Below are 57671 nucleotides of genomic sequence, written 5' to 3'. Positions count from 1 at the left end.
GGGCACCGGCACGTTATTGAAAATCAGTTCCGCGGTGGAAGAGGAGCGGATGCCCATTTTGTCATAGTGGTCGCCGAAATCAAAGCCGGGGAAATCCTTTTCCACGATAAAAGCGCTGATGCCTCGGGTGCCGATGTCCGGCGTGGTGACGGCAAACACCACATAGGTATCCGCCTTGGGGGCGTTGGTAATAAAGATCTTTCCCCCGTTCAGGATATAGTGGTCGCCCTTGAGGACGGCGGTGGTCTCCGTACCGCCGGCATCGGAGCCTGCGTTGGGCTCCGTGAGTCCGAACGCACCGATCTTCTCCCCCCTGGCCAGAGGCGCCAGGTATTTCCGCTTCTGTTCCTCCGTACCGTAGGCGAAGATGGGCCATGAGCCCAGGGATACATGGGCAGAGAGGATCACGCCGGTGCCGCCGTCTACCCGCGAGAGCTCCTCCACGGCAATGGCATAGCTGAGCACGTCCAATCCCGCCCCGCCGTATTCCGTGGGATAGGGCACACCCATCAGGCCCAGTGCTCCCATCTTGCTTACGATCTCGTCCGGGAAGCGGTTCTCTTTGTCCAGAAGAAACGCCACCGGCTTCACCTCGGATTCGGCAAAGGCTCTCACCTTGGCCCGAAATTCCTCGTGCTGCTTTGTTGTCTGGAAATTCATATCTCTGCCTCCTTTGGTCATTGATTATATTGGATAAATTTTATCCACAATTTGCGTAAAAAACTCACTCCGCAGCCGTGCCAAAAATCAGCTCCTGGAGCGTATGCCCCCGCAGCTCCTCATGCAGCCTTTGCTGTACAAGCCCCAGCCGGCAGTGAACCATGCAGCCTCCGTGGGCTTCCCGCCAAGGGCAGGAATAGCCCGGCTCCATGCAGGCGATGACTGCACTGTCCTCTTCCATTGCCGCCATTAGATCATAAAGCGTCACCTTATCCAGTCTCACAGCCAGACGGCAACCGCCGTCAGCACCTCTGGTAATGCGCACGAATCCCGCCTTGCTCAGCTTCTTGATGATCTTATAGGCAAACGGCTTGGGCACCATCTGCTGTTCAGAGATGTCTCCCGCTGTGAGCTGCTCCCCCTCCGACAGCGCCCGAAGGACCCGAAGGGCATAATCCGTCTCTCTGGTAATCAGCACGCCGCATCCCTCCCCTGTGTCTCCATTGCCATTTTGTTCTAGTGCCATCATAGCAATGTGGATAGTTGTTGTCAAGTTAATTTTGATAAACTTTGTGCAGTTTTCATATTCCCACAAAAAGCGTCCTGCCGTTTTGTGGAAAAGAGCGGGAAAACGCGCGGTGACAGATCACCGCGCGTTTTCCTTTTGCGGATGGGATCATGCGTACTTCCGAACGGCCGCCGCCATATCATCCCAGCATCGCTCCATATCGGAGACCAGCTTGAACTGGGTGCGGCAGCGGTCCAAATTCTGCCCTGCCCGGTGGACGGCAAAGTAATGATCGCCCTCCAGATAGTCGGTGAGGAAGCGGATCCCGCACTCCAGCGTCATGAGTTTGGCCCCCCATGGCAGATACTCCAGTTCCGCGGGCGTGAGGATCCCTCCGCAGCCCTCTAGGAAGCCCTTGGTATAGACCTCAAAAAGGCCCAAGTCAAAATTCACCTTGGAGAGATCCCGTTCGTCCTCGGCGGAGTGGTTGGCACCGAAGCGGATGGAGTCCCCGAAATCATTGATGGCCAGGCCGGGCATCACGGTATCCAGATCGATGACGCAGATCCCCTCTCCCGTCTTCTCGTCCATGAGCACGTTGTTGAGCTTGGTGTCGTTATGGGTGACGCGCAGGGGGAGTTTCCCCGCCCTCTGCGCCTCCAGCGCCACGGAACAGTCCGCCGACCGCCGGAGTACAAATTCCACCTCATCCCTCACCCCGGCCGCCCGGCCCAGCTTGTCCGCCTCCAGCGCCTTTCGGAAATTCCGCAGCCGGTTTTCCGTATCGTGAAACTTTTCAATGGTCTCAAAAAGCGTGTCCGCGGGATAATCCTTCAACAGGCGCTGAAATCGCCCGAACGCCTTGGCAGAGGCATAAAACAGCTCCGGCGTCTCCGCCGCCTGGAGGCAGACCGTATGTTCAATAAAGGGGGTGCACCGCCAGGCCCCGCCCGCACGGTCGGTGAAGTAGCACGTCCCGGTCCGGGTGCGCAGGATGGTCAGTGTCTCCCGGTCGGGATTTCCCCCCTCCCGGGCGATCACCTTCTTCAGATAGTCGGTGACGCCCACCACATTCCGCATGAGCTGCTCCGGGTTCCCAAAGGCGGCGGCGCTGATGCGCTGGAGAATAAAACGTCTGCACGCCCCATCCGGAGGCTGGGTATGAACGCAGAAGGTATCGTTGATATGGCCCTCCCCGAATCGGACCGCCCCCACCACAGGGGCCCCCAGCTCATAGGCGGCCAGAGCCTCCTCGATATAATCCTCCGCCTTTCCCATTCAGCGCTCTCCTCCCCAAAGATTTTCCGGGTAAAGCCCCTTCGCCGTCATATCGGACACGGCCTGTACCACCACGGGCTTGTCGTCCTGATAGGTCACGCCGTACCAGCGGTCCCGGCTCCTGAGCACCCTTACCCGTGCCCGTCCCTCCTCGATGAGCGCACTCACCACGCTGGGCAGGAAGTACTCCCCTTTCATCGGGTCCTCAGCCAGTGCCCGGTCCAGGAAGGAGGGAAAGCGGCGCTGGGCCTCCGAGAGGAAGCTGGCCGTAAAGCCCCACAGGTTCATGGACACGATGGTACCCCCGGGAAGCGCGGTCCATGTGACACCACCGTCCTCGGTATAGCGGGCGTCATGCCCCGCCTTTTCGATGTGGGTGCGCTCCGTGACTGCCCGGAGGAAGTGTCCTTCTGTCTCTTCGCAGATCCCGCGGGCAACATGGCCGTGCTCGGTGACGGTATTGCCCAGGAGATACCCCACCATGGCGTACTCATAGCTATCCCGGCTGTCCGGATGGCTGCACAGGTAGCTGTAGATCTCCTGAAAAGCCTCCGGGCCGTAATAGTCGTCGGCGTTGATGACGGCAAAGGGACCCTCCACCACGTGCCGCGCCGCCAGGACGGCATGGCATGTGCCCCAGGGCTTAACCCGCCCCTCCGGGACGGCATAGCCCACCGGCAGGTCGTCCAGTTCCTGGTAGGCGTACTTCACCTCCATCACTTTTGCCAGCCGGTCTCCAATGCCGGCCTTGAAGGATTCCTCGATCGCATGCTTGATGACAAAGACCACGGTTTCAAAACCAGCCCGTTTGGCATCGTAAATGGAATAATCGATAATAAGCTGTCCGTGTCCTCCCACGGGGTCGAGCTGCTTGAGTCCGCCGTAGCGGCTCCCCATGCCTGCCGCCATGACCACCAGAACCGGTTTTTTCATCTCCGCCTCACCTCAGCCTTCATATCCGTTGGGGTTCATGCTCTTCCACTTCCAGGAGGAGGCGCACATCTCCTCAATGCCGTACTGCGCCTCCCAGCCCAGTTCTTCTCGGGCCTTGGACGGATCGGCCCAGCACGCGGCGATATCCCCTGGGCGGCGGGGATCGATGACGTAAGGCAGAGGCTTGCCGCAGGCTTTCTCGTAGGCGTGGAGCACGTCCAGCACGCTGTAGCCCTTGCCGGTGCCCAGGTTGCAGAGGAAGAGTCCACAGTTCTGAGACAGCTTTTTGAGAGCAGCCACATGGCCGCGGGCCAGATCCACCACATGGATGTAGTCCCGCACGCCGGTGCCGTCGTGGGTGGGCCAGTCGCTGCCGAACACATGGAGCTCCTTGAGCTGCCCAACCGCCACCTTGGCGATATAGGGGACCAGATTGTTGGGGATACCGTTGGGGTCCTCTCCGATGAGGCCGGAGGCGTGCGCTCCGATGGGGTTGAAGTATCGCAGCAGCGCCACATTCAGCGTGGGATCGGCGGCACAGCAATCGGTAAGGATACGCTCGATGAACAGCTTGGTGGTGCCGTAGGGGTTGGTGGTGGAGAGCGGAAAGTCCTCCCGGATCGGCACGGTGTGGGGATCGCCGTAGACGGTGGCGGAGGAGGAAAAGACAAAATTCTTTACCCCATGCCTGCGCATGGCGTTGAGCACCGTCAGGGTATTGACCAGATTGTTGGTATAATACTCCAGGGGCTTGGCCACGCTCTCCCCCACCGCCTTAAGGGCGGCGAAGTGGATCACGGCGTCGATGTCCGGGTACTCTGCGAACAGGGCCTCCACCCCCACCGGGTCGCACAGGTCCACCTTGACGAAGGGCACGGCCCTTCCCACGATCCGTTCCACCCGGCGGACCGCCTCCTCGCTGGCATTAACCAGATTATCCGCCACCACAATGTCGTAGCCCGCTTGGATGAGTTCCACGCAGGTGTGGCTGCCGATGTAGCCGGCTCCGCCGCTGACCAGAATAGACATAACGTCACTCCCTCTGCCTTTTTCAATGGCCGTTCGGCCCATTTAATCTATGGTATTTTACTCCTATTTCCCCCTGCTGTCCACTGTGGATAGGCGCGAATCTGAAGCCATCCCGCCCTCTCTGGGCCCATGTTCCCCGGCCCGCCGTTTGCGGTACTCCATGGGGCTCATCCCCTCCAGCTTGCGGAAGCTCTGGGAGAAGTAGCTGGGAGAAGAAAAGCCCAGCATATGAGAAATTTGAGACAGCGAATGGTCGGTGTCGCTGAGGAGGTATCGGCTCTCCTGAATGCGGCGCGAGATCAGATAGTTGATCGGAGACACGCCGTATTCCCTGCTGAAGGCATGCACCATATAATACTTATTGATATGTGTGAGCTCCGCAAGCATATCCAGACTAATATTCTCTTTGAAATGTCCGTCAATGTACCGGCGCACTGCGGCGCACTCCTTGCTGGCCCTGCGTCCGGCCGGCGCCACAGTGAGCGAAAAATCGGTATGCCGTAGGACACGGATCAGAAGGACCTCCAGCAGGTCCTGGCAGACCACCTCGTACCCCGCCGCCTTGGTCTCGATCTCCCGGAGCATGGCCCGGAGATAAAAGAGCATCTCCTCCCCGCCGCCCCGGAAATGGATGACCTCATAGGGGGCGTCTGCCGCCCCGTCCGGACCGAACTCCAGTCCCTCCACCCCCAGGACGATATACTCCAATGGGCTGGAGTTGAGGCTGACCTCGGTGTGCTCCACATTGGGGTTGACGATGACTAGATCATCCGCAGCCACAGGCAGCATCCGCCCGGCCACCTTGAACTGCCCCACCCCGCCAACTACATAAAAAAGTTCCGCACAGGTATGGGTGTGCAGCAGGCTGTGCCAGTCTCCTCCATATTTGGCCGTGCTCACGTACAGGAGCTTGGTGGCGGAGCGGTCAATGGGGCTGGCGATCCCTCCAGGGAACTCATAACGGTCGTTACTCATGGCAGGACTCCCGTTCAGGCTTTAGGATTCTTGCGTTTGAAACTTAAACTTGCAGCGTTCTGATCATAGCACACCTTTCCTTCTTGTGCAATCCATAAAAAGAAAAATATTTGGGGTGTTCTCTGTCGTAAAATTCAGTGTTTCGTCGTTTCGTTAAAAAACCGTTCTTTCTTTTTGTGGACATCATGCACAAAATTTGTTTTTATTCTCAAAAATTATTATCCCAAATATCAAAAAGCAATTTATATAAAAATGGTGACAAGAATAAAATTGAATTGGCCTCTCCATCCGATATACTTAAAGTACTTTAAGCGGTCGGCCCACGCTCCAATGCCGCCGTTCACAGTGTCATCATCAATATTAGGAGGTAAGAGGAAATGAAAATGAAGAAAGCGTTCAGCGCCGCTCTGGCGGGCACAATGGCCCTCTCCCTGCTGGCCGGCTGCGGCGGCGGTTCGTCCGCCACACCCGCACCCGCGGATACCGGCTCCCCCGCCGACACCGGCTCCCCCGCCGCTGAAACCATCCAGGTGGCCGCCATTGAAACAGCCTACGGCGCCGACATGTGGCAGGAGGTGGCCGACGCCTTCACCGCACAGACCGGGATTGCCGTGGACCTCATCACCGACAAGAAGCTCGAAGACGTCATCGGGCCTTCCATGCAGGGCGGCGAGTTCCCCGACGTGATCCACCTGGCCACCGGCCGCGAAGCCGGCCTCACCGAACAGTTTATCAAGGACCACAACATTCTGGAGATCACCGACGTGCTCTCCATGACCGTACCCGGCGAAGAGGCCAAGGTCTCCGACAAGATCGCCGGCGGCTTCACCGACACCTCACTCACCAACCCCTATGGTGATGGCAAGACCTATCTCGCCCCCATGTTCTATTCTCCCTGCGGCCTGTTCTACAACGCCGGTCTCTTTGAAGAAAAGGGCTGGACCGTTCCCACCACCTGGGAGGAGATGTGGGCGCTGGGCGACAAGGCCGCCGCCGAAGATATCGCCCTCTTCACCTATCCCACCACAGGCTATTTCGACGCCTTCTTCTACGCTTTGATGTATTCCGCCGGCGGCCCCGAGTTCTTTGACCAGGCCACCCACTATACCGAGGGTATTTGGGACACCCCGGAGGCCAAGACCTGTTTTGATATCGTGGCCAAGCTTGCGACCTACACCAACCCCGTCACCCCCGCCCAGGCCAATGACCAGGACTTCACCCAGAACCAGCAGCTGGTGCTGGACAACAAGGCCCTGTTCATGCCCAACGGCACCTGGATCGTAGGCGAGATGGCCGACGCTCCCAGGGCTGACGGCTTCCAGTGGGGCATGACCGCCCTGCCCGCCGTTGAAGAGGGCGGCGACAGTTACAGCTACACCTGGTTCGAGCAGGCCTGGATCCCCGCCGGCGCAGAGCATCCCGACGCCGCCAAGGAGTTCATCGCTTTCCTGTACAGCGACAGCGCCTGTGAAATCTTTGCCAAGGCCGGCGCCATCCAGCCCGTGCTGAACATCGCCGACAAGCTGGAGGGCGACAATCAGCTCTTCTACTCCATCTATGACAACGGCGCCAAAGCCGCCATGGGCAACTTCGCCACCTTCACCCCCATCCCCGGCATCGAGGTGCGCGGCGTGTTCTTTGATCCCGTGAACTCCCTGGTGAGCGGCTCCATGACCGAGGACGACTGGATCGCCTCCGTAAAGTCGGCCAGCGAGCAGATGCGGGTCAATCTGCAGAGCTGATCCCCTCCGAGGTCGCCCCCTCCTTCCACAGAGCAGGCTTGAGGGACGGTGAGTAGCGCGACCTACTCACCGTCCCTTTTTCCCAAAACCGTACGGAGCGGATAAATCTGCTCCCCCGCAGCCGTATTTCTGCGGTCGGGAGCCGGTTTATGCGCTCCGCCCGTACGTGCCGCAGCAGAGCTTGAAAGGAGCTGAGCATATGGAGAAACACAGGGGACGCAGCCGGTTCATCGCGCTGTGTGTCGCCCCCGCGGCGATCCTGTTCTTTATTTTTATGATTCTTCCCACTCTGAACGTATTCCGCATGTCCCTCTTTGAGCGCGGCGCTTACTCGCCCACCGAGACCTTTGTGGGCCTTAAAAATTTCCAGATGCTTTTCCGCGACAGTCAATTCATCCGCTCCATGCAGAACACCATCCTCCTCATCGTGGTCGTCACCGTCATCACCTTTGCTCTCGCGCTGGTGTTTGCCGGCATCCTGACCCGGGAGAAGATCAGAGGGCAAAATTTCTTCCGCGTGGTCTTTTACATCCCCAACATCCTCTCTGTGGTGGTCATCTCCGGTATCTTCTCCGCCATCTACAAGCCGGAAAACGGCATGCTCAACAGCATCCTGTCCATGCTCTCCGGCAAGACCGTCATGGTCCTCTGGAAGGACGAGCCCCTGGTCATGGTGAGTATTATCATCGCCATGGTGTGGCAGGCCGTCGGCTATTACATGGTCATGTATATGGCCTCTATGTCCAGTGTGCCCCAGAGCCTCTATGAGAGCGCGGGCCTGGACGGGGCCGGGCGGGTGACGCAGTTTTTCCAAATCACCATTCCCCTCATCTGGACCAACATCCGCACCACCCTCACCTTCTTCATCATCTCCACCATTAATATGGCCTTCCTCTTCGTCAAGGCCATGACCAGCGGCGGCCCCAACGGCGCCTCCGAGGTAGCCCTCTCCTATATGTACGGCCAGAAGGATGCCGGACTCTACGGCTACTCCATGGCCATCGGCGTAGTCATCTTCCTCTTCTCCTTCCTGCTCTCCGCCCTGGTGAACAAGGTCACCAAGCGGGAGCCTCTGGAATTCTAAGGGGGTGCGGATATGGATCAGGAAGTGAAAAAACACGGGACCGGCGACCGGCTCTATCAAATCTTTATCTATGTGGTCCTCATCGCCCTGGCGGTGTGCATCCTCGTCCCGGTGGCCTGGGTCTTTCTCGCCTCCATCAAACAGAACAGCGAGTTTTACGGCAACCCGTGGACCCTGCCCGCCAGCTTCTACTGGCAGAATTTCGTAGATGCCTGGAACGCGGCCAATATGGGCGATTACATGCTCAATTCGGTCATCGTCACCGCCCTGGCCCTTCTCCTGCTGCTGGTGGTGGCTCTCCCGGCAGCCTACTGCCTCTCCCGTTTCCACTTTAAGGGGCGCCGTTTCCTCAACACCTGCTTTATGGCCGGTCTCTTCATCAATGTCAACTACATCGTGGTCCCCATCTTCCTGATGCTCCGGGACGGCGACAGCTTTCTGAAGGGCGTTCTCGGCAGCGGCTTTCTGCTCAACAACCTCTTTGTTCTGGCGGTGGTATACGCCTCCACAGCCCTTCCCTTTACCATCTACCTCCTCTCAGGTTATTTTGCCACTCTGCCCCACGATTTTGAGGAGGCCGCGTATATCGACGGCGCGGGCTACGGCAAAACCATGATCAAAATCATCTTTCCCATGGCGCAGCCCTCCATCATCACCATCATCCTCTTTAATTTTCTCTCTTTCTGGAATGAGTACATCATCTCCATGACCCTTATGAGCTCCGCCAAAGGGCCCCGCACTCTCCCGGTGGGGCTGCTGAATCTGATGCAGGCCCAGCAGTCCAAGGCCGAATACGGTATTCTCTACGCTGGACTGGTGCTGGTGATGCTACCCACCCTCATTCTTTATATCTGCGTCCAGAAGAAACTGACCCAGGGTATGACCGTGGGCGGTCTGAAAGGGTAAGGTGTGTGCATGAAATACTGGAAGGAACATAAAACACTACGCGTGGTCCTCATCGCCCTGTTTTTTGGGGCGGGTCTCGCACTGCTGCTGTACGGGTGGCGCATGACTGGAAAACTGTCCGGGTTGGGGCTGATGCTCCTGGGCATACTCCTGCTGCTGGCCGCGCTGTGCCTCTACAACAAACCCTTTGAAGAGCCGAAGAACCCAAAATCTGAGCCTTAGGAGAGAGAGCCATGAGTGAGCAAGCCCGCAGGGGCCGTGTCACAATCCCCACGGATGTGGATGTGGTCCCGGAAACATTGGAGCTGTTGAAGCGCTGGGGCGCCGACGCCATCCGGGACTGCGACGGCACCGATTACCCCGACGCTCTCAAGGGGGTGGACGCCAAGGTCTACTCCACCTACTACACCACCAGGAAGGATAATGCATGGGCAGAGGAGAACCCCGACGAGGTACAGCAGTGCTATATCATGACCGGCTTTCACACCGCCGGGGAAGGCGCCCTCTCCATTCCCCTGATGCAGGGCGTGAGCCCTGAGCTCATGGAACCCAATACCCGGGACGATATCAAGCGCTGGTGGGAGGTGGTGGACCGCACCGCCGGAACGGTGGTGCCCCCCGCCGACTGGCGTTATGATGCGGCTGCGGCACAGGTGGTACTGGACCGCCCGGCTGCGTTCCATGAGTATACGGTGAGCTTTCTGGCCTACCTCATCTGGGACCCCGTCCACATGTACAACGCCGTCACCAATGGCTGGACGGATTTCGAGCACCAGATCACCTTTGACGTCCGCCAGCCCAAGACCCACGCATATACCATGGAGCGGCTCCGGAAATTCATCGACGACCACCCCTATGTGGATGTGATCCGCTATACCACCTTCTTCCACCAGTTCACACTGGTCTTCGATGAGCTCAGGCGGGAAAAATATGTGGACTGGTACGGCTACTCCGCCTCCGTTTCCCCTTACATCTTGGAGCGGTTCGAGCGCGAGGTCGGCTACCCCTTCCGCCCCGAGTACATCATCGATCAGGGGTACTACAACAACCAGTACCGGGTCCCCTCCAGGGAATTTCTGGACTTTCAGGCCTTTCAGCGCCGGGAGGTGGCCAAGCTGGCCCGCGAGATGGTGGATATCACCCATGAAAAGGGCAAGGAAGCTATGATGTTCCTGGGCGATCACTGGATCGGCACCGAGCCGTTCCTCCCCGAATTTCAGACCATTGGCCTGGACGCGGTAGTGGGCAGCGTCGGCAACGGCTCCACCCTGCGGCTCATCTCCGATATCCCCGGCGTAGCATATACCGAGGGCCGTTTTCTCCCCTACTTTTTCCCCGATACCTTTCATGAGGGGGGCGACCCCGTGCGGGAGGCCAAGGAGAACTGGGTGACCGCCCGGCGGGCCATCCTGCGCAGTCCCATCGACCGCATCGGCTATGGCGGTTATCTGAAGCTGGCCTGTCGGTTCCCTGACTTCATCGACTATGTGGAGCGCGTATGCAACGAATTCCGGGAGCTGTACGCCAACATCCGCGGTGCCACGCCCTACTGCGTGGGTAGAGTGGCCGTCCTCAACTGCTGGGGAAAAATGCGTTCCTGGGGCTGCCATATGGTTCATCACGCGCTCTATCAAAAGCAGAACTACAGCTATGCCGGCGTCATCGAGGCGCTGTCCGGCGCCCCATTTGATGTGGTATTCCTCAGCTTTGACGACCTCAGGAACGATCCCCATGCGCTGGAGGGCGCCAGCGTCCTCCTCAATGTGGGGGACGGGGACACCGCCCACACCGGTGGCGCTGTCTGGGAGGACCCGGCCGTCGCCGCGGCTGTCCGGCGCTTCATTTGGAACGGCGGCGGCTTCATCGGCGTGGGCGAGCCCTCCGGCCACCAGTACCAGGGCCACTATCTCCAGCTTGCCACCGCTCTGGGCGTGGAGAAGGAGACCGGCTTTACCCTGGGGTACGACAAGTACAACTGGGAGGAGCACCCCGATCACTTTATCCTCGCCGACTGTACCCATCCGGTGGATTTTGGAGAGGGCAAAAAGAGTATTTACGCCCTGGAAGGCACCGAGATCCTGGTCCAGCGGGAAAAAGAGGTCCAGATGGCCGTCCACAGCTTCGGTGCGGGCCGGTGCGTCTATCTCAGCGGTCTCCCCTATTCCTTTGAAAACAGCCGCGTCCTCTACCGCTCCATCCTCTGGGCCTCCCACAGCGAGGATCGCCTCCACAGGTGGTTCTCCTCCAACTGTAATGTGGAGGTCCATGCCTATGTGAAAAGCGGCAAATACTGCGTGGTGAACAATACCTACGAGCCGCAGTCCACCACGGTCTACCGGGGCGACGGCTCCAGCTTCACGCTGGACTTGGGCGCCAACGAGATCAAGTGGTACGAGTTCCCATCCGAATCATTGGAATAATTGAGAAACGGCGAGCGGACTCATCCGCTCGCCGTTTCTCTCATTTCGCACCCGATTTCCGGGCGCGCTATAACACAGATGCTGTCCAGGTGCAGGCAATGGAAAAACAGAGCCCGCCCGTGAATTTCCCGCTTGTCTGCCTCCTTTGTGTGGACGTCTCTCCTTACGCCTTACCGAAAAAGAGCTCCAGATCATCCTCCACGGAGCCGATGCCGGCAATACCGAAGTTCTCCACCAGGACTTTGGCCACGTTGGGGCTGAGGAAAGCGGGAAGCGTGGGGCCCAGGTGAATATTCTTCACCCCCAGATACAGCAGGGCCAGCAGGACGATCACCGCCTTCTGTTCATACCAGGCAATGTTGTAGATGATGGGCAGCTCGTTGATGTCCGCCAGGCCAAAGACCTCTTTGAGCTTCATGGCGATGACCGCCAGGGAATAGGAGTCGTTGCACTGGCCGGCGTCCAGCACCCGGGGAATGCCGCCGATATCGCCCAGGTCCAGCTTGTTATACTTGTATTTGGCACAGCCGGCGGTGAGAATCACGGCGTCCCTGGGCAGGGCCTTCGCAAATTCCGTGTAGTAATCGCGGCTCTTGGCCCGGCCATCACAGCCGGCCATCACCACAAATTTTTTGATCGCACCGCTTTGGACTGCGCTCACGATCTGATCCGCCAAGGCCAGCACCTGGGCGTGGGCAAAACCGCCGGTGATCTCGCCCCGCTCGATCTCTGCCGGGGGCGCACAGCGTTTGGCATGGGCGATGAGGGCGGAAAAATCCTTCTCCGTGCCGACCCCGCCGGCGATATGCTTGCAGCCGGGATATCCGGCCGCGCCGGTGGTGTACAGCCGCTCTTTGTAGCTGTCCTTGGGCGGTACGATACAGTTGGTGGTCATCAGGATGGGCCCGTTGAAGGTCTCAAATTCCTCTTTCTGTTTCCACCAGGCGTTGCCGTAGTTGCCCACAAAGTTGGGGTACTGTTTAAATGCCGGATAGTAGTGGGCGGGAAGCATCTCGGAGTGGGTGTAGACGTCCACGCCGGTTCCCTGTGTCTGCTCAAGCAGCATCTCCAGGTCCCGCAGGTCATGGCCGGAGACCAGGATGCCGGGTCGTGTGCCCACGCCAATGTTCACTTTTGTGATTTCGGGATTGCCGTAGGCCCCCGTGTTGGCCTTGTCCAGCAGAGCCATACCGCTGACGCCGTATTTGCCCGTCTCCAGGGCCAACGCCACCAGGTCCTCTGTCGTCAGAGCGTCATCCAAAGTGGCGGCCAAGGCCCGTTGGAGGAAGTCGTCCACTTCAGTGTCCTCCTGCAGCAGGGCGTTGGCATGTTTGGAGTAGGCAGATAGGCCCTTGAGACCATAGGTGATGAGCTCCCGCAGGGAACGGATGTCCTCATCCCCGGTGGACAGCACCCCCACTTGGGCGGCTTTGGCCGCAAACATGGGCTCGGAGGCGGTCCAGCGAGCGGCCTCCGGCAGCCCATCGGCGTGCTCCACCTGGGAAAGCAGCTCCTGTTTGACCTCCAATGTGGCGTGAATGCGGGTAACGATGGCCTCCTTGTCAAAATTGGCATTAGTAATGGTGGTAAACAGGTTCAGCGTGACCAGATGGTTTACCGCCGGAGCCACCTCCTTCCCCTCGGCCCGAAGCTGGACCGCCACAGCGGAGATCCCCTTTGTCACATAGACCAGCAGATCCTGCATGGCAGCTACATCCGGTTTTTTACCGCAGACGCCCGACTGCGTACAGCCCGTGCAGCCGGCGGTTTCTTGACATTGATAGCAAAACATCTTATTTTCCACAATAATTCCTCCCGGTTTCATCCATGTATCGGTTTTCTAAAGAATTGTGTGTTTCTTGACTTTCTGGACACAGTATAATATAGTCAGAGCAACAAGTATGTTTGTATAACAACGCAAGAGGTAACGTATATGGATTTTATCAGCTTATCGAAAACAGCCCTTTTCCGCGGCACCACCCCCCAGGAGACAGAGAAGATGCTGTCCTGCCTTGGTGCGGAGCAGCGGCATTTTTCCAAAGGCGAAATGATCTGCCGCACTGGAGATATCGTCACGGCCTTGGGCATGGTGCTGACCGGCAGCGTCCTGATCGAAAACAACGACCTGTGGGGCAATACCACCGTTCTGGACAGCGTTGGGCCGGGGCAGATCTTCGCCGAGACCTATGCCTGCACTTCCGGCGAACCCCTGATGGTCAACGTGGTGGCCGCCGAACCGGTGGATGTGCTTTTCCTGAACATGGACCGCGTGCTCCAGGTCTGCTCTCACGCCTGCACCCACCACAACAGACTGATCCGAAATCTGCTGTCCATATCGGCTCAAAAAAACTTAAACCTATCCCGAAAAATTTTTCACACCGCCTCCAAATCCATCCGAGGGCGGCTGTCTTCCTATCTGTCCTACCAGGCCATCCGCAGCGGAAGCCACAGCTTCACCATCCCCTTTAACCGCCAGCAGTTGGCCGACTACCTCAATGTGGACCGGAGCGCGCTGTCCAACGAGCTGAGCAAAATGCAAAAAGAAGGCCTGCTAAAGGTGGATAAAAGTCGTTTCGAGCTTATGTATGACAGCCACGGATTTGGATCATAAGCGAAAGGGTGCCCCCGTCTCTCCACTCCATTTTTGTTTCATTTTTCTTATTCTGTTGGCAAACCAACAGACAGCGCTCTTCCCATGTGGGATAATCAGGCCAGGAAATGATTGTACGGGTATCAGAACCCACTTCTGAAAGGATGGAATAGAACATGGAGCGAAAAATCATCAAAATCGACGTTGAACGCTGTAACGGCTGCGGTCTCTGCGCCGCCGCCTGTCATGAGGGCGCCATCGGCATGGTGGACGGGAGGGCCCGCCTTTTGCGTGAGGACTATTGCGACGGCCTGGGCGATTGCCTCCCCGCCTGCCCGGTGGGTGCCATCAGCTTTGAGGTGCGGGAGGCCCCCGCCTATGATGCCGAGGCGGTCCGTGCCGCCCAGCAGGCCAAGGCCATCGGCGCTCCGCTCCCCTGCGGCTGCCCCGGCACCCAGTCCAAGCGTATCCCGCGCGTCCCCGCTCCCGCCGCGCGGGATACCGCCACAGTGGACAGCGAGCTCTCTCAGTGGCCTGTACAGATCAAACTGGTACCGGTAAACGCCCCTTATTTTGACGGCGCCAAGCTGCTCGTCGCCGCCGACTGTACCGCTTATGCCTATGGAAACTTTCATCAGGACTTTATTCGGGACCGCATCACCCTCATCGGCTGCCCCAAACTGGATGAGGGCGACTACGCCGAAAAGCTTACTGCCATTTTGCGGGAGAATACGATCAGGAGCGTAACTGTGGTCCGCATGGAAGTCCCCTGTTGCGGCGGGATCGAACAGGCTGTCCGCCGGGCCCTGGAGAACTGCGGCAAACTGATCCCCTGGCAAGTCGTCATCATCGGTACCGACGGGACGCGCAGAGACGTATAGTGCTCTCCGCCGTCTTTCCCAACGGCACCCGCCCTCAACGACAGCGCCGCCGGCATGCAATCATGCCGGCGGCGCTGTCGCTTTTCCTATATTTTCATACTCTATCATCGGCAAAGCCCGCTCATTCTAATTTCTAATCACTTTAGCGCAAACGGATGCTTTGGTGCTTTTTCTTAAAGTTTAGTTTAGTTTACTAGCAGGTGTGACAAAAATGTGCAAAGCCGCCGGATGATCGTTGACATATTTTGTGGAAAGAGCTATACTTTTTATAGTTACTAAACCGGTTTATCTCTTACGAAAGGAGAGAGTCGTGCCGTGACGATCAACGACATTGCCCGCATGGCGGGCGTTTCCAAGGGAACGGTCTCCCGCGTCATCAATCATAACCCGCAAGGTGTTTCTGAACAGACCCGCCAACGCATCCTGGAGTTGATCGAAGAGGTCGGATATATACCCAATCGGGTCGCCGGGAGTATCACATTGGCCCGCACCAAAACCATTGGCCTAATCATTCCAGATATACAGAATATGTTTTTCCCTCAGATGGTGCGCGGCGTGGAAGACTGCGCAATGGAAAACGGGTATACCCTGTTTCTATGTAATTCCGATTCCAACATCCACAAAGAGCAACAGTATTTACGGGCCTTTTTGGAAAAACGGGTAGACGGTATTTTGGTCAATACTTGCGGAGAATTGGAAGATCGAAGCCTCTATCGCTCTGTCTGTCAAAGCGGAATCCCAATGGTTCTGCTGGATCGAAAATCCAGGGATTTTACAGACAAACCCGGCGTCTATGTTGACAACCAGGAGGCCGCTTATTCCGGTGTAACTCACCTCATTGATACAGGGTGCCGCAATATCCTTTTCCTGGGCGGGCCAAAGGGCGTATACACCACAGGAGAGCGTCTGAAAGGATACCGGCAGGCTCTTCGCGAGGCGGAGATCCCCTTTCAAAAAGAATACATCACTTATGGTGCTTACAGCACCGCATCCGGCTATGAAAGGGTCCGCCACATCATAGAGGCCTACCCCGAGACGGACGCCATTTTTGCCGGTGCGGATACCATTGCCATTGGCGTACTGAGAGCGCTCCGTGAACTGAACATTCCTGTACCTGGGCAGGTGAGTGTATTAGGGTTTGATAATATCATGCTCAGCGCCGACCTCACCCCCACCCTCACAACGGTGGCACAGCCTATCTATGAAATGGGCTATCGGGCCGCACGGAAGTTGCTGGCGTTGATCGGTGGGGATCCCGAGGGGGCTAAGAGCGAATGCATGAGTACCACTCTAGTCCAGCGCGAGAGTACAAGATCGAGGTGAAGGATCGCGATATGAATCAAATATTGGTGATTGGCAGTCTGAATATGGACGTCGTTGTGCGGATGGAGCGCCTGCCAGCCTTAGGTGAAACCGTTTTGGGAGAGGAATACTGGAATAATCCGGGTGGGAAGGGCGCGAATCAGGCTTATGCCGCCAGGCTCGCCGGAGGGCAGGTCGCCATGTTGGGCAGTGTTGGAACAGACAAATATGGCGTGCGCATGCTTGAGCTGCTGGAAAAGGCGGGCGTACAGGTAATGGATATTCAGAGAGATTCGGGACAATCCACTGGAACGGCTTTTGTCCTGACCGGTACGGATGGAAGCAACAGCATCGTGGTGGTCCCCGGCGCCAACTCTACCTGCTCATCAGAGTATCTGGCTGAAAATGCAGAACTCTTTTCTAAAGCCGCCTGCGTGCTTCTGCAACTGGAGATTCCGTTGGAGAGCGTGTGCAGCGCCATCCGCCAAGCCAAGACACTGGGTAAGCTGGTCATCCTGAATCCCGCCCCAGCCCGTCAGGACATTCCCGAGGATCTCTTTCCATTGTTAGATGTAATTACTCCAAATGAAACGGAGCTGTCTGTTCTGACGGGAGGTCCGGCCGGAACCGTAGAGGAAATTGAGCAGAGCGCAAAACTCCTGTTGTATAAAGGCGTCCGAAATGTGGTGGTCACTTTAGGCGCTCGAGGGTCATTGATCGTGAACCAAAATGGTGCGCTTCTGGTCCCGGCCCGCAAAGTGTCCGCAGTGGATACAACAGGCGCAGGAGACTGCTTCAATGGCGTACTGGCCGTCGCGCTGAGTGCCGGAATGCCCTTGGAGAAAGCTGTGCTCAGGGCCAATCTGGCCGCTTCTATCAGCGTAACCCGCAGAGGTGCCTTGACTTCCATGCCTACTTTGGAGGACTTGGAATCGTTGTGGCAGATGTTCTCTCGGGACGATATGTCCTACGTGGCGGAGGGTTAAGTATGGAACGCATTATTTTAGATACCGATATTGGCACGGATGTAGACGATGTGATGGCAGTGGCGTTGGCTGCTATCTCGCCAGAATTAAAGGTAGAGGGTATTACCACAGTTTATGGCGATGTAGATCTGCGCGCCAAAATGGTGACAAAGGTATTGCACATGCTAGGCCGGGAGGATATTCCCGTAATGGCAGGCTCTCGGGATGTATTGCTGCGCAACCGGGAAATTTGGTGGTTGGGCCATGAAGGCGAGGGGCTTCTTACCGAAGCCGATCGGGACCTTGCCTATGACCGCCGCCACGCTGTAGACTTCATCATCGATACCGTAATGAAAAACCCGAAAGAGATCACGCTCATCGGCATTGGGCCTTTCACCAATTTTGCCATTGCGCTGGCCAGAGAACCGCGTATTGCAGATTATGTCAAGCAGATTATCATTATGGGCGGCAGTGCCCGTCTGGGGTGCAACGCCGCTGAGTTGGAGCACTCCGACCACAACGTGAGCAGGGACCCGGAATCTGCGGCTCTTCTTTTCCGAAGCGGAGCTCCCATCGTGATGTGCGGCTATGACGTCACCCGGCAGGTCTTGGTGCGTGAACCTCATATCCGACGTCTGGAGGAGAGCGAGAGCGCACTCAACCGCGCCATGGCCCGAATGGTTCGCATCTGGCTTCAGTACTGGAAGCGGGACTATACTGCCATGAATGATCCGCTTTGCGTGGCTATGGCCTTTGATCCTACCTTCTGTCGGGGGCCACAGATGAATGTAGAGGTTGAATATGATCACCGCCACCCCACGGGACATACGATCTGTTCCCTGCCCAGAACTCCCTGGACTCCGCCTGAGGATCTGGAAAAGCCGGCTCCAGCCGGAAAGGTAAAGGTCTGCCTTGAAGTGGACGCGGATCGCTTTATGTCTTTGCTGATGGACCGGATTTGTCAATACAAAGTCACTTGAGTCCAGCTGCAATAAAAATGAATTAGGAGGACTGTACGATGAAACTGAAAAAACTCTTGTCTCTGGCACTGGCTCTTGGCCTGGCCTCGTCTCTGGCCGCCTGCTCCTCGCAGGGCACCTCCGGTGCTTCCCCCACTCCTGCCGGCAGTGATCCAGCTCCGACCGCCGACACCACTCTGAATGTACTTATCGTCTCCGATCTGGAGCCCTTGGAGCCGGTGTTCCAGGAGTTTGCACAGGCAAATGGCATCTCCATCCAGGTGGAATCGGTGCCTTATGCTGAAATCTTCAACACCATTGAGGTCCGCTTGGGCGCAGGAGAATCCTCTATCGACGTACTGGTGGCGGATGCCCCCCTGATCACCAACTATGCCGCCAAGAATTATCTTGGAAGTATGAGCGAATATATCTCCGCAGACTCCACCTCACGCATCACTTCCGCCTCTCTCGCAGGCGGCACGGTGGACGGTGAGATAATGGCCCTGCCGCTGTATAGCTCTTGTGTGAATCTGTACTATAACAAAGACCTGTTTGATGCCAAGGGACTGTCTTATCCAAGCATTGATCCCTCGGAGCGGTTGACTTGGGAGGAAGTCGTAGCGCTGGCCCAGCAGCTCACCTATACGGATGAAAATGGCAGTCAAATCTACGGACTCACCTTTGAGCAAATCGATACGCCGTATCAGTTGCTCCCCCTCTCTCAGAGTCTGGGCGCTACGCAGTATGTCAACGACGATCAGACCTCCACCGAAGGCTACACCAATGCTGAGGCCGTGGTAAAGGCCGGCCAATTTTATTACGACACTTTCAACACCTGGAATATCAGTCCCAAAATCGACGGCTCTGAATCCACCGGTTATTTCACCGCCGGCCAAGTGGCCATGTTCGTTGGGGGCTCTTGGCAGATTTCTTCCATGGACAGCGCCGGAATGAACTGGGGCGTGGCTCCGCACCCCTATTTTGACGGCGGCGAAGCCGTGACTCCTACAGGCAGTTGGTACATGGGCGTCTCCAACTACTCTGAGAACAAGGAGATTGCCTCCAAATTCGTGGAATGGCTCACCACTGACGACGAGACTTGTCAGAAGACCTACTCCATCATGCAGAATCTGCCCTGTAACATCAGCGTGCTGGACTCTATCAAGCAGGATTCCGCCAATGAAGGCACCGTGGCTGCGCTCAACGTCTATGAGGCCATGAATACCGCTATGGCACGGCCCCAAATGGTGGGGTACGAAGAGTGGCAGTCGGTGATGCAGGAGACTTATAGCGATATCAAGAACGGCTCTGATCCCCAAGCTGCTCTGGACGCGGCCGTAGAGGAAATCGACAGCTTGATCGCCAAGTATCAGCAGTAATCAAACCAGCAAGTTGGGGCAAGGGGGTTGCGTACCCTCTTGTCCCAATTCCTAAAAGGTGGACGATGTCATGAAAAGGCACTATCCTGTCGTTGCGGCTTTTCTTATTCCCGCTATGGCACTGCTTGTCATATTTAAAATCTATCCCATCCTGCTGGGTGTTTATGACAGCCTGTTTTCCTATTCCTTTGTCAACAAGACCACGCTGTTTGCCGGCCTGGGCAATTATATCACGGTTTTAAAGGACGCATCTTTTCAAAATTCCCTGAAGGTCACCCTGGTTTTTAATGTGATCGTCAATCCCATCCAAGTGGTTCTCTCTTTTGGGCTGGCATTGTTGCTCATGGTTAAGCTTAGAGGTCAGAGAGTCTTTCGTACGGTCCATATTATTCCCATCACGGTGTCCTTTACCATCGCCTGCACCCTTTGGGGCGTATTCCTGAGCCCGGAGCAGGGTCTTATGAATTCCATTCTGAACTTGTTCGGCATTTCAAATCAGACCTTTCTGAACAACAGCAAGCAGGCCCTGGCCTGGGTCATGGTCATTGCCACCTGGAAAGGGTTGGGCTATTGGGCTCTGTTCTTTATCACTGGGCTGGAAGAGATCCCTTCACAGCTATACGAGGCCGCCTCTATCGACGGCGCCGGCTACTGGAAAACGCTGCGCTACGTCACTCTGCCGCAAATGAAGCGGACTTTTAAATTTGTCATTATTTCCGACACCATCTCCAATTTTATTCTGTTTGTTCCAGCCTATGTACTGACGGGCGGCGGTCCGGAAGGTTCCACTGATTTTTTAATGTACCGCATCTACCGCACCGCATACAAATACTCCAATATCAATCAGGCGTCCGCTATGATTGTAATTCTGCTTCTCCTGCTGGTGGTCATCATCGGCATTGAGAGTTATCTCCTGCGGGAAAGGGAGTGAAGCGACAATGAACCGCATCAATCCCAGCAGGAAGCTCCCGCTCTATACGCTGCATATGGTCCTGCTGCTTTTTGTGTTCCTGCCGTTAATCTTTGCGTTCACCTCCTCCTTCCGTCCCATGGAGGACATTTACCGCTACGTCAGTCCGCTCTCCTGGAAAACATTTATTCCAGAGCATTTCACCCTGGAGGCATATCAGACCATTTTTGTGGAACACGGCTTTGGCAAGGCCCTGCTGAATTCACTGCTGATCGCCCTTGTCACAGTGGCCGTGGGTATTCTGTTTAACGGCATGGCGGGGTATGCTTTTGCTAAATTTACATTCCCCGGAAAAAAACCGCTGTTCCTGCTGGTGCTGCTGTCTTATATGGTGCCCTTCGAGTTGATCTCCATCAACCTCTATGCCATGATGATCGACTTAAAGTGGATTGATACTTACTTGGCGCTGATTGTACCCTGCATTCCTAACGGCATGATCATCTTCTTGTTCCGGCAGTATTTCATGAGCTTTCCCGACTACCTCATTGAGGCGGCCCGCATTGACGGCATGGGACTATTCCGCACTTTCTTTTCTATTGTCCTGCCCAACTCCAAGGCGGTATGCATCAGTGCGGGGCTGGTGCTCTTTGTGAACCAGTGGGAATCTTTCCTTTGGCCCATTTTGGTGACGAGATCTCAGGACATGTACACCGTGCAGATTGCCTTGAGTAATTTCAGCACCCAATACACACAGAATTGGAATCAGATCTTTGCCGGGTCTCTTATCGCTTTTCTGGTGCCGGTGGCTATTATACTGCCCCTGCAAAAGTTTTTTACCGCCGGCCTTACCTCGACAGGCGCCAAGGAATAAAAGGAGTGTTGTTATGCTGCGCGATAAAATGAGATGGACTGCTTATTCCGATCTGCTGGAGGACGAATATCGGCAGTGCCTCCAGGAGGGCCTTCAGGTGGAACCCCTGCTCGAGGAGATACGGCGGATACAGACGCTTTCCGACGGCTCCCTGCGGGAGGAGGAGGCCCGCAGTCTTCTGGCCCGTCTGGAGGTCGCCCCAGTCCGTTCCGACTTTCCATATGAGGAGCCGGAGGACTACGAGAGTATCCAATCGACCCTGCGCCCGACTGCCCATAAGATCTGGCCGGTGGATGCCGACCATTTCACCGACCGCATCGCCGGCGCCTGGTATGGCCGAACGGTCGGCTGTGTCTTGGGTATTCCCGTTGAAGGCTGGCCCAGATCAAAGATCACAGGTTATCTGAAGGCCAGCGGTCAGTATCCAATTACGGAGTATCTCCACTCCACGCAGGATCCCGCCCTGCGTGCTCAGTTTGATATTCATGAAGAGGATCCCACCACGCCTTACGACCGGACGAGGGTCTGCTGGCGGGAATGCCTGGACGCTTATCCCAACGACGACGATCTGAACTACACCGTGCTGGCGCTCAAGCTTTTGGAGCGTTATGGTCACAATTTTACCTCTGCCGATGTGGCCGAAACGTGGCTGCTGGGAATTCCGGCTTTCCACGCCTGCACTGCAGAACGGGTCGCCATCCGCAATCTGATGACCGGGATCCTGCCGCCGCAAACGGGCCGCCGCCGCAATCCGTACCGGGAGTGGATCGGTGCACAAATCCGTGCGGACTTCTTCGGCTATATTGCTCCAGGCAATCCAGCGGCAGCCGCGGCCATGGCCTATCGGGACGGGGTGGTCTCCCATACCAAAAACGGCGTCTATGGGGAAATGTTCATTGCTGCTTGGCTCAGTTTGTGTTATGTGGAGGGTCTGACTATGCTCCAGCGGGTGCAAAATGCCTTGGAGCAGATTCCGCCTCGTTCGCGCTTATCCGAAGCCATTTCAGAGGTCTGCGCCTCCTATGTCTCCGGTGTTTCCTTCCAAAGCGTGGTAGACGGAATCCATGCCCGTTACGACGAAACCCTGCAATTTGACTGGTGCCTCACCATCCCCAATGCCATGCTGGTGACTGCCTGCGTTCTTTGGCATGATGACTACGACGCGGCCGTTACAGCCGCAGTATTAAGCGGTTTTGACACAGACTGCAATGGCGCCACTGTTGGTTCTCTCTTCGGTCTGTCCCACGGAAGGCACAGTATTCCCTCCAGGTGGCACGAGGCGTTTCCGCCGGTGATCCACACCAGCGTACACGGTTACCATGCCCTTACTTTTTCTGACGCAATTGAGCGGACCCGAAATTTGATCCTTTTAGAATCGTGAGAGGCAGGCGCTGATTTTCAGCGCCTGCCTCTTACTGCCTTTCCCGCCGCCTGTTTCTTCCTTTGGAAAAGTGGACTGCTCCGGGTAAGCGGCCAGGAAGCGCAGACGTGTGAACTCATCAACGGCAGCAGACTTGGAACAGGCGCAGTTCCGGTTTACACCGGCAGCTTCTCCCGGCTTGCGGTCTCTACCCGGAGGCACTATAATAGGAATATTCACAACGCTGATTTTCAGGAGGTTTTATCATGGATACATTGGCGCGCCTTATGGCCTATATTGAAAAAAGCCCCAGCCCTTTTCACGCGGTCCGTAGCGCCGCCGCGCTGTTGGAAGAGGCCGGATTTGTCCGACTGGAGGAGTCCCGCGAGTGGCGGCTGGAGGAGGGCGGCGCCTATTACGTCACCCGGAATCAGAGCAGTCTCATCGCCTTCCGTCTCCCGACCGCCGCCCTGACCGGCTGGCGCATGACTGCCGCCCACAGCGACTCCCCCACCTTCCGTGTCAAAAGTGACTCTATGTCCGGAGACAAAGGTTACATTCGTCTGGAGGTGGAGGGCTACGGCGGCATGAACTGCGCCTCTTGGCTGGACCGCCCGCTCACCGTGGCCGGGCGCGCCGTGGTGGAGACGCCCGCCGGCGTAGAGGGGCGCCTGGTCCATCTGGACCGTGACCTGCTGACCATTCCCAGCCTCGCCATCCATCAGCAGCGGGATGTGAACAAAGGCCACGACTACAACCTTCAGCGGGACATGCAGCCTCTGTACGGTGCGGAGGGGGCCCCATCCCTTACCCACCTGCTGGCCGAGGCCCTCGGTGTGGAGGACAGCGATATCCTGGCCACCGATCTGGTCCTCTGTCCCCGTCAGAAGCCCGTTTGCATCGGACCCGAGGGAGAATTCTTTCAGGCGCCCCGCATCGATGATCTCGGCTGTGCATATGCCACCCTGGAAGGGCTTCTTACCGCCTCTCCCTCCCCCCGTCTTGGTCAGGTCTACTGCCTCTTCGACAATGAAGAGGTGGGCAGCGGTACCCGGCAGGGGGCTCTGGGCAGTTTCCTTCCCGACGTACTTGCCCGGACGGCCGAAATCCTGGGCATGGGCGCGCAGGCGCAGCGTCAGGCCCTGGCCAGCAGCCTGCTGCTCAGTGCCGACAACGGCCATGCCGTCCATCCCAACTTTACCGAAAAGGCCGATCCGGAGAACCGGCCTTACCTCAACGGCGGTGTGGTCATCAAGCTCAACGCCAGTCAGAAATATACCACCACTGGCCTGACTTGGGGGCTTTTCCGTTCCATCTGCCGGCGTGCCGGTATACCGGTACAGATCTTTGCCAATCGTGCGGACGAGCCGGGCGGCAGTACGCTGGGAAATCTCCTCAGCCATGCTGTGAGCATCCCCATGGTGGACATCGGAATGGCCCAGCTTGCCATGCACTCCGCTGTGGAGACTGCCGGCAGCCGGGACCCGGCATATCTCTCCCAAGCCTGCGCGACCTTTTTCAGCGCCCCTCTTCACCCGGAGTTCGACGGCGCTTACCGCTGGTAGGCACCTCTCTGCAAACGCCCCCGGCACGGAAAGCAGGTTCTGTGCCGGGGGCGTTTGCGCGCTGGACAGGCCTGGTTGCAAATATTTTTGACTCCCCTGCACAAGGTCGTTATGGGAGAGTTTCGCTTACCTCTCCCTCTCTCATTTGCATGATTTCCTTCATTTATGCGTGGATTACCTCCCACCCAAATTATGTTTTCCGCTTAAAATTTGCACTTTAGATGGTGCTACCATTCCATTCCATTTTTCCCAATCCGAATGAATTTCTTTTACACGTTGAGCTATATTCACATTTTATTGTGCATATAGCAAAATTTTATTGTATATATTGCAATGTTGCAGAGACTCCGATATACGGTTTTTAAGGAACCTTGAGCAGTGGTATTTATGAAAGGGCATGCCCTTTCATGTCCGGAGACTAGTCTCCGGACACTGGAATCTTCAGGAAGGAGGATGGATATTTTCTTTCCGCTGGTCGAGGCCATCTGCAGCATAACCAATTCCCATTTGCCAATCCCTGCAGGAATCCGAAGTCCAATAGAAGGAGGAACTAAAAAGTGAAGCAACGCAAGAAACGGCTTAACAAAGTCCTTTCCATGCTCCTGACGCTTTCCATGCTCCTGTCCATGTTGGTCATCCCCGCAGCGGCAGCGGACCCCATCTCTGACTACCCAGACGATTTGGACGCCATTGTGGAACTCCTCAGTGGCGCGGACGGTGTGGACGGAGAATCCGCCTTTGACTATCTCGGCACTGTTTTCCTGGGCTGGCGGACCACCGGCGGCCCCTGGCAGAACTATGTGATCAATGATTTTGTTGGCCAGACCATGGTCGACGCCGGCTATGTCGATAAGGGCGACTCCACGGTCACCGTCGACAAAGACGGCAACCGGACGGTGGAAAACGACTGGACCCACGACTATGGCGGCGACTATTTCTGGGTCCAGCACGACGATTCCACCTCCCTGGTGTGGGCCCCTGAGTACGCCCGCATGGAGATCACCTCCATCACCAAGGGCGGCCAGGAGTTGGACGACACCGATCCCCTCTATGCCCTGCGGGACGTGGTGAACGTGGAGTCCTATGCCTTTGACCCCACCAGCGAGATCTATCAGGCGCACTACAACGACGTCTATTCTCTTGGCGCCACGCCGGGCGATACTGACGACTTTGTAAAGAAGATGTCCGGCTGGATCAATGAGAAGGACAGCGGCGGTACTCGGGTCAATGTCTTCCCCTATGGTGAGGATCCCGGCGATCCCCGCGGCCCCGAGGCCCACCTGAATGAGCGGGCCCATCTGGCCACCAATGCCGGCTTCAACGTTACGGAAAATGAGCTGGAAGCTATCCGTGAAAATCCTGGCGATGTCCGTAACTTGGTCGCTGGAAAAACCGGCGAAGTGGTTTACGTCGGTAACGTGAGCAAGTATACGGGCGACACTTCTGAGTTGGCTGGTAAAATCCTGCTGTGTGACTCTTCCAACCGCACAAACTTTGATTTCGCCCAGAAAGTCGGCGCTGTCTCCGTGATGACCACCGCCGCCCTGTCCAACTTCAGCAACCCCATCGAGTCTGAAGATTGGTACGGTCCTGAGGGGGCTGCCGCGGACTGGTACGACGAGTGGTATGACGGCAAAAATGAGTGGTACACCGACTCCGCCCGGTTCGCTGGCGGGCGGGGTGCAGACGCCAACAAGAAGGCCATGGATGCCGGCAAGCCCATCGTGGAGTGGAACATCTCTCCCGACCAGTATAACGCCCTCCGCACCCTGATGGACAAGGGCTATACTGTTGAGATGAACGTGGCCACTGTGGGTGAAATGTACGAGATGAGCGGCGACCATGAGGGCGCGCAGGGCCAGCTCACCGCCATTGCCGAGATCAAGGGCTCCAACCCCGATCTCCGGCATGAGCGCGTGGTCCTGGCTGCCCACGTCCAGGAGCCCGGCTGCGACGACAACGCCACCGGCGTGGCCCTGAACCTGGAGCTGGCCGTCAAGATGAAGCAGCTCATCGATGACGGCAAGATCGCCCGTCCCGAGCGCACCATCGTCTTCATGTGGGGCGACGAGATGTCCTTCTCCCGCCTATACCTGAATGCCCATCCTGACGAAGTGGATGATATCATCTGCTGTATCGATCTGGACATGGTGGGCGAGGACCCGGCCAAAACCGGCGGCCCCATGCGTATCGAGAAGGCCCCTGATCCCTCCGCCTACTATAACTACACCCTGGACAATATCCCCGAGGATCCTCTCTATTACAACCCTACCCGCAGCGACGAGGACGGCAATTTCGTCCGCCTGCCCGACTCCCATACCCTTTGGGGCGCCGGCGATCCCGGTGACTATGACTTGGGCGGCATCTTTATCAACGACCTCTATATGGCCTCCGCCCAGTCCACCCGCACGGTCGTGGCGGATACCCTGGGCTATGACTTCCAGGTTGACGTGTGCCCCTATGAGGGCGGCAGCGACCACAGCCGCTTCCTGGAGCGGGGCGTGCCCGCGGTGCTGACCTGGCACTTCACCGACTACGTCTATCACACCACCGTCGATACCCTGTACATGGCCAGCGCGGACGAACTGGAGAGCGTGGGCATCACCTCTCTGTCCGCCGGCTATTTCGCCGCCAACCCCACCCAGTATACCAACGAGATGCTGGAGATCCTAGTGGATGCTGCGGCGGACCGCTTTGCCAGCGAGGCCAAGGAGAATACGGAAGCTCACAAGGCTTGGGCCGATGCCACCAAGAGCAGTGTGGACGACGCCTACGCCCTGGAGGTCGAGGTCCTCAAGGCCTGGGGCGACTGGTACCGCGAGGCCATTGCATCCTGCACCCGGTACTTCTCCTCCAGCGCTGAGCTTGCTGCACCCCATCTCGCTGAGATCGATAAGATCGAGACTCTCGCCCTGGCCAATGCGAAGGCGGTTTTCTATGGCGCCGGTCTTGCCGTGAACGACAGTCTGCTGAGCCTGACTGAGAAGGACCAGGCGTTTGTCGCCGCTCTCACCGTGGATGCTGCCGATCTGGGCGCCACTGCTCCTGAAGAGTGGGCCAAGACCCTCAGCCTGTCCCTGACCCGCGAGAAGAGTGAGCAGGATCCGGAGCTCTTCCCCTACTGCTACACCGGCGACAAGCTGGAGAACTGGCAGACCTGGGGCAGCAACGGCTCCGACGGCGAGAAGCTCTTCACCATCGAGCCCGTCGAGGTCATCGCCTCCGGCGACAAGGTGACGGCTGTCCTGAGGTTTACCGCTGACCATGCCTTCTTCAAGACCAGCAGGTCCGACGGTATCAACACCAGCTCCAACCGGACTGCGTGGATGAGCATCATCGGTATGTACCAGTTCTCCGTCCAGAGCGGTGAGGACACCCTGGCCACCACCGACCTGATGGTCAACATCTACGATGACTATACCCGCTATGACGACACCCGCGAGAAGCTGGCAGCCATCCAGAAGGCCGCTGAGGCAAACGGCCGGTACATGACCGTTGTCGAAAACGGCAAGAGTGAGGGCGGCCGCGACGTTTACTATGCCGTCTTCTCCGACAGCAAGGATTCCGTGGACGCTTTCCAGGCGATGAATGAGATCGCCGAGACCGATCCCGCCTCCCTGCAGGCAAAGATCAAGGACGGCACCCTCGAGTACCGCGTCCCCTTCATGATCAACAACGTGCATACTGACGAGTGCCCCGGTGTGGACGGACAGTTGAGCTTCCTCTATGCCCTGGCCACTCAGGACACCATTGACTACCGGACCCTGACCGGCTTCCTGGACGAGTCCGTGGACATCCACGAACTCTTTGCCGAGGATGTGGTGGATCTGGGCATTACCGGTCTGGGTTCCCAGAAATTCACCGCAGATGAGAACGGCAGGATCCGGAACAACACCGGCGTCAACGACGCCAGCGAACTATACACCATCGGCGACAAGTCCCTGGATGTGGACGAGGTCCTGGACAACATTATCTTCATCGTCCAGCCCACCGAGAATCCTGACGGACGCGCCTTCAACGAGCGTCGGAACGCCAACGGCTATGACCTCAACCGCGACGCCTCCAACCAGACCCAGGCCGAGACCCGGAACCTGGCCGCCATGATCAACGACTGGAACCCCGTGGTCTTTGCTGAGCTGCACGGATTCATGACACAGTTCCTGGTGGAGCCCTGCACGCCTCCTCACGAGCCCAATATGGAGTATGACCTGCTGGTGAAGAACTTCATGCTGGGCGCCGAGGCCTACGGCACCGCCGCGCTCGGCACCATCTCCAACGAGTTCGAGGACACCAAGTTCTGGTCCTACTACACGCCGCTGCGCGACGACTACGATCCCAAGACCACCACCTGGTCCGCCTGGGATGACCTGTGCACCAACTACGGCCCCAGCTACGCCATGCTCAACTGCGGCACCATGGGCTACACCATCGAGACCCCCTACAACAACCAGGCCTCCAGCAAGCTGTTCGAGTACGGCATGTACGGCCTTGTGGACTATGTTATGGAAAACAAGGACGACATCTACTCCAACCAGTTGGAATTCTTCCGCCGCGGCATCAACAATGAGGACCACCGGGAGGATATGGAATCCTGGTACGTGGACATCAGCAACAAGGTCCTGGAGTCCGACACCTGGCGCGTCCCCTACGCGGGCAACGACAATTACTTCCCCGAGTACTATGTGCTCCCCGTGGACGCCGCCTCTCAGCGGGACATCGCCAATGCCTACGAGATGGGCGAGTTCCTGCTTCACAACGGCGTCAAGGTCTCCAAGCTCACCGAGGACACCAAGGTGGGAGACGTCACCTACAAGGCCGGCAGTCTGATCGTGGATATGTATCAGGCCAAGCGCAACTACGCCAACGCCGTCCTCTGGGAGGGCGCCGACGCCTCCGCCTCCGGCTTCCCCGACCTCTACTCCGAGTCCGTCTCCAACTTCCCCGAGATGCGCGGCTTTGACTGCATCGCCATCGATACCGTCGGCGCTTTCTCCGGCAAGCTGGAAGAACTCACTGAAGTGACCGGCAAGACCGAGTTTACCGGTTCCACCTCCCGCGCCGTGATCATCTCCAACAACGGCAACGAGGCCGTCCGGGCCATCAACGCCATGCTGGATGACGGCATCTCCGTGGGCCTCGTCACCGAGGGCGACTATAAGGGCGACTTCGTCGTCTCCTACAAGGACTTTGCCCTGTACCGCGACGAGTTTATCCTCTCCGCCACCGGCGTGAGTGATATGCCCGTGGCCTATGAGATCAGCCAGCCCACCCTGTACCTGGTTGGTCAGTACGATTCTTTCTCCAACTACAAGGTCACCACCGGCTACTACGCTGAATGGTTCAAGGACGGCTACGGCTTCTATGATTACCGCAACGTCCGCAGCAACCAGAGATACAACGAAGATGTGTTCGCCTATGTCAAGCAGTTGGGCTTCAAGGTCACTGATGATCCGGCCGAGGCCGACGTGATCGTGGGCAGCTCTGCTCTGAACCAGGGCGAGCGCGGCGAGGCCACCGTGGCCGCCGTCAAGGCCGGTACGCCTTACATCGCCAGCGGCTCCAGCCCCCTGAGCTACATCAAGAACAACCTCCTCACCGATCTGACCACTTCCTCTCTGGGCATGGAGGCCCTGCATCAGGTGGAGTATCCCAACGACAGCCTGACCACTGCCAGCTATGCCGCGGATGGCGACAATGTGATCTACACCGTCAACTGCGCGGTCGTCACCACTCTGCCTGAGGGCGCCGAGGTCCTGATCAAGGCCATTGATGAGGACAGCTTCATCGCCGGCTGCTGCCTGAACGATGACGGCACTCCCATCGACGGCTTCGTAGAGGCCTTCGCCATCGAGCGCGACGGCATGGACATCACCGTCTTTGCCAACTCCATCAACAACCGTACCCATCAGCAGGATGACTACCGCTTCGTCACAAACACCGTCTACTCCAAGATGCTCTCTGACTCCCGCATGAGCATCCCCTCCACCGGCGGCAGCAGTGGCGGCAGCAGTGGCGGCTCTTCCTCTTCTTCCTCCTCTTCCGTGGATATCAGCGCGGGCAAGGGTGGTTCCGTCACCACTTCCCCCAAGTCCCCGGTTAAGGGCGACAAGGTCACCGTCACTGTGAAGCCGGACAGCGGCTTTGAGCTGGACACCATTACCATCACCGATAAGTCCGGCAAAGCCATCTCCTTCATCAACAACGGCGACGGCACTTACACCTACACGCAGCCCGACGGCACCGTGACCATCAAGACCACCTTCAAGGCCACGACCACCCCCGATGAATCCGGAGCCGACAAGTTCACCGACATTTCCGGACATTGGGCGCAGGATGCCATCCGCTATGTGGTGGACCGCGGTCTCATGAACGGCGTGAGCGACACCGCATTCTCCCCCAACTCCACGCTCACCCGCAGCATGCTGGTCACCATCCTCCATCGCCTGGAGGGCACCCCCGCGGCCAGCGGAAACAGCTTTGCCGATGTGGCCAGCGGCACCTGGTACACCGACGCTGTGAGTTGGGCCGCCGCCAATGGCATCGTCACCGGCTATTCCGACACGCAGTTCGGTCCCGACGATTCCATTACCCGTGAGCAACTGGCGGCCATTCTGTACCGCTATGCCGCCTACAAGGGCATGGATACCAGCGCCACCGCTGATCTGGCCAACTTCCCCGACAGCGGCAGTGTCAGCACCTGGGCCGGCGACTCTGTGAAATGGGCCGTTTCCTTCGGTCTCATCTCCGGCAAGGACGACGGCCGCCTGGATCCTCTGGGCACCGCCACCCGCGCCGAGGCCGCAACGATCCTCATGCGGTTCCTCTCCCGTTAGTCTTCCTCCTTCAGCATGGGAAGGCCCCGCGTCCATCGGACGCGGGGCCTTTTCCCTGCTCTTCCTTCCTATTTTAACGGTTGACAATGCGGCAATAAACATTGTATGGTATTTTTGCCCGGAAAGTCTGTTTTATAAATTCAGCCAGATGCTGTAAGGAGGACGGCTATGTTTGACATCACTGCCCTGGGAGAGATCCTCATCGACTTCACCCCCAGCGGAACCAACGGCATGGGCATGCCCCTCTATGCCCAAAATCCGGGCGGCGCACCGGCCAACGTGCTGGCGCAGAGCGCCCTACTGGGAAGCCGGACCGCCTTCATCGGTAAAGTGGGGCAGGACGGTTTCGGCACGTTTCTCCGCTCCGTTATGGAGCGCAGCGGTATTGATACCCGGGCTCTGGTGACCTCCGAAGAAGTCCACACCACCTTGGCCTTTGTCCAGTTGGACGCCTGCGGAGACCGCTCCTTCTCCTTTTACCGGAACCCCGGCGCGGATATTCTGCTCCGGGAAAGCGAAGTGGACTACGACCTCATCCGTCAGAGCCATATCTTTCATTTTGGCTCCCTCTCCCTCACCGATGAGCCCGCCCGGAGCGCCACTGTGGCGGCAGTCCATGCGGCCAGGGAGAGCGGATGTCTCATCAGCTACGATCCCAACTATCGTCCTCCCCTCTGGCCCTCTCAAGATGCGGCCAGGACCGCCATGCTGAAACTGCTCCCTCTGGCGGATATCCTGAAGCTTTCAGAGGAGGAGCTCACCCTGCTCACCGGAGAAGCCAGCTTGGCCACCGGCACAGCGGCGCTTGCCGTCCAGGGTCCCGCTTTGATCCTCATTTCCCTGGCTGAGAGAGGCGCCTATTTCCGGCGCGGCGCGCTCTGTGGCCTGGTCCCTGCTTTTCAGGTGGACACCGTCGATACCACCGGCGCCGGAGACGCCTTTCTGGGGGCTATCCTGCACCGTCTGCGCCATAAAACGCTGGAGGAGATCCGCCGCCTGGGAGAGGATGAGCTGCGGGAGATCGTCCGCTTCGGCAACGCCGCCGGAGGGCTCACCACCGCCGCCAAGGGCGCCATTCCCGCCATGCCCACCCTGGAGCGGATTCTCTCCCTACAGGGCTGAGCCTCTGCCACCAGCCGCCCTTTTCGCCATGTGCTCCTGCCCTGCCGCTGCCAAACGCTGGCCCCGGGGATCAGATGATCCCCGGGGCCAGCGTCCCTGTTTTCCCTTTCTTTCCCCTCGGAGTAAGCCCCGAGGGGATTTGCATGTTCAGCACATCTTGTAGATGCCTGCGGCGCCCATGCCGCCGCCAATGCACATAGTGACCATGCCGTATTTTCCGCCGGTGCGGCGAAGCTCTCCCAGTAATTTGCAGGTAAGGAAGGCCCCGGTGGCCCCCTGGGGATGGCCCAGGGCCATGGCACCGCCGTTGGGATTGGTCTTGGCGGGGTCCAACCCCAGCTTTCTCATGCAGGGGATCGCTTGGGCGGCAAAGGCCTCGTTGAGCTCCACCACAGCCATATCGGAAACCGTCAGCCCGGTTTTCTTCATCACCTTGGGCACGGCATAGATGGGGCCCAGGCCCATGTAATCTGGCTCACAGCCCGCCACTGCATAGCCCTCCAGGACGGCGACCGGGGGGATGCCCAGCTCCTCCGCCTTGGACCGGGACATCAGCACCACAAAGGCCGCCGCATCGCTGGTCTGGGAGGAGGTCGCGGCGGTGACCCGACCGTTCTCTTTGAAGCAGGGCTTCATGCTGGCCAGCGTCTCCAGGTTGGTATCCCGGCGAATCCCCTGGTCCTTGTCAAAGACGATGTCATTTCCCTCCGGGTCCACGCCGGGCAGAGGAATGATCTCGTCGTCAAACTTTCCGGCATCCTGGGCGGCCGCTGCACGGCGATGGCTCTCCACCGCCAGTTCCTCCATCTCCCGGCGGGTGATGCCGTAGCGCTCAGCCACGTTCTCCGCCGTGAGGCCCATAGGGATGTACTCCTCCTTGCGCATGGCCAGGAGCTCTGAGTCAAAGGTGTCGGAGATGTCCAGATTCACGGGACAGGCGGTCATGGACTCCACGCCGCCGGCCACGATCACGTCGGCAATCCCGCATTCGATCTGGGAGGCCGCCAGAGCAATGGCCTGGAGTCCGGAGGAGCAGAAACGGTTCACCGTCATGCCGCAGACACTGTCCGGAAGTCCTGCCCGCGCTACCATAAGCCGGGCAAAGTTGAATCCCTGCTTCCGCTCCGGGATGGCGCAGCCCACGATCACATCTTCCACCAGGGCGGGGTCCAGCTCCGGTACCTTTTCCAGCACCCCTTTGAGCGTCAGCCCCCCGATGGTGACGGGGTGCATCTGGCGCAGCGCGCCCTTCTTTCCTGACTTCGCAACAGCGGAGCGGCCATAGGCCACCACCACCGCTTCATTATGCTGTTTTTCCATATTGTTCTCCTCGTTTCATATGACCATTTCCCTCAGGTCCTCGGCCAGGCTCAGCTCGGCTTCCGTCTTGGCCCGCACCTCTTCCAGGGTGTGCCCCGGGGCCAGTTCCCGCAGGAGCAGTCCCTCCTTCGTGACATCGATGACACAGAGCTCCGTCACGATATGATCCACACATCCCCGTCCAGTATAGGGCAGCGTACATTCCTTCACGATCTTTGGCGCGCCCTCCCGGGTACAGTGCTCCATGGCTACGATGACCTTCCGGGCGCCGTTGACCAGGTCCATGGCGCCTCCCATACCGAAGGAGCGTCCGGGCGTGGACCAGTTGGCCAGATCGCCCCGTTCCGACACCTGAAGGGCGCCCAGCACCGTGGCCGCCAGCCGTCCGGAGCGGATGACGCCAAAGGCCATCGCCACATCGAACCCGCTGCTGCCCGGTACAGGGATAAAGGGCACCCCGCCCGCATTATAAGTGCGTTCATTCACCATCAAGCCCTCTGCCGTGGCGCCCACGCCGATGAACCCGTTCTCCGCCTGAAAGAGGACGCCGGGCTCGGCGTAGTTTCCGCACAGGCTTGGAATCCCAATGCCAAGGTTTACTACATCACCGCTTTGGAAATAGCGGGCGGCCCGCTTTGCAATCAAATGTCTCTTGTCCATGCTCTGCCTCCTTACACCAGGATCATGTCCACAAACATCCCTGGCACCCCGACCTCATCCGGGCCGATCTCCCCCAGGTCGCAGAAGTGGTCGCACTCCACGATGGACAGGTCGCCGCAGGTGGCGACCACGGGATGGGAGGCGTGGCCGGTGCTGCCCCGGTAGACCAGATTGCCCAACGGGTCCGCCTGACGGCAGCGGGTAAGGGCCACATCGGCCCGCAGGGCGGGCTCCAGCAGATAACGTTCGCCGTTGACCTCCACCGTCTGCTTGGCGTCCTCCACCACAGTCCCCAGGCCCGTTTTGGTCAGCACGCCGCCCAGACCCAGCCCGCCGCAGCGGATCCGCTCGATGAAGCTGCCCATGGGGCTGAATTCGGCCCGCAACGTCCCTGCCTGGATCTGGGCGTTGGTCTCCGGGTTGGTACCCACGTGGGTGGTGATGATCCGGTCGACCACGCCAGCCCGGATCAGCCTTCCGACCCCCGTTCCGGGATCGCTGGTGTCAATGGAGTAGATGGTCAAATGCCTGGCGCCGCTGTCCAGCACACATTGGATCAGCCGCTCCGGCATATATTGCCCCGTCTGACCGCCGATGGCAATGATCTGCCCGTCGTGGAACTTGGCGATGATCTCTTCCCGGGCGCGTACTTTACTCAGTTCCATAACATTCTCCTTTGCAGGACACGGGTTTCAGTAAGCGGGAGAGCGCCAGACCCACCGCCGCCAAGGCCGCGGCGCTCAAATAGGCACCGGTATAGCTGCCGTTGCCTACGGTTTTAAAGGTGGTGGCCAAACTGGGGCCAATAAGGCTGGCCAAGCCAAACACGACATACATCACACCGTAATTTTCCGTAATGTACTTGGGGCCGAAGGTTTGGGCGGTCAATGGCGTGAGTACGGAGGCAAATCCGCCGTAGCAGGATGCCGCCAGACCCATAGCCGCCAAAATCAGGACATCCTGCTCCCCTACTGTTAGCAGCAGCATGGAGGCGATGCACAGGACGAAGACCGCAGCCATCGTATTCCGGATCCCCACCTTGTCTGAGAGGCTGCCCCAGACAAAGCGGCCCGCCATGTTGCACGCGGCGAATACGCTGACAAAAACAGCCGCCCGCTCGGCGCGATAAGAGAGCGTCGCCTGCAGAATGGGGGACGCCTGGCTGATGACGATCACGCCGGCAATCAGACCGCAGGTAAAAGTGGCCGCGATCAGATAAAAAGCAGGCGTGCGCACCATTTGCTTTCGGCACAGTCCCCCCTCCTCCGGGGAGGCCGTCCGCTCACTGCTGGGGCACAATGCCTCCCGCAGCCCCTCCGGGGGTTCCGCCAGGAGCAGGGAGGCTGCCAGTATAACCGCCAGAAATAGGATCCCCAAGATGCGGAACGCCCACGCAAGGGAAAAGGTGTTCATGAGCACGGCAGAGGTCGGCGCCCAGAGGATCGCCCCTGAGCCATAAGCCGCTGTGCCGAGACCGGAGGCCAGCCCGGACCGGTCCGGAAACAGCCGGACCACGTAGGCCATCATGCTGGGATAGATGAAGCCGCATCCCAGACCGGAGAGGATACCGTAAAACAGGAAGAACTGCCATAGCTGGGTCATCGCCCCCGTTAGGAACAGTCCCCCGCCAAAGAGGACCGCTCCAAGCGCGATGCACATCCGTGTGCTGATGCGTCGGATCAAGCCTCCGAAAAAGAGAGGCGCCATGGTCGAACACACAACCGTAACGGTATATGCCAGAGATACCTGGCCCTCCGGCCATCCGTGGGCGGCCACGATGGGATTCTGGAGCACACTCCAGGCATACCCAAACCCGGCACAGACACAGATGACCAGAGCGGCGGCCAGGCAGATCCAGCGGCGCTTTTGAAATGCCTGTGCCCGGCTCACAGCTTCTTGTGGAGCTTCAGGATCTCGATGAGCATCCTGTCACGGTAGGCGATACAGTCGGCGTTGGTGTGCCCCACATAGTCGGGGAAATGGGCCATCTCCTCGTCCACTCCGGGCTGAGCCACCTCGCTCCAATTGTCGGGCTGATGGGTCCAGGAGGCCATATCGGCCAGCCACACGTCGCCGGAATTGCCCAGCATCTTTACCATCCCGGTGAGCCCGCCGGGATTGCCCATCTGCATGATCATGTTATGGCCGAAGATGGCCCAGCGGATGCCGGGACCATACACCAGGGCCTTGTCCACATCCTCCACGGAGCACACGCCCCGCATCACCAGATCCTGCACCTCTCGGTACAGCGCCAGTTGCAGCCGATTGGCGATAAAGCCCGGGCACTCCTTGCGCAGGAGCACAGCCTCTTTCCCGATGGACTGATAGAAATCGTATACGGTCTTGACCACCTCATCAGAGCTCTTCTCTCCCCGGGTGATCTCTACCAGCGGGATGAGGTGGGGGGGATTATAGGGGTGGGCGCCCACACAGCGTTCCGGGTGGGCGGCCTCAGCCACGATCTCGGAAATCAGCAGTCCGGAGGTGCTGCTGGCGTATAGGGCGTCGGACGCGGCGTACTGCTCCACCTGCGCCAGGATGCTCCGCTTGATCTCCAGGCGCTCCGGGCCGCTCTCCTGGATGAACTGCGCGTCGGACACCGCCTCTTCCATGGAGGTCGTGGGATGGACCCTGGCAACGATCTCGGCCTTCTGTGTCTGGGTGATGGCGTCGTGACCGACCAGAGCGTCCAGGCTCTTCTCCATCTGCCCCCGGCTCTTCAAAAGCTGCTCATCGTTGATGTCGTAGAGGGCCACGCTCAGGCCGCGCATCGCGTACTGGATCGCCCAACTGGAACCGATGACGCCGCCTCCCACACAGGCCACTTTCTTGATGTCAGATACCTTCATGGCGATTTCCTCCTTACCGTGCCAGGGGCTTGATGCCCAGGATCTCGCGGGCCTCGGCGGAGGTGGCGGGCTCCTTGCCAAAAACCTTGACGGCGCTGACCGCGCGCTCCACCAGCATCAGGTTGGTGGCCATGATCTTGTTGCCGTCCTTATCCTTGCCATAGACCACATTGTCCTCCATGCCCACGCGGACATTGCCGCTCAGCGCCAGCGTCGCATACAGGATGGGAAGGTGTCCGGCGCCCACGCCGAAAGCGGACCAGGTGGAGCCCGCCGGGATGTGGTTTTTCAGGTAGAGGAGGTTTTCCACTGTGGCGGGCATTCCGCCCAACACGCCCAGGCAGAACTGGTAGTGGCAGCTTCCGGCAGGCAGGTGTCCCTTTTTTACGTAGTAGTTGACGATGTCCAGCATACCGGTGTCAAAGATCTCAAACTCCGGCTTGATGCCCCGCTCCATGTACACATCGCCCAGCTCCTGGAGGAACTGAGGGGTATTCATGAACACGCCGGAGGGCATCCAGTTGAAGGACCCGGCGTCATAGGAGCCCATCTCGATGCCGTCCACGGTGCGCATGTGGAGCATCCGGATCGCATTGCCTGCGGGATCTCCGCCGGAGACGCGGTTGTCGCCGGAGGAGGTGCAGTTGATGACCACATCGCAGTCCTCATGGGCCCGGATGAGTTCAATGGTTTTCTTGAAGCGCGCGGCGTCCATGGTACCCAGGCCCTGTTCGTCCCGCATATGAAGGTGGACGATGGCGGCGCCCGCCTTCCAGCAGGCGTAGGCATCCTCGGCGATCTTCTCCGGGGTCTCGGGAATGTTATAGCCGGCCGGGGTGACCGCACCGGTGAGGGCCGCGGTGATAATTGTTTTGCTCTTCAAATCGCTCATGGTTCAAATACTCCTTTTCTTGTTTGAGATCAGCATACTCCCATGGAGGCCAGGACGCAGGCAATGGCGGTGACAATCATGGGGATCACAGTGTTCAGCCAGAAGACATGCATATAGCCCTCTTTATGGGTGAGTTGGGCCACACCCAAGGCGGACGCTGTGCCGCTGGAGTGGGGCAGACTGTCCAGGCCGCCGGAAGACATAACGGAAATACGGTGAATGATATCGGGGGAAAGGCCCATTGCCAGGAACTTATCGGCGAACATGGTCATTCCGATCCCCAGCGCCGCGGAGGCGGACCCGGCCACACCGGCAGCCACGTTCACGGCAATGAAGAGCTGGAAAATGGGAGGCCCAGGGATCTTGTCCAGAGAGGCCATAATGGCGGTATAGCCCGCAGTGGAGGAGACCACGCTGCCGAAGCCCACGATCACACAGACGTTGAGAAGCGTCATAATGGCATTTTTGATTCCCTCTGCAAAACAGTTGCTCAAATTGACTTTGTTATCCAGCAGGTTCTTCCCAAAGAGAATTAGCGCCACAATCACCGCTACGACCAGGGCCACCACGGCATTGAGCTTCAGACCGTTGAGGGCGATCAGCAGAGCGATGGAGGGGATCAGACATACAAGCAGGTTGATTTTGGGCACCTCGGTGGACGCCCCTTCCGCAGGAGACGATGCCTGAATCCGGCTTCCCGTGGGAAGGAAGTGTTCGTTTCGCTTATCACATTTGGTCAGGGCATACTTGACATAAACCACACTGAGCACGATGCAGATCAGGGTGGAGATCGTGCCCAGCACAGGGGCTGCCGTAGCCTGGGTCCCCAACACATCCACAGGGATCAGGTTTTGAATGGCGGGGGTACCGGGAATCATGGTCATCGTGAAGGACCCGGAGCCCAGGGAGCTGGTCATGTACAGGTGCCAGGGGAGATCAAACTCTTCAAAAAGGTCCTTGCCGATGGAAACCAGCACAAATACGCAGCAGTAGAGGTTGATGCCGCCCACAGTGAGAACGGCAGTCATAATACCGACCGACAATACCGCCAGCAGCCGCTGGTATTTGGGGGGCGCCTTTTTGACCAAGGCGGCCACCTTGAGCGCGATCACCTTGGCCGCGCCCGAATCACCCATGATCTTGGCAAAAATGGAACTCAGGGCAAACATCAGGAAGTAATTCTTCATGAAGTTGGCGAATCCGGTCATATAGGTGTCCGTCATCGCAGTCAGGATATTCCCACCCGAGAAAATTGCCACCACCAGCGCCGCCAGCGGGGCCAAAACATAGAGTGACACACCCTTCAGCGCAAATATGACCAGTACGGCCAGCCCCAGCAAAATACCAATGATGCTCAGGATTTCTGGACTCATGTGAGAGCCTCCTTTATTTCTCTTTGCCCGCCGCTCCGGATCGTCGGGTCTCGCCTTTATCTTTATGCAATCAGTGTGCCAACTTTTTCGCTGTCCCCGCAAACCCTTCTGCTGCCTGGGAAAACTTTATGGGAGTCCCCATACGGTCTTCTCCGCGCCGATGTAAATCCGCATTATTTTCGGGCTCTCCATAATGCAAATGTGCAGACAATGCGAAAATGCATTGCCTGCACATTTTACCCTTTTATGATATGCCGTATTTTTGCCGCTTTCGGATGATGGTGGACTGGTCGGTCTTCAGCAGTTCTGCCGCCTTATAGCTGCTTCCGCAGCGTTTCAGCGCTGCCGCCACCACCTGCTTTTCACAAAAATTCATATATTTTTTCAGGGAAAAGTCCTCTGGGTCATACTGGTAAATGCTCTCCCAATCAGCCGGATAGACTTCAGGCGGCGGCGGAGGGACGGAGCCCTCCCCCAGCAGATTTTCCGGCACCTGCCGGATCTCCATCGTGCCCACGGAACTGGTGATGAGAAGACGCTCCACCACGTTTTTCAGCTCCCGCACGTTTCCCGGCCAATCGTAACACATCATCTGGTTGAACACACCTTTGGTAAACACCTTGGTGCGCCCATATTTTTTGCAAAAATGGTCCAGGAAGAAAAGCGCCAGAGGTATGATATCCTCCCTGCGGTTTCGCAGCGGAGGGATCTCCAGCGGGATGACATTGAGCCGGTAATAGAGGTCGGCCCGAAAGCTCCCTTTCTCCACACAGGTCTTCAGGTCTTGATTGGTGGCGGCCAACAGACGGAAATCGATTTCCCGTTCGGATACCGCTCCAAGGCGTTTGCTCTTATGGCTCTCCAGCACCCGGAGCAGCTTCCCCTGGAGCGCCAGGGGAAGGGAGTTGATCTCGTCCAGGAACAGGGTGCCGCCGTTCGCCTCCTCCACCATACCGGGCTTGCCCGTGTTCAGCGCGCCGGTGAACGCGCCTTTTTCATAGCCGAACAGCTCCGCCTCCAGCAGATTTTCCGGCAGAGCGGCGCAATTGATCTCTACCATGGGCCGGTCCGCGCGATGGCTGTGCCTATGGATGAAATTGGCCAGGACCTCTTTTCCCGTGCCGGTCTCTCCGCTGATGAGGATTGTGGAGTCCACCCCAGCCACCTGTTTCGCCATATCCAGCAGCGCTCTCATGCTCTGGCTCTCCGCCACAAAAGTCTCCGGCCGGTCCCCAACTGAGTCCCCCAAGCCCGGAACCTCAATGCAATCCAGATCCTCATCCAGGATCGCCTGCTGATACCGCTTTTTGAAGAGGTCCAGCCGGACCATCTCCACCAGCATATACTCGATCTCTCCCACACTGTCAAAGATGGGAGTTGCGGTCGCCAACTGCCGATAGTGATATCCCTTGGGGGTACACACATTGTTGACGACCGACAGCTTTTTCTTTTGCTCAAAGGCCATCACTGCCACACTGATGGAGACCTGTCCTTCCGGCACCAGCCGAAAGGCGTTCAGCTCCAGCACATCGTCCCGGGTGGCCCCTACCATTTTGAGGAATGCGCTGTTGCAGTAGATATAATCTCCCTGCCGGTTGAGAATATAAATCCCCTCGTTGATGCTGTCAAAAACCTCGCTCAGAAACGGAAATTTCTCCATCCATTATGCCTTTCTTGAACGCTCAGCATGGTCCCTTCTTGGACATCTGAACATATTGCTCCGCAGCTTTCCTTCTCAAAAGAGCTGCCCCTCTTGACGTCCCCTGTTGGAATGATATGGCTGAAATCAACTACAGGGCTTTCCATTCAGCGGCTATTATAGTACAAACCCTACTATAAATCAACCGAAAGCTGAAATCCATTTTGTTACATTTTCGAAAACAGCATCTTCTGTTTATCAATCTGGGCGTTTTCCATTCTGTACCCTGCAAAGGTCCCGCCCAAAATGCAAGACGGGCAGGAGGCCCTCTTCAGATGGAAGGGACTCCCGCCCGTTTTCATTTTTTCAGCGCCGCTTCAATCCGCCGGAACGCCTCCAGCATAAGCGCCCTCCGGCAGGCCAGATTGACCCGCATGAACGTTCCGCAGCCGGAACCGAACTCCCGCCCCGGCGTAAAGGCCACGCCGCACTCCTTCACCAGGAAGTCCTCCAGCCCCTCTTCCTTGCCAAGACCGCTGAAATCGATCCATGCAAAATAGGTCGCGTCCATATGGTACAGCTTTAGGCCCGGCAGATGTTCCAACACATATTCCGCCAACACCCGCCGGTTCTCCGCCACATAGGAGAGGACTTCATCCAGCCAGTAGCCGCACTTCTCATAGGCAGTCTCCAAGGCAATGGCGCCAAATAGATTGTCCAGCCGCGTCTGATAGCGGAGCATAGCCCCGCAGTAGCGCTCCCTCAGCTCTGCATCTCCGATGACCACAGTGGCCGTCTGAAGTCCCCCCAGGTTAAAGGTCTTATTGGTGGAGGTAAACAGCACGGTATGCTCCGCCAGCTCCGGTGACAGGGACGGCAGGGGCACATAGCGGTGCCCCTGCATGGCGAAATCGCAGTGGATATCATCGGTGAGAATCATGACCTTATGGGCCAGGCAGAGTTCGCCCAGCCGCCGCAGCTCCTCCTCCGTCCACAGCCGCCCCGTGGGATTGTTGGGATTTGCCATGAGCATGACCTTGGTCCTGGGATCGGCCAAGAGGGGTTCCAGGCCGTCAAAGTCCAGCTCATACCGCCCGTCTTTTGCCTTCAGGGGATTCCTGGCGATCTCCAGACCACTTTTCTCTACAGAATCCATCAGGGCGTCATAATTGGGCGTCTGCATCACCACCCGGTCCCCCGGCTGCGTCAACAGCTCCAAAAGCACGTTCACCGCAAAAATCACGCCCGGCGGTGAAAATGCCAGGTGCTCTTCGGGGATATCCCAGCCGTGGCGGCTGGAAAACCAGTTCCGGATCGCCGCCAGATAGCCATCGTTCCGGACCGTATAGCCCATGACTCCGTGCCGGATGCGCGCCTCAAACGCCTCCAAAATCTCTGGCGCACAGGGGAAGTCCATATCCGCCACCCACATGGGGATGACGTCCTCCCGGCCGAAAAAACGGCCCACAGCATCCCATTTGAAGGAATCAGTACCCCGGCGCTCCACCGGGCGGTCAAGGTCGATCCGGCCCATAGGCTCCTCCTATTCTGTCTTCAAGTGCTCCTCCATCCAGCCCAGAATTTCACTGAGCCGGCTGATTCGGTTGGAGGGCTTGCCCTCCCGGCTCAGGCCATGGTTCTCTCCATAGAACATGCACAGCTTGCTCTCCACCCCGTGGAGTTTGAGGGCCGCGAACATCTCCAGACCATTGGCAAGCGTACAGCGGTAATCCTTATCTGCGTGAATGAAGAGCGTGGGGGTCTTGACCCGGTCGGCATAGGTGAGGGGGGATGCCTTCCACAGCCGCTCGGGGTGATCCCAAATGGTGCCAAGCTGCTGGTCGGGCACGTAATAGTAGCCGATGTCGGAGAGGAGATAGTCCCCAACATAGTTGGCAATGCTCCGCTGGGACACAGCGCAGCGGAAACGGTCCGTGTGGCCGATGACCCAGTTGGTCATAAAGCCGCCGTAGGATCCGCCGGCTACTCCCATCCGTCCGGCGTCCAGGTCGGGATACCGTCGCAGGACCTCGTCCGTGAACTCCATCAGGTCCCGGAAGTCCACATCCCCGTATCTGCCCTGAAGGTCGGCAAAGGCATTACCTTTGCCGCAGCTTCCCCTGGGGTTGCAGTAGTACACAAAATAGCCGGAGGCCGCCCAGAGCTGCATCTCGTGGTGGAAGCCGGGACCGAACACCATCTTAGGCCCGCCGTGGATGTGGAGGATGCCCGGATACCGCTTGCCCGGCTCATAGCCCACCGGCTTCATCACGAAACCGTCGATATCCACCCCGTCGGAGTCGGTAAAGGTAAGCCGCTCCGGTGCGGAGAGGGTCACCCCCTCCAGAACATCCCCATTGAAACTGGTGAGCTGCTCCAGCTCTCCGCCGCTCCAGCGGTACACCTCAGGGAGCTTCAGCCCCACAGCGGCGGAGAAGAGGAATGTCTTCCCGTCCTTGGTATCGAAATCGATGAGATAGTCATCACCGCCGAAGAGTGGCTGCACACCGGTCTCCCTCTCCCATGCGCACAGGCAGGAGCCCACACCGTCGGTATTGAGGAAATAAAGGGTCTCCCCCACCATCCTCTGTCCGGTGGTGGAGCCGGAGAAGCAGTCGGTGACCACCTCGGAGTTGACCCGGCGGTCATAGCGGCCCAGGTCCTCCTCCCCTTCCTTATCCACCACAAAGAAAGTAGGATGCTCATATACGCCGTAGTCCCGCATGACGAGTCCCAGGCAGAGGGCCTTCCGGCCCAGATATCCCACATAGTCGATGCTGTATTTGTCAGGTGGAATAAGAGTGACCGTCTCATCCCGGTCCGCATCCCAGCGGTACATCCCCTCGGTGACCGGCTTCACATCCCGGAAGGGGAATGCGGTGAAGAGCACCTGGCCGGGTCGGACATTCACATGGTTCACATCATAGTCGTCCGGAGTGAGCCTGCGGTACTCTCCGGTGGCCTCCAGGTAGAGGAACAGCGTGTTTCTGGTTTGATTATACATCCCCACCCCGTTCTCGCACAAGGGGAGTTCGGTCAAAACTTTATATCCCTTTGTCCGCAGGCGGCGGGCGATCTCCCCTTCCCGGGCCTCTCCCGCCAGCTCCAGGAGATTGGGCCGGTCCAAATGGGTCTCGGCCGTAAAGATGTAGCGCCCTGCGTCCATCCTCCAGATCCCGGTCACGGACATGGGGAGGCGGAACGCCTCGCTTTCTTCACCGGTGCGCACGTCCAGGCGGCGGTATACCGTCCACTCCTCCTCAAGTCCCCGCGTCCGCAGGGCCTCATCCAGCTCTGTGGTCTTGTAGAGAACATGGGTGTCGTCCTCCCAAACGGCCTGTTTCTGGGCGTCTCCCCGGGTGATCTGCCGGCTCTCCCCGCTCTCCAGATCGCACAGCCACAGATTCCAGCGGTAGCCGTCCCCCTCTCTGTCGGTCTCCTTGAGGGCAAAGGCCAGATATCTTCCGTCAGGGGAGAGCTCCAGAGCGGAGGGATACCGGTATTTGAGGAAATCGGTCAGCGCCAGCTTCTTCATGTCCGCTGCCCCTCCTTTTCCATCTCTTTGAGCGTCTCATAGAGCATCCGGGTGCCGAAGCCGATGCCGCCCTTGGTATAGATCCCCTCACACTCGGTGGTCCAGGCGGTACCGCCGATGTCCAGATGGACCCAAGGCGTATCCTCGGCGAACTCCTTGATGAACATGGCCCCCACAGTGGCGTACCCACCTACGTTGGAGCCCATGGCGCTGTTTTTCAGGTGGGCCACCCGGGAGTCCAACACCCGGCGGAGATTCTCGTCGCAGGGCAGCTCCCACACCCGCTCGCAGGCAGCGGCAGCTCCTGCCTCCACCTGTGCGGCCAAGGCTCGGCTGTTGGTGAAGAGCCCGCAGCGGCGGTTCCCCAGAGCGGTCTGGATGCCGTCGGTGAGGGTGGCGATATCCACGATGCGGTCCACCCCGCAGCACTGCTTGGCATAGGTCACGGCGTCGGCCAGCGTGATGCGGCCCTCCGCATCGGTGTTGTTCACCTCAATGTACCGCCCGGACATAGAGCGGATCACATCGCCGGGCACATAGGCGGTGGCCGAGAGTTTATTCTCGCATGCGGCCACCACGCCGGTGACATTGAGCCGGACGCCCCGCTTCTGAGCCGCCCACAGGGCGCCCATCACGGCGGCCGCTCCGCTCATATCGTGCTGCATGGTCTCCATGAACTCGGACGACTGGAGCGAATAGCCGCCGCTGTCGTAGGTAAGTCCCTTGCCAATCAGTCCCAGGCGGCTCTTTTCCCCCTGCGCGCCGGTATACTCCATGACAATGAGCTTGGGCTCTTGGATTGAGCCCTTCCCCACTTCCAGAAAGGCGGTGAGACCGATGCGCTCCACCTCATCTCTGCCGTAGACGGCCACCTTCACAGGCGTACCCTCAAAGAGGCTCTGTGCCGCCTGGGCCAGTTTAGCGGGGGTGAGCACCGTCGGGGGCTCGTTGATGAGGTCCCGCGCAATACAGGTGGCCCGGGCAGACACCTCCGCCTCCGCCAAAGCGGCCTCATAGCGCTCCGACTCCTCGCAGAGAAAGGCGGCGGTCCTAATCCCCGCCGGCGTAGGGACCGTCTTATACTTGTCGAAACGGTAGCCGGTGAGGGCCGCGGCCTCCGCCGCCTTTTGAAAGAGCGCCGGGGTAAACTGCGGCTCCAGCCCCCGCAGATCGGTACATACCGCGCCCAGCCTCAGCTCCTGGCACTGGCGGTAGACCTTGGCGCAGTCGTCCAGCACCCGCTCCAGGTCCCAGTTCTTCCCCAGTCCAAGCAGGAAGATCTGGGTCAGCCCTCCCTCTGTAAGGGCGGAAAACCGGTAGATCTCACCCGCTTTTCCAGCAAACCGCCCTGAGGCGCGGACCGCGGCGAGTTCCTTTTCCCAAGGTCCCTGATAGCCCTCCAGGTCCCCCTCTCCCAGCGGGACCACCACGCCGTCCCAAGGTCTGGCGCCATACTCCCTCACAAGTTGCAGTTCCATACTTTTCTTCCTCCTTATGGTCCATTCCGCGATGGACAATCAAAAAGCGGGGGCGGCATGGCCGCCCCCGCAAGGGTGCGCGGGTTGGTCCGCCCGCACCGGATCCCCTTGTTTTTACAGCAGGTGACAGGCGGCGAAGTGGCCGGGCTCCACCTCTTTGAGCTCCGGGACCTTCCGAGCGCAGTCCGGGCAGGCCATGGGGCAGCGATCGTGGAAGAGACAGCCGGAGGGCAGGTGGATGGGACTGGGGATCTCCCCACGCAGCTCCTGAGATTCGGCGATGTTGTTCTCGTCAATGGTAGGAGCTGCGGAAAAGAGCGCCTTGGTATAGGGGTGGACCGGGTTGCGGAAGAGGGCCTTCTTGGGCGCCCGCTCCACGATGGAGCCCAGATACATGACGCCCAGACTGTCGCTGATATGCTTGACCACGCTCAGGTCGTGGGCGATGAACAGATAGGAGAAGTGGAATTCGTCCTTCAGATCCATGAGAATGTTCAAAATCTGGGCCTGGATGGACACGTCCAGGGCGGATACCGGCTCGTCGGCGATGATGAACTTGGGCTCCACCGCCAAAGCCCGGGCGATGCCGATGCGTTGGCGCTGGCCGCCGGAGAACTGATGGGGGTAGCGATTGGCCTGCTCGGAACTGAGGCCTACCCTCTCCAGCAGGTTGACCGCCTTCTCCTCCGCCTCCGCTTTGCTGGTACACAGCTTGTGGAAGAGCATCGGCTCGGTGAGGATCTCCATGACCTTCTGGCGTGGGTTGAGGGAGGCATAGGGGTCCTGGAAGATCATCTGCATCTCCCGGCGGACGGGGCGCATCTCCTGGGGCTTGAGGCGGGTGATGTCACGCCCGTCAAACGTGATCTTGCCCGCCTTTGGCTCGATGAGCTTGATGACCGTACGTGCCGTGGTGGATTTGCCGCATCCGGACTCGCCCACCAGGCTGAACACCTCGCCCTGCTCCACGTCGAAACTGACGTCGTTGACCGCGTGGACCACCTGATTCTCTAGAGAGAATCGTCCCTTTTTGAATTTTACCTTATCCAGAAAGTCCTTGGTGAGATTGAACTCCTGCACCAAGTGTTCCACCTGAAGGATCTTACTCATGGCTCCCACCTCCTGTCAGCGGAAAGTGGCAGGCCGCACAGTGGCCCGGACCCACTTCATGATTTTCAGGGGCCCTGGTGCGGCAGATATCCTGGCAGTATTTGCACCTGGGGGCAAAGTAGCACCCCTGGGGCAGGTCCAGCATGCTGGGGACCATGCCGGGGATGGACTCCAGCCGGTCCTGGTCCTCTCCCATCCGGGGGATGGAGTTGAGGAGTCCCACGGTATAGGGGTGGCTGGGGCGATGGATCACGTCGTCCCGGGAGCCGCTCTCCACGATCTTGCCGCAGTACATAACGATGATACGGTCCGCCATCTGAGAGACCACCGCCAGGTCGTGGGTAATGAGAATGAGGGCGGCGTCCTGCTCCTTCACCAGCTTGTCCATGAGCTTGAGGATCTGGGCCTGGATGGTCACGTCCAGGGCAGTGGTGGGCTCGTCGGCGATGATGAGTTTGGGGTTGGCCGCCAGGGCGATGGCGATGATGACCCGCTGACGCATACCGCCGGAAAACTGGTGGGGATAAGACTTGAGCCGGTCCTCCGGGTTGGGGATGCCCACCATATGCAGCAGCTCCACACAGCGCGCGTGTTTTTCCTGCTTGGACATCTGCTTCTGGTGGAGATCCAGCATCTCGGTGATCTGTTTTTCAATCGTATAGAGCGGATTCAGGGAGGTCATGGGGTCCTGGAATACCATGGAGATCTCCTTGCCCCTGATCTTCATCATTTCCTTTTCGCTCTTTTTGCTGATGTCCTCGCCCCGGAAGAGGATCTTGTCCGACTCCACCACGCCGGGCGGCTCGATCAGTTTGAGGATGGAAAAGCTGCTGACGGATTTGCCGCTGCCCGACTCGCCCACGATACCCAGCACCTGCCCCTCATCCAGGGAAAAGCTGACGCCGTCCACCGCCTTGACCACGCCCCGGAAGGTGTGGAAATAGGTCCGCAGATTTTCCACCTGCAGCAGTGTTTCGCTCATCTCTCTCCTCCCCCTTACTTCAGCTTCGGGTTGAACTCATCGCGCAGGAAATCCCCCAAAAGATTGATCCCAAACACGATCAGCATGATGTAGATGCCCGGCAGCACCGCGATCCACCAGTATCCGCTGAACAGCACGTCGAAGCCGTTCTTGACCAGCATGCCCAAGGAGGGCTCCGTGACCGGGACACCCACGCCCAGAAAGCTCAGGGTGGCCTCAGCCAGAATGAGCCCGCCCACCTTCATGGTGGAGAGGACGATGATGGTGGTCATGACATTGGGCAGCACGTGCTTGGCGATAATAAGAAGATTGGGGATGCCGATGACCCTGGCCGCATCCACATATTCCATCTGTTTCACCGTTAGCACTTCGGCCCGGACGGTGCGGATATATGTGACGCATCCAATAATAGTAAAAACCACTAGTAATTTGCTCACGCCCCGCCCGAACATGGTCATGATGAAAAGGGCCACCAGGATATCCGGGAAAGAGAGCAGGATATCTGCCAGGCGCATGATGAGGGCGTCCACCTTCCCGCCGAAGTAGCCCGAGATGAGCCCCAGGGTGATGCCCACCGCACAGGCCAGCAGAGTCCCCACCACGCCGATGAAGAGGGAGATGCGGCTTCCATAGATGAGGGAGCTGAAGATATCACGCCCCTGACTGTCGGTGCCAAAAATGAAATGGGGCTCGCCCCCCTCCTGCCACATAGGAGGCTTGTAGGAGTCGGTAAGGGAGAGGGAGCCCACATCGTAAGGGTTCTGGGGGGCAAACAGCGGCCCGCAAAGGGCGATGAACAGTACCAGCACCACGATTACCGTGCCGATGATGGCGGAGGGACTGCGCTTGTAGTTGTGGAAGAACTCGGACTCAGCAGCGCGCTGGAGCCAGCTCTTGTCGGGGGCTGTGCTCTTTTTTTCCATTTCACTCATAGCGCATCACCTGAATTCGATTCTCGGGTCGATGACCGTATAGAGGAGGTCGACCACAAAGTTGATGAACACAAACAGCACGGTGGTGAGGATCAGATAGGCCACGATGACTGGCCGGTCCACCGAGTTGATGGAGTCGATGAGGAGCTTGCCGAGGCCCGGCCAGGAGTAGATGGTCTCAGTCACCGTTGTAAAGGCGATGAGCGAGCCGATCTCCATGCCGAACACCGTGATGACCGGGATCAGGGCATTTTTCAGGGCGTGACCGAAAAGGACCTTTCGGGTGGACACGCCCTTGGCACGGGCGAATTTGATGTAGTCCTGCCGCATGTTCTCCATCACACCGGCCCGGGTGAGCCGTACCAGGGAGGCTATGTTGGTCACAGACAGCGTAAGGGCGGGCAGGATGATGTATTTGAGCCCGCCGGGCACAAACAGGCTGAACTTCATTCCCAGGAAGGTCGCCGTTGCCCCCCGTCCGGAGGAGGGGAACCAGTGCAGGTGCAGGGAGAAGATGTAGATCAGCATGATGCCGATGAAGAAGGAGGGCAGGGAAATGCCCAGAATGGACCCGCCCATCACCAGCGTACTGGATTTCCGTTTTGGAAAGGCCCCCGCATATACGCCCAGCGGGATGGAGATCACGAGGGCCAGCACCACCGATACGAAAACCAGCTCCAGCGTAGCGGGTGCCCGCTGGGCAATCAGGGAGAGTACATCCTCCTTGTAGATGTAGGACTTGCCGAAATCTCCCTTGAGCGCATTGGTAACAAAGATCGCATACTGCTCCAGAATGGGCTTGTTGAGCCCCAGTTCTTCCCGGACCTGATCCCGGACCTCGGGCGGAGCCTTGGGGGAGACCAGCATATTGACGGGATCGCCGATGAAGTTGGCCAGAACGAACACCAGGATGGACACGATGAAAAGGGTGACCACCATCTGCGCCAGCCGTTTCAGGAAATACTTGAACACGGTAACACCTCATTTATGGGCTCTGCACCCCTGTTGGCGGGAGGTAGAAAGGGGGAGGAGAACGGCACCCGTCCTCCTCCTCCCAGCGATGGTTCTTACGTTGTCTTAAAAGGTGAAATCCCAAGCCAGGATATGGTCGTCGGAGCGGGGGGTGTACTGCAGCCCGGCGCGCACGCCGAAGATATTATCCTTGAAGAACAAGGGCACATAGGCGGCCTCGTCCCGGGCGATCTGATCCACCTGCTCCACCAGGGCCGCGCGCTTGTCCTGGTCGGCCTCAACAGATGCTTCGTCCAGCAGCGCATCCACCTCGGGATTGCTGTAGTGGCCCTTGTTGCCTTCGCCCATGCCGGGCTTGCCGTTATAAGTATAGAGCATGTCGTTAAAGATGACCATGCCCTCGCCGGAGCCGTCGCCCCAGCCGGCCATAAAGAAGGAGGACTGAAGATTCTCCGCATCCACCTTCTCATAGAAGGAGGCGCGGGGCAGAAGGTTCACCTCAGTGGTGATGCCCACCTTCTCCAGATAGCTGGCAATGGCCTGAGACACCTGGTCGGCGTTCATGTCGCTGTCGCTGCGGGCGTCGATGCGGAGATAGAAGCCGTCGGGATAGCCGGCCTCAGCAAGGAGCTGCTTGGCGAGCTCGGGATCATAGGCAGGACGCTCTGCATCCGGATTGTATCCCACGCAGATGCTGGGCATATAGGAGTTGGCCACAGTGGCATAGCCGTTCATTACGGTGTCGATGATGGTCTGGATGTCGATGGCATGATAGATGGCCTGGCGGACCTTTACGTTGAGGAGCGGATTGGGGTCGTCGGTGCCGGCGGAACCGTGCTCATTGAGGAGGTCAAAGCCCATATAGCTGCAGGAAAGGCTGGGGTTGGTGACCACCTGAATGTTGGCGTCGCTCTTCAGGCGATCCACGTCCATCACGGGGATGTTGGAGATGAAATCCACCTCGCCGTTAATCAGGGCGGTGGTGCGGGTGGCCGCGTTGGCTATGACGCGGAACTCTACGGTCTCCGCCTCGGGGAGTTCACCCCAGTAATCGTCGTTGCGGACCAGCTTGATGTAGGATTCCTTCACGTGCTCCTCCAGGCAATAGCGCCCGGTGCCCACGGGATTGGCGGCAATCTCTTCACTGGTGAGGCCCTCACAGGTCTCCTTGTCCAGCATCATGATATGGACCAGGCTGCCGGCAAACACAGGATAGGGAATCTTGGTCACCAACTGTACGGTGTAATCATCCACCTTCTTGACCTCCTGGAGGCGCATAAGGTACACCCCCATCTCCAGGGTGGGGTCGTTGAGGATCCGCTCAAAGCTGAATACCACATCATCGGCGTTAAAATCGTTTCCGTTGGAGAATTTCACGCCCTGGCGGAGCTTGAACTCCCAAGTCACGCCGTCCTCCAGGATGGTCCAGCTCTCAGCCAGACCGGGCTTTTTGGTAAGGTCGGCGTCGTAGTCCACCAGGGGATCGTACAGGTGAGACGCCATCTGCATCTCGGAGCTGCTGTCCTTTGCCGCAGGGTCCAGAGAGATGACATCGTTCAGTACCGCAATGGTCAGACTTTTTCCGCCCTCCTCGGCGGGGGCGCTGGTCTCTCCTCCGGGCGCGGGAGTGGAGGCGCTCTGGCTGGGTTCGTCCGCCGTACAGCCGGACAAGGCTACAGACAGACACATGGCTGCGGACAGGATCAGGGCAAGTGTTCTCTTTTTCATATCTGTTTCCTCCTTCTAAAACCTTCTTATTAGAACCTGCGCCTTTGCAAGCAAAATTAAGAGCGATGCCGGACATAACCGCATAAACATAAAATTTAATTTCCATATTTACTTTTTCATTTCAATGTAATAAAATCATAGCAGTTGGAAAATAAATTGTCAACATGATATTTATTTAATGCCCTTATTTTTTGTCGAATCCCTACACTTACTATCATCACAGGAGGGAGCATGCATGAAATTTTACGTGCTGTGTGACATCGAGGGCGTGGCTTCTCTGTCCTGCTGGGACGAGGCCCGCTCAGCCAACAGTTGTTATGCGCCTATGGCCCGGGAAATGACTTTGGAGGCCGCCGCCGCGGCCCGCGGCCTCTTCTCCGCCGGGGCTGACGAGGTCATAATAGAGGATGGGCACGGGGACGGCTGCAACATCGACTGCGCTCTGCTCCCCAAGGGTGCCCGGCTCCTTCGGGGCGTGACCCACGATATCGTGGGCCTTACCGGTATCTTCGACGAGAGTTACGACGGTATGCTGATGGTGGGCTTTCACGATGCCGCCTCGGCCTCCGGCAACCCCACTTCCCATACCATGGTGAGCTCCCGCATTTTCCGGCTCATGGTCAACGGGGCCCTGTGGGGAGAATTCGAGGTCTCCGCCCATGCTGCCGCTTATCGGGGCGTCCCCACCCTGTTTGCCAGCGGCGACGAAGGCCTGTGCGCAGCGGCGGCGCGCGCCGTGCCCGGCATCCTCACCGTGCCCACCAAGTCCGGCCATGGCTATGGTGTCCTTACAAAGACCCCGGAACTCGTTCAGGAGGAGATCGAAGGCATGGCGGCCCGGGCTGTGGCGGCCGCAAAGACCGCCAAGCCCCCGGTCCTTCCCGATCACTTCCATGTGGAGGTCACCTATCTGCACCATTATGACGCCTATGGGAGCTCCCACTACCCCGGCGCCAGCCTCCTCTCTCCCACCACTGTGGCCTTCGATGCCGACGATTACGGCGACGTACTTCGCTTTTTCTACTTTGTAATTTGAGAAACGGGGGCACGCGCTATGGCTGATATCGCCTATCAATACCGCGGGGAACTGGTGGACCAGGTCCATGGGGGCCACATTGCGGTAACAGACCACACGGGCCGGCTTCTCTGGAAGCTGGGTGACCCGGAGCGCCTCACCTTTGCCCGTTCCTCCGCCAAGCCTATCCAGGCCGTCCCCGTGGCGGAGAGCGGCGCGCTGGAGCACTACGGTATCACCCAGCGGGAGCTGGCTGTCATCTGTGCCTCCCACAACGGAGAGCCCTTTCACATCGAGGCTGTGGAGAGTATTCTCCGGAAGGCGGGACTCTCCCCCAGCGACCTGCACTGCGGGGCGGAATATCCTATGTACGTCCCGGCCGAGGATGCTCTGAAGCTCGCCGGCGTCCCCCGGGCCCCCATCTACTGCGACTGCTCCGGAAAACACGCCGGTATGCTCATCACCGCCCGTCATCTGGGGGAGCCCTTGGAAAACTATATTTCTCCGGACCACCCGGTCCAGCGGCGTATCCTCTCGGTGTTTGCCGACATGTGCGGCGTGGAGGAATCGGAAGTTCGGCTGGCTGTGGACGGCTGCGGCGTCCCTGTCCACGCCCTGCCCCTTTCCCGCCTGGCCCAGGGGTACGCCCGCATGTCCCTCCCCTCGCTCTTTGACCCAGCCCGGGCCGCCGCCGTACGCCGCGTCACCTCCGCCATGACCGCTCACCCGGAGATGGTGGCGGGGTCCGAACGGATCTGTACCCAACTGATGGCCGCCTTTGGGGAACGGCTCTTCTGCAAATCGGGTGCCAGCGCCTTCTATGCCGTGGGCCTCAGGGACAGGGGGATCGGCATCGCTCTCAAAATGGAAGACGGCGCCTCCTCCATCGTCCCCTATGCCATCCTATCGGTCCTCACCCAGCTCGGGGTCATCACGCCGGAGGAGGCCTGTTCTCTGCCCAGCTTTCAGGACAGAAACCTCTACAACAATCACCACGCTGTTGTAGGCTGTACCGAACTGGTCTTCCGGCTGGAACCGTGCGGCGTCGCCTGACCGCCGCACGCGCCATTCGGGGTGGGGGTAGTTTTCCGGCCGCGCTGAAGCCGGAAAAATACTTGCTCATTTCTTCCTGCGCTGTTATACTGAAAGTAAATCATGCGTTCAGAAAAATTTTTTGAAAAGAGGTCGTACTCATGAGTGTTCAGTACATCCACACCGACAATGCCCCCCAGGCCATCGGGCCCTATTCTCAGGCCGTGAAGGCCAACGGCTTCCTCTATATTTCCGGTCAGATCCCTGTCGACCCGGCCACCGGCTCGGTGGTGGAGGCCAGCTACTCCATCCAGACCAAGCAGTCCATGGCCAATCTCGCCGCCATCCTCAAGGAGGCGGACCTCACCTTTGCCGACGTGGTAAAGACCACCATCTTCCTTACCGATATGGCCCATTTCCCCGAGGTCAACGAGGCCTATGCCGCCTTTTTCGAGGGCCCCTGCCCCGCCCGCGCCTGCGTGGAGGTGAGCCGCCTTCCCAAGGACGTGCTGGTGGAGATCGAGCTGGTCGCGGCCTGCTGACACCCCCTGATTCTCAAGAGTCTGAGCATGGTTTCCATGCTCAGACTCTTTTCTCCCCTTGACATAGGGCGGGATTCAGAGTATGCTGTTAGGGACAATTAAATCCGACTGGTACGCAGGCGCCCATTTCGGGCAGACAAAGGGAAGCCGGGTGAGAATCCCGCACAAAGCCGTTGCTGTATAGGCGGAGCGGACCCCCACAGCGCCACTGGAGGCAACTCCGGGAAGGCGGGGACCGCGCTGGACGCCGAAGTCAGAATACCTGCCTGCGTATGACGCACATCCAAACCTCTCCGAGCCTGAGAGGGTGCTGCTACGCCTGCCTTTCAGCGCGTATCGCTGCGCCCTCCGGGACGCAGCTTTTTATTTTTGGTGAAGACCGGGAAAGGAGCTTTAGCTATGTCCGATGAGACCAAGACCCAGGAGCCTTACTGGAAGGGCAAGGGGTATTCTTTCTTCTGTAACCGGGCGTGCGAATATTTCCCCTGCCACCCCACCGACGACCCGGAGAATTTTAACTGTCTGTTCTGCTACTGCCCTCTCTACGCCCTGGGACCCGACTGCGGGGGAAATTTCTCCTATACCGAGAGCGGTGTGAAAGACTGTACCCGCTGTACTCTTCCCCACCGGCGGGACAATTACGGGTACATTACCTCCAAGTTTCAGGAAATTGCCCGCCGCATGGCGGAGTCGCGCAGACGCGGCGTCTGATCCTGCCCCTTTTACGGGAAGGGGAATCCATCCTATCTTTTCCATTCCCTTTGACGAAAGAATACCCCCGGCGGCAACAGCCGCCGGGGGTATTCTCATGCTTCATCCATGCGCCGGTTCTTCGGCGGGTCCCAACAGCAGGGGCTGGAGCTGCCGGCCCTCCAGGGCGGCGTCCACAGCGGCATTGATCTGGGTAAAATCCGCCACCAGAGAGGTGGGTTTTTTTACTGGGTCATCCTGCCGGTAGGGGACAAAGTAGACGTTCTTCTTGTCCAGAAGCGTCGCAATGTTTTTGGCCGAGCCGCTCAGGCCGTCGTTGGTGGACACGGCGAGGACCACGGGACGCCCATTCCGCCACATGGCTTTGGCCGCCATCGTCACCGACGTATCGCTGAAGCCATTTGCCAACCGCGCCAGCGTGCTCCCCGTACAGGGGGCGATGACCAGCACATCCAGCAGCTTTTGGGGGCCGATGGGCTCTGCCTTCTGGATGGAGTCGATGACCCGCCTGTCGCAAATGCGCTCCATCTCCCGCATGAACTCGTGGGCCGCGCCGAAGCGTGTGTCCGTATCGGCGCTTTTCTCCGAGATGATGGGCGTGACCGCTCCATATCTGGCCTTTGCCCGTTCCAGCGCCGGCATCACCTGATCATATGTACAAAATGAGCCGCAGAAAGCGAACCCCACACGTACCTGTTCCATGCTCAGACTCCTAACTCATTCCATATATTATAGATCGTGTCACGGATAATCTTTCCAGAGGTCACTGGGGCCACCTTGCCCGGCAGGGAAAGGGCCCAAATCGCCCTGACCCCCTGCCGCACCGCCGCCTCAAAATCCACTCCCCCCGGCTTGGATGCAAGATCGATGACCAGGCAGCCGGGGCGCAGATCGGCCAGGCGCTCCGCGTCCAGGACCCGTACCGGGACGGTGTTCACCACCAGATCATAGCCGCACAGATAGCCGTCCAGGCGTTCGATCTGCTCGGCCCCATACCCGTATGCCTCGGCCCAGGCGAGGTCAGCCCACTTCCGGGCCGCCACGCTGACCCGGGCGCCCAGGGCGTTCAGCCGGTGCGCCAACAGCTTGCCCAGCCGGCCGAAACCCAGGACCAGGACCCGGGCGCCGTGGATGGTGACGGGCAGCTCTTCCATGGCGATTTGAATCGCTCCCTCCGCAGTAGGCACCGCGTTGGCGACCGCCAGCTCTTCTCTGGTAAAGTAGTCCACCAGGCGCAACCCCCGCTCTTTCGCCTGGTCCAGAAGTTCCCGGCCCACCTTGCCGGCACAGACCACCTGACCGGGGCGCAGCGCGTCCAGCACCTGGGTCAGGGGCGGCCGCTCCTGAGAGAGCGGAGCGTTGAGCCGTCCGCCCTCCCCCGCAGCCGGGAGGGGGAGGATCACGCAGTCTGCGAGGGCCGCCTCCCCCAGGTCGGGCGCCCGCACCGGCCCTTCCTCCGTCCCCTCCAGCGCCCAGGTATGTACCGTATGTCCGTCGTCGAAGAGCAGCTCGGCCAGTTTTGCCTGGCGCATATCGCCGCCTACCACCCAGACGTTTCGTTCATGTCTCATGGCACTCTCCTCCGTTTTTCGTCTGCACCATCCTATTCTCTCCGCCTCAAAGGGTGACGGTCCGTTGACATGCGAAGCCGGGACGGGTAAAATAGAGAGGAATCGGAATGAAAGGAGCAGTGTGTCATGCTGTTTTCGGAATACGCCCGCTACCAATATGTCCGCAGTCCCCTGGTGGAGGTCATCTGCCAGCTTCGGTTTCCCGCCATCCTCACCATCAACACCAAGGAGCCCGCCGAGTTCCAGGAGGCCGTCCGCCACGGCTTTCCCCGCTATGCGGCCCGGAAGGAGCAGCTCCCCCCCAAGGTGACGGGGCTGGGCACCCCCAATCCCAAGCTGGAGCAGCAGCCCGCTGTCGTCAACCACAGCTTTGTCTCTGCCGACGGCCTGTGGAAAATCAATCTCACCAAGGACTTCATCGCGCTGTCCACCCTCCGGTACACCCAGTGGGAGGACTTTGCCCTCCGGCTGGACAAGCCTCTGGCGCAGTTCATTCAGGTGTACGAGCCCGCCTTCTTCGAGCGCGTGGGGCTGCGGTATGTAAACGCGGTCTCCCGGAAGGCCCTGGGGCTCACCGACCTGCTGTGGGACGATCTGATCCGTTCCCCTTACCTGGGCATCCTAGGGGAGCCGGATGTGGATGAGAGCAAGGTCGGCAAGTCCGCCATGGACACGGAGCTGACCCTGGAGGGGGGCGTTCGCATGAAGATCCACGCCGGACCCGGCCTGCTGGGCGGCGGCAAGAAGGACCCAGAGCCCAAGTTTATCCTGGACGGGGATTTCTCCCTTCCAGGCAGCACCGCCGCCGACAAGGTGCCCCAGCTTCTGGGTGACCTGCACCAGTACGCCGTGCGCTTTTTCCACGGCGCCATCACCCCGGAGCTCCATGAGGCCATGGGGCCTCTCCCCGTACTGGAATAGCCGCAAAAAAGCGCCGCCCGCTCCCTGATGGGAGTGGCCGGCGCTCTGTCTGTCGAAAAACCTGCGCCGGCAGGCGTTTGGCGAGCCGAGCGAGGGCCCTCCCGGGGTAGAGTCCCGGGAAAGCAACAGCATTGGAC

General features: G+C 58.7%; 47 protein-coding genes and 1 riboswitch (1 of these 48 running past the window's edge). Of the genes, 22 read left to right on the top strand and 25 right to left on the bottom strand.

Features of this window, described 5'->3' with window-relative positions; translation table 11 throughout:
- The 6 genes from ABUA09_RS11100 to ABUA09_RS11075 all read right to left on the bottom strand — a co-directional run.
- Positions 1-660 carry the 5' end (the start) of an acyl-CoA dehydrogenase family protein gene (locus tag ABUA09_RS11100; protein ID WP_081959943.1) on the bottom strand. It extends 1248 nt beyond the left edge of the window, so only the first 660 of its 1908 coding nucleotides appear in the window; its start codon is at positions 658-660; its stop codon lies beyond the left edge, outside the window.
- Between the two features lie 64 nt (positions 661-724).
- Complete coding sequence (locus tag ABUA09_RS11095; RefSeq protein WP_195614986.1) at positions 725-1138, bottom strand: RrF2 family transcriptional regulator; 414 nt, start codon at positions 1136-1138, stop codon at positions 725-727.
- 198 nt (positions 1139-1336) lie between these two features.
- Entirely contained in the window at positions 1337-2446 is a 1110-nt protein-coding gene (locus tag ABUA09_RS11090) for a phosphotransferase enzyme family protein (protein WP_058118148.1), read from the bottom strand.
- The gene (locus ABUA09_RS11085) at positions 2447-3379 is read right to left on the bottom strand and encodes a sugar phosphate nucleotidyltransferase (RefSeq protein WP_208320042.1); all 933 of its coding nucleotides are present in this window, start codon (positions 3377-3379) and stop codon (positions 2447-2449) included.
- Positions 3380-3391: 12 nt separating this feature from the next.
- Positions 3392-4408 (bottom strand): UDP-glucose 4-epimerase GalE, encoded by a 1017-nt coding sequence (gene galE, locus ABUA09_RS11080; protein WP_279204051.1) that lies wholly within the window; start codon positions 4406-4408, stop codon positions 3392-3394.
- Between the two features lie 63 nt (positions 4409-4471).
- Complete coding sequence (locus ABUA09_RS11075; protein WP_082636086.1) at positions 4472-5383, bottom strand: AraC family transcriptional regulator; 912 nt, start codon at positions 5381-5383, stop codon at positions 4472-4474.
- Positions 5384-5766: 383 nt separating this feature from the next.
- Here ABUA09_RS11075 and ABUA09_RS11070 point away from each other — a divergent pair, with 383 nt between their 5' ends.
- From ABUA09_RS11070 to gnpA, 5 genes are all read left to right on the top strand, one after another.
- On the top strand, positions 5767-7125 hold the full coding sequence (locus ABUA09_RS11070) for a carbohydrate ABC transporter substrate-binding protein (RefSeq protein WP_156113800.1): 1359 nt from the start codon (positions 5767-5769) through the stop codon (positions 7123-7125).
- Between the two features lie 199 nt (positions 7126-7324).
- Complete coding sequence (locus tag ABUA09_RS11065) at positions 7325-8209, top strand: carbohydrate ABC transporter permease (protein ID WP_033118682.1); 885 nt, start codon at positions 7325-7327, stop codon at positions 8207-8209.
- 12 nt (positions 8210-8221) lie between these two features.
- The gene (locus tag ABUA09_RS11060) at positions 8222-9115 is read left to right on the top strand and encodes a carbohydrate ABC transporter permease (RefSeq protein WP_058118152.1); all 894 of its coding nucleotides are present in this window, start codon (positions 8222-8224) and stop codon (positions 9113-9115) included.
- Positions 9116-9124: 9 nt separating this feature from the next.
- Entirely contained in the window at positions 9125-9337 is a 213-nt protein-coding gene (locus tag ABUA09_RS11055; RefSeq protein ID WP_033118684.1) for a DUF6903 family protein, read from the top strand.
- 11 nt (positions 9338-9348) lie between these two features.
- Positions 9349-11535, top strand: coding sequence for a 1,3-beta-galactosyl-N-acetylhexosamine phosphorylase (gene gnpA / locus ABUA09_RS11050; protein ID WP_058118153.1), 2187 nt, complete (start codon positions 9349-9351; stop codon positions 11533-11535).
- A 163-nt stretch (positions 11536-11698) separates the two neighbouring features.
- On the opposite strand, the gene hcp is transcribed toward gnpA, so the two are convergent.
- A complete protein-coding gene (gene hcp, locus ABUA09_RS11045; protein WP_279202557.1) occupies positions 11699-13339 on the bottom strand; it encodes a hydroxylamine reductase in 1641 nt (546 codons plus the stop codon).
- A 129-nt stretch (positions 13340-13468) separates the two neighbouring features.
- Here hcp and ABUA09_RS11040 point away from each other — a divergent pair, with 129 nt between their 5' ends.
- The 12 genes from ABUA09_RS11040 to ABUA09_RS10985 all read left to right on the top strand — a co-directional run bounded on the left by ABUA09_RS11040 (position 13469) and on the right by ABUA09_RS10985 (position 32272).
- Positions 13469-14146: a Crp/Fnr family transcriptional regulator gene (locus ABUA09_RS11040; protein ID WP_033118687.1), complete on the top strand. Its 678-nt coding sequence runs from the start codon at positions 13469-13471 to the stop codon at positions 14144-14146.
- A gap of 155 nt (positions 14147-14301) precedes the next feature.
- Complete coding sequence (locus tag ABUA09_RS11035) at positions 14302-15006, top strand: 4Fe-4S binding protein (RefSeq protein WP_058118155.1); 705 nt, start codon at positions 14302-14304, stop codon at positions 15004-15006.
- 315 nt (positions 15007-15321) lie between these two features.
- On the top strand, positions 15322-16329 hold the full coding sequence (locus ABUA09_RS11030) for a LacI family DNA-binding transcriptional regulator (protein WP_052082816.1): 1008 nt from the start codon (positions 15322-15324) through the stop codon (positions 16327-16329).
- Positions 16281-17294 (top strand): ribokinase, encoded by a 1014-nt coding sequence (gene rbsK / locus ABUA09_RS11025; RefSeq protein ID WP_227152071.1) that lies wholly within the window; start codon positions 16281-16283, stop codon positions 17292-17294. Before ABUA09_RS11030 ends, rbsK begins: the two co-directional genes overlap by 49 nt.
- A 2-nt stretch (positions 17295-17296) precedes the next feature.
- Complete coding sequence (locus ABUA09_RS11020; RefSeq protein ID WP_033118689.1) at positions 17297-18253, top strand: nucleoside hydrolase; 957 nt, start codon at positions 17297-17299, stop codon at positions 18251-18253.
- A gap of 38 nt (positions 18254-18291) precedes the next feature.
- Positions 18292-19611 carry a sugar ABC transporter substrate-binding protein gene (locus tag ABUA09_RS11015; protein WP_058118158.1) on the top strand — a complete coding sequence of 440 codons (1320 nt, stop codon included), beginning with the start codon at positions 18292-18294 and terminating at the stop codon, positions 19609-19611.
- 70 nt (positions 19612-19681) lie between these two features.
- On the top strand, positions 19682-20542 hold the full coding sequence (locus ABUA09_RS11010) for a carbohydrate ABC transporter permease (RefSeq protein WP_058118159.1): 861 nt from the start codon (positions 19682-19684) through the stop codon (positions 20540-20542).
- Between the two features lie 7 nt (positions 20543-20549).
- On the top strand, positions 20550-21392 hold the full coding sequence (locus tag ABUA09_RS11005) for a carbohydrate ABC transporter permease (protein ID WP_033118691.1): 843 nt from the start codon (positions 20550-20552) through the stop codon (positions 21390-21392).
- A 13-nt stretch (positions 21393-21405) separates the two neighbouring features.
- Entirely contained in the window at positions 21406-22773 is a 1368-nt protein-coding gene (locus ABUA09_RS11000; RefSeq protein WP_195614990.1) for an ADP-ribosylglycohydrolase family protein, read from the top strand.
- A 245-nt stretch (positions 22774-23018) separates the two neighbouring features.
- Positions 23019-24317: a M18 family aminopeptidase gene (locus ABUA09_RS10995; RefSeq protein WP_195614992.1), complete on the top strand. Its 1299-nt coding sequence runs from the start codon at positions 23019-23021 to the stop codon at positions 24315-24317.
- 557 nt (positions 24318-24874) lie between these two features.
- Complete coding sequence (locus tag ABUA09_RS10990) at positions 24875-31150, top strand: S-layer homology domain-containing protein (protein ID WP_349949362.1); 6276 nt, start codon at positions 24875-24877, stop codon at positions 31148-31150.
- A 168-nt stretch (positions 31151-31318) separates the two neighbouring features.
- Positions 31319-32272, top strand: a complete 954-nt coding sequence (locus tag ABUA09_RS10985) for a PfkB family carbohydrate kinase (protein WP_033118704.1) — start codon at positions 31319-31321, stop codon at positions 32270-32272.
- Between the two features lie 147 nt (positions 32273-32419).
- Here ABUA09_RS10985 and ABUA09_RS10980 read toward each other — a convergent pair whose 3' ends face one another.
- The 16 genes from ABUA09_RS10980 to ABUA09_RS10905 all read right to left on the bottom strand — a co-directional run bounded on the left by ABUA09_RS10980 (position 32420) and on the right by ABUA09_RS10905 (position 51742).
- Positions 32420-33592 carry a thiolase family protein gene (locus tag ABUA09_RS10980; RefSeq protein ID WP_058118163.1) on the bottom strand — a complete coding sequence of 391 codons (1173 nt, stop codon included), beginning with the start codon at positions 33590-33592 and terminating at the stop codon, positions 32420-32422.
- A 15-nt stretch (positions 33593-33607) separates the two neighbouring features.
- Complete coding sequence (locus tag ABUA09_RS10975; protein WP_058118164.1) at positions 33608-34252, bottom strand: 3-oxoacid CoA-transferase subunit B; 645 nt, start codon at positions 34250-34252, stop codon at positions 33608-33610.
- An 11-nt stretch (positions 34253-34263) separates the two neighbouring features.
- The gene (locus ABUA09_RS10970; protein ID WP_033118707.1) at positions 34264-34917 is read right to left on the bottom strand and encodes a CoA transferase subunit A; all 654 of its coding nucleotides are present in this window, start codon (positions 34915-34917) and stop codon (positions 34264-34266) included.
- Positions 34904-36142 carry an L-lactate MFS transporter gene (locus tag ABUA09_RS10965; RefSeq protein ID WP_349949361.1) on the bottom strand — a complete coding sequence of 413 codons (1239 nt, stop codon included), beginning with the start codon at positions 36140-36142 and terminating at the stop codon, positions 34904-34906. Before ABUA09_RS10965 ends, ABUA09_RS10970 begins: the two co-directional genes overlap by 14 nt.
- Positions 36139-37101 (bottom strand): 3-hydroxyacyl-CoA dehydrogenase family protein, encoded by a 963-nt coding sequence (locus tag ABUA09_RS10960; RefSeq protein WP_033118709.1) that lies wholly within the window; start codon positions 37099-37101, stop codon positions 36139-36141. The genes ABUA09_RS10965 and ABUA09_RS10960 overlap by 4 nt, the downstream gene beginning before the upstream one ends.
- Before the next feature lie 13 nt (positions 37102-37114).
- Positions 37115-37993, bottom strand: coding sequence for a beta-keto acid cleavage family enzyme (locus tag ABUA09_RS10955; protein ID WP_058118166.1), 879 nt, complete (start codon positions 37991-37993; stop codon positions 37115-37117).
- A gap of 29 nt (positions 37994-38022) precedes the next feature.
- A complete protein-coding gene (locus ABUA09_RS10950) occupies positions 38023-39366 on the bottom strand; it encodes a GntP family permease (protein ID WP_033118711.1) in 1344 nt (447 codons plus the stop codon).
- Positions 39367-39610: 244 nt separating this feature from the next.
- A complete protein-coding gene (locus ABUA09_RS10945; RefSeq protein ID WP_033118712.1) occupies positions 39611-41026 on the bottom strand; it encodes a sigma-54 interaction domain-containing protein in 1416 nt (471 codons plus the stop codon).
- Between the two features lie 337 nt (positions 41027-41363).
- Positions 41364-42539 carry a MalY/PatB family protein gene (locus ABUA09_RS10940; protein WP_033118713.1) on the bottom strand — a complete coding sequence of 392 codons (1176 nt, stop codon included), beginning with the start codon at positions 42537-42539 and terminating at the stop codon, positions 41364-41366.
- Positions 42540-42548: 9 nt separating this feature from the next.
- Positions 42549-44540, bottom strand: coding sequence for a S9 family peptidase (locus tag ABUA09_RS10935; protein ID WP_349949360.1), 1992 nt, complete (start codon positions 44538-44540; stop codon positions 42549-42551).
- Positions 44537-46018: a leucyl aminopeptidase family protein gene (locus ABUA09_RS10930; RefSeq protein WP_195614995.1), complete on the bottom strand. Its 1482-nt coding sequence runs from the start codon at positions 46016-46018 to the stop codon at positions 44537-44539. The genes ABUA09_RS10935 and ABUA09_RS10930 overlap by 4 nt, the downstream gene beginning before the upstream one ends.
- Before the next feature lie 114 nt (positions 46019-46132).
- Positions 46133-47128: an ABC transporter ATP-binding protein gene (locus ABUA09_RS10925; protein WP_033118715.1), complete on the bottom strand. Its 996-nt coding sequence runs from the start codon at positions 47126-47128 to the stop codon at positions 46133-46135.
- Positions 47121-48110 carry an ABC transporter ATP-binding protein gene (locus ABUA09_RS10920; RefSeq protein ID WP_033118716.1) on the bottom strand — a complete coding sequence of 330 codons (990 nt, stop codon included), beginning with the start codon at positions 48108-48110 and terminating at the stop codon, positions 47121-47123. The genes ABUA09_RS10925 and ABUA09_RS10920 overlap by 8 nt, the downstream gene beginning before the upstream one ends.
- Positions 48111-48124: 14 nt before the next feature.
- Positions 48125-49042, bottom strand: a complete 918-nt coding sequence (locus tag ABUA09_RS10915) for an ABC transporter permease (RefSeq protein ID WP_242848521.1) — start codon at positions 49040-49042, stop codon at positions 48125-48127.
- Between the two features lie 6 nt (positions 49043-49048).
- Positions 49049-50014, bottom strand: a complete 966-nt coding sequence (locus ABUA09_RS10910; protein ID WP_033118717.1) for an ABC transporter permease — start codon at positions 50012-50014, stop codon at positions 49049-49051.
- Positions 50015-50119: 105 nt separating this feature from the next.
- Positions 50120-51742, bottom strand: coding sequence for an ABC transporter substrate-binding protein (locus ABUA09_RS10905; RefSeq protein WP_058118172.1), 1623 nt, complete (start codon positions 51740-51742; stop codon positions 50120-50122).
- A gap of 235 nt (positions 51743-51977) precedes the next feature.
- Here ABUA09_RS10905 and ABUA09_RS10900 point away from each other — a divergent pair, with 235 nt between their 5' ends.
- From ABUA09_RS10900 to ABUA09_RS10885, 4 genes are all read left to right on the top strand, one after another.
- On the top strand, positions 51978-52778 hold the full coding sequence (locus ABUA09_RS10900; protein ID WP_033118350.1) for a M55 family metallopeptidase: 801 nt from the start codon (positions 51978-51980) through the stop codon (positions 52776-52778).
- Positions 52779-52796: 18 nt separating this feature from the next.
- A complete protein-coding gene (locus ABUA09_RS10895; RefSeq protein WP_058118173.1) occupies positions 52797-53810 on the top strand; it encodes an asparaginase in 1014 nt (337 codons plus the stop codon).
- Between the two features lie 140 nt (positions 53811-53950).
- Complete coding sequence (locus ABUA09_RS10890; protein WP_033118348.1) at positions 53951-54331, top strand: RidA family protein; 381 nt, start codon at positions 53951-53953, stop codon at positions 54329-54331.
- Between the two features lie 100 nt (positions 54332-54431).
- Positions 54432-54615: riboswitch (cobalamin riboswitch) on the top strand.
- Positions 54616-54730: 115 nt separating this feature from the next.
- A complete protein-coding gene (locus tag ABUA09_RS10885) occupies positions 54731-55042 on the top strand; it encodes a cysteine-rich small domain-containing protein (RefSeq protein WP_033118347.1) in 312 nt (103 codons plus the stop codon).
- Positions 55043-55144: 102 nt separating this feature from the next.
- Here the strand turns inward: ABUA09_RS10885 and ABUA09_RS10880 are convergent, their stop codons facing one another.
- Both ABUA09_RS10880 and dpsA read right to left on the bottom strand, forming a co-directional pair.
- Positions 55145-55744, bottom strand: a complete 600-nt coding sequence (locus ABUA09_RS10880) for a dipicolinate synthase subunit B (protein ID WP_208319690.1) — start codon at positions 55742-55744, stop codon at positions 55145-55147.
- A 2-nt stretch (positions 55745-55746) separates the two neighbouring features.
- On the bottom strand, positions 55747-56613 hold the full coding sequence (gene dpsA / locus ABUA09_RS10875; protein WP_033118345.1) for a dipicolinate synthase subunit DpsA: 867 nt from the start codon (positions 56611-56613) through the stop codon (positions 55747-55749).
- A gap of 126 nt (positions 56614-56739) precedes the next feature.
- Between dpsA and ABUA09_RS10870 the strand changes: the two genes are divergently transcribed.
- Positions 56740-57534, top strand: coding sequence for a TIGR04255 family protein (locus tag ABUA09_RS10870; RefSeq protein WP_033118344.1), 795 nt, complete (start codon positions 56740-56742; stop codon positions 57532-57534).
- Positions 57535-57671 lie beyond the last annotated feature (137 nt).

Source organism: Intestinimonas sp. RTP31139st1_F5_RTP31139_211217 (assembly GCF_040226735.1).
GTDB classification, from domain to species: domain Bacteria; phylum Bacillota; class Clostridia; order Oscillospirales; family Oscillospiraceae; genus Intestinimonas; species Intestinimonas butyriciproducens.
The sequence above is the reverse complement of the archived record's forward strand: the minus strand, read 5'-3'. Positions and strand labels throughout refer to the sequence as shown.

Excerpts from the sequence above, each read along its gene's own strand:
- ABUA09_RS10905 (WP_058118172.1), bottom strand. The coding sequence starts at position 51,742 with ATGAAAAAGAGAACACTTGCCCTGATCCTGTCCGCAGCCATGTGTCTG.
- ABUA09_RS11005 (WP_033118691.1), top strand. The coding sequence starts at position 20,550 with ATGAACCGCATCAATCCCAGCAGGAAGCTCCCGCTCTATACGCTGCAT.
- ABUA09_RS10880 (WP_208319690.1), bottom strand. The coding sequence starts at position 55,744 with ATGGAACAGGTACGTGTGGGGTTCGCTTTCTGCGGCTCATTTTGTACA.
- rbsK (WP_227152071.1), top strand. The coding sequence starts at position 16,281 with ATGCATGAGTACCACTCTAGTCCAGCGCGAGAGTACAAGATCGAGGTG.
- ABUA09_RS11010 (WP_058118159.1), top strand. The coding sequence starts at position 19,682 with ATGAAAAGGCACTATCCTGTCGTTGCGGCTTTTCTTATTCCCGCTATG.
- ABUA09_RS10970 (WP_033118707.1), bottom strand. The coding sequence starts at position 34,917 with ATGGAACTGAGTAAAGTACGCGCCCGGGAAGAGATCATCGCCAAGTTC.
- ABUA09_RS11055 (WP_033118684.1), top strand. The coding sequence starts at position 9,125 with ATGAAATACTGGAAGGAACATAAAACACTACGCGTGGTCCTCATCGCC.
- ABUA09_RS10895 (WP_058118173.1), top strand. The coding sequence starts at position 52,797 with ATGGCTGATATCGCCTATCAATACCGCGGGGAACTGGTGGACCAGGTC.
- ABUA09_RS10935 (WP_349949360.1), bottom strand. The coding sequence starts at position 44,540 with ATGAAGAAGCTGGCGCTGACCGATTTCCTCAAATACCGGTATCCCTCC.
- ABUA09_RS10920 (WP_033118716.1), bottom strand. The coding sequence starts at position 48,110 with ATGAGCGAAACACTGCTGCAGGTGGAAAATCTGCGGACCTATTTCCAC.
- ABUA09_RS11040 (WP_033118687.1), top strand. The coding sequence starts at position 13,469 with ATGGATTTTATCAGCTTATCGAAAACAGCCCTTTTCCGCGGCACCACC.
- ABUA09_RS10980 (WP_058118163.1), bottom strand. The coding sequence starts at position 33,592 with ATGGAAAAACAGCATAATGAAGCGGTGGTGGTGGCCTATGGCCGCTCC.
- ABUA09_RS11020 (WP_033118689.1), top strand. The coding sequence starts at position 17,297 with ATGGAACGCATTATTTTAGATACCGATATTGGCACGGATGTAGACGAT.
- ABUA09_RS10940 (WP_033118713.1), bottom strand. The coding sequence starts at position 42,539 with ATGGGCCGGATCGACCTTGACCGCCCGGTGGAGCGCCGGGGTACTGAT.
- ABUA09_RS11015 (WP_058118158.1), top strand. The coding sequence starts at position 18,292 with ATGAAACTGAAAAAACTCTTGTCTCTGGCACTGGCTCTTGGCCTGGCC.
- ABUA09_RS10945 (WP_033118712.1), bottom strand. The coding sequence starts at position 41,026 with ATGGAGAAATTTCCGTTTCTGAGCGAGGTTTTTGACAGCATCAACGAG.
- ABUA09_RS11035 (WP_058118155.1), top strand. The coding sequence starts at position 14,302 with ATGGAGCGAAAAATCATCAAAATCGACGTTGAACGCTGTAACGGCTGC.
- ABUA09_RS11075 (WP_082636086.1), bottom strand. The coding sequence starts at position 5,383 with ATGAGTAACGACCGTTATGAGTTCCCTGGAGGGATCGCCAGCCCCATT.
- ABUA09_RS11090 (WP_058118148.1), bottom strand. The coding sequence starts at position 2,446 with ATGGGAAAGGCGGAGGATTATATCGAGGAGGCTCTGGCCGCCTATGAG.
- ABUA09_RS10930 (WP_195614995.1), bottom strand. The coding sequence starts at position 46,018 with ATGGAACTGCAACTTGTGAGGGAGTATGGCGCCAGACCTTGGGACGGC.
- ABUA09_RS10985 (WP_033118704.1), top strand. The coding sequence starts at position 31,319 with ATGTTTGACATCACTGCCCTGGGAGAGATCCTCATCGACTTCACCCCC.
- ABUA09_RS10925 (WP_033118715.1), bottom strand. The coding sequence starts at position 47,128 with ATGAGTAAGATCCTTCAGGTGGAACACTTGGTGCAGGAGTTCAATCTC.
- dpsA (WP_033118345.1), bottom strand. The coding sequence starts at position 56,613 with ATGAGACATGAACGAAACGTCTGGGTGGTAGGCGGCGATATGCGCCAG.
- galE (WP_279204051.1), bottom strand. The coding sequence starts at position 4,408 with ATGTCTATTCTGGTCAGCGGCGGAGCCGGCTACATCGGCAGCCACACC.
- ABUA09_RS10885 (WP_033118347.1), top strand. The coding sequence starts at position 54,731 with ATGTCCGATGAGACCAAGACCCAGGAGCCTTACTGGAAGGGCAAGGGG.
- ABUA09_RS10890 (WP_033118348.1), top strand. The coding sequence starts at position 53,951 with ATGAGTGTTCAGTACATCCACACCGACAATGCCCCCCAGGCCATCGGG.
- ABUA09_RS11060 (WP_058118152.1), top strand. The coding sequence starts at position 8,222 with ATGGATCAGGAAGTGAAAAAACACGGGACCGGCGACCGGCTCTATCAA.
- ABUA09_RS10955 (WP_058118166.1), bottom strand. The coding sequence starts at position 37,993 with ATGAGCGATTTGAAGAGCAAAACAATTATCACCGCGGCCCTCACCGGT.
- ABUA09_RS11000 (WP_195614990.1), top strand. The coding sequence starts at position 21,406 with ATGCTGCGCGATAAAATGAGATGGACTGCTTATTCCGATCTGCTGGAG.
- ABUA09_RS10995 (WP_195614992.1), top strand. The coding sequence starts at position 23,019 with ATGGATACATTGGCGCGCCTTATGGCCTATATTGAAAAAAGCCCCAGC.
- ABUA09_RS10870 (WP_033118344.1), top strand. The coding sequence starts at position 56,740 with ATGCTGTTTTCGGAATACGCCCGCTACCAATATGTCCGCAGTCCCCTG.
- ABUA09_RS10900 (WP_033118350.1), top strand. The coding sequence starts at position 51,978 with ATGAAATTTTACGTGCTGTGTGACATCGAGGGCGTGGCTTCTCTGTCC.
- ABUA09_RS10960 (WP_033118709.1), bottom strand. The coding sequence starts at position 37,101 with ATGAAGGTATCTGACATCAAGAAAGTGGCCTGTGTGGGAGGCGGCGTC.
- ABUA09_RS11085 (WP_208320042.1), bottom strand. The coding sequence starts at position 3,379 with ATGAAAAAACCGGTTCTGGTGGTCATGGCGGCAGGCATGGGGAGCCGC.
- gnpA (WP_058118153.1), top strand. The coding sequence starts at position 9,349 with ATGAGTGAGCAAGCCCGCAGGGGCCGTGTCACAATCCCCACGGATGTG.
- ABUA09_RS11065 (WP_033118682.1), top strand. The coding sequence starts at position 7,325 with ATGGAGAAACACAGGGGACGCAGCCGGTTCATCGCGCTGTGTGTCGCC.
- ABUA09_RS10915 (WP_242848521.1), bottom strand. The coding sequence starts at position 49,042 with ATGAGTGAAATGGAAAAAAAGAGCACAGCCCCCGACAAGAGCTGGCTC.
- ABUA09_RS10975 (WP_058118164.1), bottom strand. The coding sequence starts at position 34,252 with ATGGACAAGAGACATTTGATTGCAAAGCGGGCCGCCCGCTATTTCCAA.
- ABUA09_RS11070 (WP_156113800.1), top strand. The coding sequence starts at position 5,767 with ATGAAGAAAGCGTTCAGCGCCGCTCTGGCGGGCACAATGGCCCTCTCC.
- ABUA09_RS10950 (WP_033118711.1), bottom strand. The coding sequence starts at position 39,366 with ATGAGTCCAGAAATCCTGAGCATCATTGGTATTTTGCTGGGGCTGGCC.